The 46112-nt window shown below is 73.7% G+C and carries 34 protein-coding genes; 19 read left to right on the forward strand and 15 right to left on the reverse strand.

Features of this window, described 5'->3' with window-relative positions:
* Nucleotides 1-56 precede the first annotated feature (56 nt).
* The 4 genes from ACFWV2_RS30815 to ACFWV2_RS30830 form a co-directional block, all read right to left on the reverse strand.
* A complete protein-coding gene (locus tag ACFWV2_RS30815) occupies nucleotides 57-431 on the reverse strand; it encodes an RNA polymerase-binding protein RbpA (RefSeq protein ID WP_015032218.1) in 375 nt (124 codons plus the stop codon).
* A 255-nt stretch (nucleotides 432-686) separates the two neighbouring features.
* Nucleotides 687-2051, reverse strand: a complete 1365-nt coding sequence (locus ACFWV2_RS30820) for an MFS transporter (protein ID WP_384409981.1) — start codon at nucleotides 2049-2051, stop codon at nucleotides 687-689.
* Nucleotides 2052-2121: 70 nt separating this feature from the next.
* On the reverse strand, nucleotides 2122-2886 hold the full coding sequence (locus tag ACFWV2_RS30825) for a glycerophosphodiester phosphodiesterase (protein WP_384409984.1): 765 nt from the start codon (nucleotides 2884-2886) through the stop codon (nucleotides 2122-2124).
* Nucleotides 2883-3551: a YitT family protein gene (locus ACFWV2_RS30830; RefSeq protein ID WP_384409986.1), complete on the reverse strand. Its 669-nt coding sequence runs from the start codon at nucleotides 3549-3551 to the stop codon at nucleotides 2883-2885. Before ACFWV2_RS30830 ends, ACFWV2_RS30825 begins: the two co-directional genes overlap by 4 nt.
* A 101-nt stretch (nucleotides 3552-3652) precedes the next feature.
* Here ACFWV2_RS30830 and ACFWV2_RS30835 point away from each other — a divergent pair, with 101 nt between their 5' ends.
* Complete coding sequence (locus tag ACFWV2_RS30835) at nucleotides 3653-5152, forward strand: PLP-dependent aminotransferase family protein (protein WP_384409990.1); 1500 nt, start codon at nucleotides 3653-3655, stop codon at nucleotides 5150-5152.
* A 197-nt stretch (nucleotides 5153-5349) separates the two neighbouring features.
* Here ACFWV2_RS30835 and ACFWV2_RS30840 read toward each other — a convergent pair whose 3' ends face one another.
* Together ACFWV2_RS30840 and ACFWV2_RS30845 are read right to left on the reverse strand one after the other, a co-directional pair.
* A complete protein-coding gene (locus ACFWV2_RS30840) occupies nucleotides 5350-6975 on the reverse strand; it encodes a hypothetical protein (protein ID WP_384409993.1) in 1626 nt (541 codons plus the stop codon).
* Between the two features lie 34 nt (nucleotides 6976-7009).
* Entirely contained in the window at nucleotides 7010-7204 is a 195-nt protein-coding gene (locus tag ACFWV2_RS30845) for a hypothetical protein (protein ID WP_015032212.1), read from the reverse strand.
* Nucleotides 7205-7513: 309 nt separating this feature from the next.
* Here ACFWV2_RS30845 and ACFWV2_RS30850 point away from each other — a divergent pair, with 309 nt between their 5' ends.
* The 5 genes from ACFWV2_RS30850 (at nucleotide 7514) to ACFWV2_RS30870 (ending at nucleotide 16440) form a co-directional block, all read left to right on the forward strand.
* Entirely contained in the window at nucleotides 7514-7906 is a 393-nt protein-coding gene (locus ACFWV2_RS30850; RefSeq protein ID WP_384409996.1) for an ankyrin repeat domain-containing protein, read from the forward strand.
* A gap of 255 nt (nucleotides 7907-8161) precedes the next feature.
* Nucleotides 8162-9577 (forward strand): HEAT repeat domain-containing protein, encoded by a 1416-nt coding sequence (locus tag ACFWV2_RS30855; protein ID WP_384409998.1) that lies wholly within the window; start codon nucleotides 8162-8164, stop codon nucleotides 9575-9577.
* A 604-nt stretch (nucleotides 9578-10181) separates the two neighbouring features.
* On the forward strand, nucleotides 10182-11303 hold the full coding sequence (locus ACFWV2_RS30860) for a glycosyltransferase family 4 protein (protein WP_384410001.1): 1122 nt from the start codon (nucleotides 10182-10184) through the stop codon (nucleotides 11301-11303).
* 191 nt (nucleotides 11304-11494) lie between these two features.
* Nucleotides 11495-12688, forward strand: coding sequence for a glycosyltransferase (locus ACFWV2_RS30865; RefSeq protein ID WP_384410056.1), 1194 nt, complete (start codon nucleotides 11495-11497; stop codon nucleotides 12686-12688).
* 122 nt (nucleotides 12689-12810) lie between these two features.
* Nucleotides 12811-16440, forward strand: coding sequence for a hydantoinase B/oxoprolinase family protein (locus tag ACFWV2_RS30870; protein ID WP_384410004.1), 3630 nt, complete (start codon nucleotides 12811-12813; stop codon nucleotides 16438-16440).
* Here ACFWV2_RS30870 and ACFWV2_RS30875 read toward each other — a convergent pair.
* From ACFWV2_RS30875 to ACFWV2_RS30885, 3 genes are read right to left on the reverse strand one after another with little or no spacing between them, the layout of a single operon-like run.
* Nucleotides 16424-17287, reverse strand: coding sequence for a biotin-dependent carboxyltransferase family protein (locus tag ACFWV2_RS30875; RefSeq protein WP_384410007.1), 864 nt, complete (start codon nucleotides 17285-17287; stop codon nucleotides 16424-16426). The genes ACFWV2_RS30870 and ACFWV2_RS30875 overlap by 17 nt on opposite strands.
* Nucleotides 17284-17919 carry an allophanate hydrolase subunit 1 gene (locus ACFWV2_RS30880; protein WP_384410010.1) on the reverse strand — a complete coding sequence of 212 codons (636 nt, stop codon included), beginning with the start codon at nucleotides 17917-17919 and terminating at the stop codon, nucleotides 17284-17286. The genes ACFWV2_RS30875 and ACFWV2_RS30880 overlap by 4 nt, the downstream gene beginning before the upstream one ends.
* 40 nt (nucleotides 17920-17959) lie before the next feature.
* Nucleotides 17960-18730, reverse strand: coding sequence for a LamB/YcsF family protein (locus ACFWV2_RS30885; protein ID WP_384410060.1), 771 nt, complete (start codon nucleotides 18728-18730; stop codon nucleotides 17960-17962).
* A 130-nt stretch (nucleotides 18731-18860) separates the two neighbouring features.
* On the opposite strand from ACFWV2_RS30885, the gene ACFWV2_RS30890 reads away from it, so the two are divergent.
* From ACFWV2_RS30890 to ACFWV2_RS30910, 5 genes are all read left to right on the forward strand, one after another.
* Nucleotides 18861-19619: a GntR family transcriptional regulator gene (locus ACFWV2_RS30890; RefSeq protein WP_384410013.1), complete on the forward strand. Its 759-nt coding sequence runs from the start codon at nucleotides 18861-18863 to the stop codon at nucleotides 19617-19619.
* A 66-nt stretch (nucleotides 19620-19685) separates the two neighbouring features.
* On the forward strand, nucleotides 19686-21230 hold the full coding sequence (locus ACFWV2_RS30895) for a hypothetical protein (RefSeq protein ID WP_384410016.1): 1545 nt from the start codon (nucleotides 19686-19688) through the stop codon (nucleotides 21228-21230).
* Nucleotides 21227-21976 (forward strand): hypothetical protein, encoded by a 750-nt coding sequence (locus tag ACFWV2_RS30900; protein ID WP_384410019.1) that lies wholly within the window; start codon nucleotides 21227-21229, stop codon nucleotides 21974-21976. The genes ACFWV2_RS30895 and ACFWV2_RS30900 overlap by 4 nt, the downstream gene beginning before the upstream one ends.
* The gene (locus ACFWV2_RS30905; protein ID WP_384410021.1) at nucleotides 21973-22887 is read left to right on the forward strand and encodes a hypothetical protein; all 915 of its coding nucleotides are present in this window, start codon (nucleotides 21973-21975) and stop codon (nucleotides 22885-22887) included. Before ACFWV2_RS30900 ends, ACFWV2_RS30905 begins: the two co-directional genes overlap by 4 nt.
* A 205-nt stretch (nucleotides 22888-23092) precedes the next feature.
* Nucleotides 23093-27802 (forward strand): hypothetical protein, encoded by a 4710-nt coding sequence (locus tag ACFWV2_RS30910; protein WP_384410024.1) that lies wholly within the window; start codon nucleotides 23093-23095, stop codon nucleotides 27800-27802.
* Between the two features lie 96 nt (nucleotides 27803-27898).
* On the opposite strand, the gene ACFWV2_RS30915 is transcribed toward ACFWV2_RS30910, so the two are convergent.
* Nucleotides 27899-28192: a hypothetical protein gene (locus ACFWV2_RS30915; RefSeq protein WP_384410026.1), complete on the reverse strand. Its 294-nt coding sequence runs from the start codon at nucleotides 28190-28192 to the stop codon at nucleotides 27899-27901.
* A gap of 524 nt (nucleotides 28193-28716) precedes the next feature.
* On the opposite strand from ACFWV2_RS30915, the gene ACFWV2_RS30920 reads away from it, so the two are divergent.
* Genes ACFWV2_RS30920 through ACFWV2_RS30935 form a run of 4 tightly spaced genes read left to right on the forward strand, consistent with a single transcriptional unit; the run spans nucleotide 28717 to nucleotide 33292 of the window.
* Nucleotides 28717-31842, forward strand: coding sequence for a nitrate- and nitrite sensing domain-containing protein (locus tag ACFWV2_RS30920; protein ID WP_384410029.1), 3126 nt, complete (start codon nucleotides 28717-28719; stop codon nucleotides 31840-31842).
* A complete protein-coding gene (locus tag ACFWV2_RS30925) occupies nucleotides 31839-32276 on the forward strand; it encodes a roadblock/LC7 domain-containing protein (protein WP_360792770.1) in 438 nt (145 codons plus the stop codon). Before ACFWV2_RS30920 ends, ACFWV2_RS30925 begins: the two co-directional genes overlap by 4 nt.
* A gap of 10 nt (nucleotides 32277-32286) precedes the next feature.
* Entirely contained in the window at nucleotides 32287-32706 is a 420-nt protein-coding gene (locus ACFWV2_RS30930; protein ID WP_360792772.1) for a DUF742 domain-containing protein, read from the forward strand.
* Nucleotides 32687-33292, forward strand: coding sequence for an ATP/GTP-binding protein (locus tag ACFWV2_RS30935; RefSeq protein WP_360792774.1), 606 nt, complete (start codon nucleotides 32687-32689; stop codon nucleotides 33290-33292). Before ACFWV2_RS30930 ends, ACFWV2_RS30935 begins: the two co-directional genes overlap by 20 nt.
* Before the next feature lie 216 nt (nucleotides 33293-33508).
* Here the strand turns inward: ACFWV2_RS30935 and ACFWV2_RS30940 are convergent, their stop codons facing one another.
* Nucleotides 33509-34330, reverse strand: a complete 822-nt coding sequence (locus ACFWV2_RS30940; protein WP_384410034.1) for a M15 family metallopeptidase — start codon at nucleotides 34328-34330, stop codon at nucleotides 33509-33511.
* On the opposite strand from ACFWV2_RS30940, the gene ACFWV2_RS30945 reads away from it, so the two are divergent.
* On the forward strand, nucleotides 34329-34889 hold the full coding sequence (locus ACFWV2_RS30945; protein WP_384410036.1) for an NUDIX domain-containing protein: 561 nt from the start codon (nucleotides 34329-34331) through the stop codon (nucleotides 34887-34889). The genes ACFWV2_RS30940 and ACFWV2_RS30945 overlap by 2 nt on opposite strands.
* Nucleotides 34890-34954: 65 nt before the next feature.
* Here the strand turns inward: ACFWV2_RS30945 and ACFWV2_RS30950 are convergent, their stop codons facing one another.
* Nucleotides 34955-37387 (reverse strand): glycoside hydrolase family 31 protein, encoded by a 2433-nt coding sequence (locus tag ACFWV2_RS30950; protein WP_384410039.1) that lies wholly within the window; start codon nucleotides 37385-37387, stop codon nucleotides 34955-34957.
* Nucleotides 37388-37602: 215 nt separating this feature from the next.
* Between ACFWV2_RS30950 and ACFWV2_RS30955 the strand changes: the two genes are divergently transcribed.
* Nucleotides 37603-39573, forward strand: a complete 1971-nt coding sequence (locus ACFWV2_RS30955) for an acetoacetate--CoA ligase (protein WP_384410042.1) — start codon at nucleotides 37603-37605, stop codon at nucleotides 39571-39573.
* Between the two features lie 179 nt (nucleotides 39574-39752).
* Here ACFWV2_RS30955 and ACFWV2_RS30960 read toward each other — a convergent pair whose 3' ends face one another.
* Nucleotides 39753-41072: an aminotransferase class I/II-fold pyridoxal phosphate-dependent enzyme gene (locus tag ACFWV2_RS30960; RefSeq protein ID WP_384410045.1), complete on the reverse strand. Its 1320-nt coding sequence runs from the start codon at nucleotides 41070-41072 to the stop codon at nucleotides 39753-39755.
* A gap of 46 nt (nucleotides 41073-41118) precedes the next feature.
* Between ACFWV2_RS30960 and ACFWV2_RS30965 the strand changes: the two genes are divergently transcribed.
* Together ACFWV2_RS30965 and ACFWV2_RS30970 are read left to right on the forward strand one after the other, a co-directional pair.
* Complete coding sequence (locus ACFWV2_RS30965; protein ID WP_384410048.1) at nucleotides 41119-42411, forward strand: MFS transporter; 1293 nt, start codon at nucleotides 41119-41121, stop codon at nucleotides 42409-42411.
* A 22-nt stretch (nucleotides 42412-42433) separates the two neighbouring features.
* Nucleotides 42434-43333, forward strand: coding sequence for a hypothetical protein (locus ACFWV2_RS30970; protein WP_384410051.1), 900 nt, complete (start codon nucleotides 42434-42436; stop codon nucleotides 43331-43333).
* Nucleotides 43334-43403: 70 nt separating this feature from the next.
* On the opposite strand, the gene ptsP is transcribed toward ACFWV2_RS30970, so the two are convergent.
* Together ptsP and ACFWV2_RS30980 are read right to left on the reverse strand one after the other, a co-directional pair.
* The gene (ptsP, locus tag ACFWV2_RS30975; RefSeq protein WP_384410054.1) at nucleotides 43404-45074 is read right to left on the reverse strand and encodes a phosphoenolpyruvate--protein phosphotransferase; all 1671 of its coding nucleotides are present in this window, start codon (nucleotides 45072-45074) and stop codon (nucleotides 43404-43406) included.
* Nucleotides 45075-45154: 80 nt separating this feature from the next.
* Entirely contained in the window at nucleotides 45155-45604 is a 450-nt protein-coding gene (locus tag ACFWV2_RS30980) for a PTS glucose transporter subunit IIA (RefSeq protein WP_360792792.1), read from the reverse strand.
* Nucleotides 45605-46112 lie beyond the last annotated feature (508 nt).

The following is a 46112-nucleotide window of genomic DNA, read 5'->3' on the forward strand; positions in this document are numbered from 1 at the left end:
GCCCGGTACACAGTGCGTGTACCGGGCCCCGCGGCGTTTGTTCGTCCGGTGGTCCGCTAGGCGGACTTGCGGCTGTCGCGCGGATGCACGGCGATGTTCATGGCGCCGGAACGCAGGACGGCCAGCCTTTCGGCAAGGACCTCCTCCAGTTCCTCGCGGGTGCGCCGCTCCATGAGCATGTCCCAGTGCGTACGCGCCGGCTTGCCCTTCTTCTCCTCAGGTCCGTCCCCGTCAACCAGGAGTGCCTGGATTCCGCAGACCTTGCACTCCCACTCCGGCGGAATCTCCGCCTCAACCGAGAAGGGCATCTCAAAACGATGTCCCTTCTCGCATGCGTACTCCACCGCCTGGCGCGGGGCCAGATCGATGCCGCGGTCGGTCTCGTAGCTCGTCACCACGAGGCGCGTGCCGCGAAGAGCTCGCTCACTCATGAATCGTGCCTCCCGGGCTTGTCGCCCACAGGACAGATGTCGCTGTCGTCGTTATCCGGTCAACGTCCGGTCGGCGGTAAAGATTCCCGTGCCGGGTCATGCGTCGCCCGTCGTGCCGCCCCTTGTTGTACCCACCAGTGCCCGTTTTGTCACATCTGACGGCAGAAGTGACCCGGTGTCTTCACCAAAGCAGCACGCAGTAACGGTCCGCCTGGCAGGCCAAACGCGTACACTACCGCTCTTTCATGGCCACGTCTAAATTCGGTCCGGCACGGCGTTGCCCGCCGCTTCGACCGCGCGCCGCACCGGCACCCGGGCGAGGAGCGCGAACCCGACCACGAAGAAGATCACCAGGGAGATGATGGCATCCCGGTAGCTCCCGGTCAGCTGATACGCGAGACCGAACACGAGTGGCCCCAGCCAACTGAGACCCCGATCGCTCATCTCGTACGCGGAGAAGTACTCGGCCTCCTTGCCGCGCGGCACCAGATGCGAGAACAGCGAGCGCGACAGCGCCTGGCTCCCGCCGAGGACCAGGCCTATCGCGGCCGCCAGGGTGAAGAAGAACACCGGGGCGTCGGCCGGCAGGAAGTAGGCCGCCGCGAGGATCAGCGTCCAGACCGCGAGCGAGCCGAGAATCGTCCGCTTGGCGCCGCACGCCCGGGCGAGTCGGCCCATCCCGAGCGCGCCCGCCACCGCGAGCACCTGGACGAGCAGGACGGCGGTGATGAGCGTGGTCTGGTCGAGCCCCAGCTCCTCCGAGCCGTACAGGGAGGCCTGCGAGATCACCGTCTGCACACCGTCGTTGTAGACCAGATAGGCGAGGAGGAACGACAGCGTCAGCGGATGCCGACGCATGTCCTTGAGGGTCGCCCGCAGCTGCCGCCACCCGCCGCCGACCCCGCCCGCCCCTTCGAGCTGCCCGGGATGGATCCGCCGGTCGCGCAGCCGCCGCAGCGGTACGAGCGTGAAGGCGCCCCACCACACACCGGCGGAGGCCAGACAGATCCGGATCGCCTCGCCCTCGGTGACACCGAAGGAGTCGTGGCCCGAGTAGAGGACCAGGTTCAGGACCAGGACCAGCGCTCCCGACGTGTAGCCGAAGGCCCAGCCGCGCGAGGAGACCGCGTCCCGCTCGTCCGGCTCCGCGATCTGCGGCAGATAGGCGTTGTACAGCATCATGGAGACCGCGAGCGAGGCGTTCGCCACGATCAGCAGGAACGCGCCGAGCAGATAGCGCTCACCCGCCAGGAAGAACATTCCCGCGGTGGCCGTCGCCCCCAGGTACGCCGCGGCGGCGAGCAGCGGCTTCTTCCGGCCCGTACGGTCCGCCACCGCGCCCACCACCGGCATCACGAGCACCGCGACGACGATCGACGCGGAGACGGCGTACGCGAAGAGCGAGCCCGCCCGCACCGGGATCCCGAACGGGTGCACGAAGCCCTCGGCGTCGGCCGCCGCACGGGCGACCGAGGTCAGGTACGGGCCGAGGAACACGGTGAGCACGCTCGTCGAGTACACGGAGCACGCGAAGTCGTAGAAGTACCAGCCGCGCTGCTCCCGCCGGCGCTCGGCACGACCGGTGGCGTACTCCTCCGGTTCGGTGGTTCCAGCGGTCAAGGCCGCGCCCCCTCGTTCGTCCCCGTGATCCGCTCCGGCGATCCGGGCCCGGTGCCACCGGGACGCGCGCTCACACCCACACACCCCGCTCGGTCAGCACCGAGCGCAGCGTCTCCAGTTGATCGGTCATGATGCCATCGACCCCCAGATCGAGGAGAGCGTTCATCCGGGCCGGATCGTTCACGGTCCACACATGGACCTGGAGCCCGCGCGCGTGCGCCTCCCGTACGAAGCGGCGGTCCACCACCGGGACACCGCCCTGGCGCTCCGGGACCTGGGCCGCTATCGCCCCGGCCCGCACCGCCGCCGGGACGCCGAGCGAGCGCAGCCGCAGCCCGATCACCCCCCGCACGCCGTACGAGGTGGCGAGCCGGGGACCCGCGAGGCGCTGCGCCCGCGCCACCCGTGCCTCGGTGAAGGAACCCACGCAGACCCGGTCCCAGGCGCCGGTCCTGCGGACCAGGTCCACCAGCGGTTCCAGGGCCGACTCGGCCTTGAGGTCCACGTTCCACCGGGCCTCGGGGAACTCCTCGAGCAGGTCGGCGAAGAGCGGCAGCGGCTCCTCGCCCGCCACCCGGGCCTCGCGCACCGCCGCCCACGGCAGGTCGCGGATACGGCCCCTGGTGTCCGTGACCCGGTCGAGGGTCGCGTCGTGGAAGGCGACGAGAGCCCCGTCCGCCGTCGTGTGCACATCGGTCTCGAAGTAGCGGTAGCCCGCCGCGGCGGCACGGCGGAACGCGGCCGCGGTGTTCTCCAGGCCGTTCGCCGTGCCGCCGCGATGGGCGAACGGAAGCGGTGAGGGGTGGTCGAGATAGGGGTGGCGTACGCGAGTCACCGCCGCAGTATGGCCTGTACCGGTGTCGCGGAGACGGCCTCGGTGCTGCCGGAGTCCGGCTCGGGAACGGCGAACCGGCGCAGGAAGAACTGGGCGAGCGGCCCGATCGCCAGGGCGTACAGGACCGTGCCGACACCGACCGAGCCGCCGAGCAGGAAACCGGTGGTGACGACCGCCGCCTCGATCGCCGTCCGCACCAGCCTGATGGAGCGGCCGGTGAGCCGGTGCAGACCGGTCATCAGGCCGTCGCGGGGGCCCGGGCCGAAGCGCGCCGCGATGTACAGGCCCGTCGCGACCCCGTTGAGGACGATCCCGGCCGCGAGCAGAGGGATCCGCCCCGCCAGGCCGTGGACGTCCGGGACGAGCGCCAGGGTGCCGTCCATCGCCAGACCGATCACGAACACGTTGGAGACGGTGCCGAGACCGGGCCGCTGCCGGATGGGGATCCACAGCAGCAGCACCACGGCCCCGACGACGATCGACACCACGCCGATCGTGAGGCCCGTCTTCTCGGCGAGGCCCTGATGGAGGACGCCCCAGGGTTCGAGCCCGAGACCGCTGCGGACCAGCAGTGCCGAGCTGACGCCGTACAGCGTCAGCCCCGCGTAGAGCTGGACGAGCCGACGGGTCAGGTACCGGCCGTGGAGGCCGGAGGCGGTGGACAAGGGTTTCCCCCAGGGTGGTGGTAGTGGACTGGCTCATGACACTCTGTGGCGGGGGAACGGGTGCCAACCATGGCCAATTCGAGGAAGGTGGACTGATTTCGATGGCCCAGTGGACTTCGGCGGTAGGACCGGCTCAGCTCGCGCGGCAACTCCAGGCGCAGCAGCCGAGGCCCGCCGGACCGGGCGCCCGCAAGCCGCCCGCCTACCGTGCGCTGGCCGACGGCATCCGGTTGCTCGTCCTGGAGGGGCGTGTCCCGGTCGCCGCCCGGCTGCCCGCCGAGCGGGAGCTCGCCCTCGCCCTCACCGTCAGCCGTACGACGGTGGCCGCGGCCTACGAGGCACTCCGTTCCGAGGGCTTCCTGGAGTCGCGCCGAGGGGCCGGCAGCTGGACCGCCGTACCGGCCGGGAACCCGCTGCCCGCTCGCGGCCTCGAACCGCTGCCCCCCGAGGCCCTCGGCTCGATGATCGACCTCGGCTGCGCCGCGCTGCCCGCGCCCGAGCCCTGGCTCACCCGTGGCGTCCAGGGCGCCCTGGAGGAACTGCCCCCCTACGCCCACACCCACGGGGACTACCCGGCCGGACTTCCCGCGTTGCGGCAGACGCTCGCCGACCGCTACACCGCGCGGGGCATCCCCACGATGCCCGAGCAGATCATGGTCACCACCGGCGCCATGGGTGCCATGGACGCCATCTGCCACCTCTTCGCGGGCCGGGGTGAGCGCATCGCCGTCGAATCCCCCTCGTACGCCAACATCCTCCAGCTGATGAGGGAGGCCGGGGCCCGGCTCGTGCCCGTCGCCATGTCCGAGGGCCTGGGCAGCTGGGACCTCGGCCGCTGGCGCCAGGTGCTGCGGGACGCGGCACCCCGCCTCGCGTACGTGGTGGCCGACTTCCACAACCCCACCGGAGCGCTGGCCGACGAGGACCAGCGCCGACAGCTCGTGGACGCGGCCCGCTCGGCCGGTACGGTCCTCGTCGTCGACGAGACCATGACGGAACTGCGCCTGGACGACGACCTGGAGATGCCCCGGCCGGTCTGTGCCTTCGACCCGGCCGGCTCCACCGTCCTGACGGTCGGTTCGGCCAGCAAGGCCTTCTGGGCTGGCATGCGCATCGGCTGGGTCCGGGCCGCTCCCGATGTCGTCCGTTCCCTGGTGGCCGCGCGCGCGTACGCCGACCTCGGCACCCCCGTCCTCGAACAGCTCGGCGTGAACTGGCTCATGGGCACGGGCGGCTGGGAGGAGGCCGTGAAACTGCGCCGCGATCAGGCCAGGGAGAACAGGGACGCGCTCGTCGCGGCCGTCCGCAGAGAGCTCCCGGAGTGGGAGTTCGCGGTGCCGAAGGGCGGCCTGACGCTCTGGGTGCGTACAGGAGGCCTCTCCGGCTCCCGACTCGCCGAGGCGGGCGAGCGGGTGGGTGTCCGCGTCCCCTCGGGCCCGCGTTTCGGCGTCGACGGGGCCTTCGAGGGCTTCGTCAGGCTGCCCTTCACGGTCGGCGGCGCGGTCGCCGACGAGGCCGCCGCCCGCCTGGCCGCCGCGGCCCGCCTGGTCGAGTCGGGAGCGGGCGGGGGGACGGAGCCGCCGCGGTCGTTCGTGGCGTAGTGGCTTCCGTCGTGCGGGTCGGCTGGGGAGATCGGTCGGTGTCGTCGTGCGGCCGGTCGCGGCGGGCGGTCTCGTCGTGCGGCAGGCTGCGCGGATCGACGGGTTCCGTCGCGCGGCCGGTCGCGTCTCGGGCCTGACACGGCTGGAGGCCGGTACGGACCCCATGGTCCGGACCGGCCTCTACGCGTGCGTGCCGCTCAGCTCTCGGCGGGCACCGGGGCGTGCAGCGGCGCCGGTCCCGGGGCCGGTTCGCTGCGCGGAGCCGGAGCCGGCTCGGGGGCCACGCCGATGACCGTCCCGACCGCCGCCGCCGTCGCCGGGACGCGCTCCGGCAGGAGGTCCAGGACCGCCTTCCGGTGCGCCTCGCTCGTCGCGTCGTCGTACGGGTCGGGCGTCGCCGGCACCTGGAGGCGCAGAACCGGGCCGTTGCCGAGGCGCGCGTAGCCGCGGCCGGGCGGGACCTGGGGGGTCGGGGTCGTGTGGGGCTCGGCGCCGAGGACGGCCGCGATCTGCTCCGGTTCGGCGGGACCGAGCGCGATCCGGGCGCGGGTGTGGGACCGTACCGCCTCGCTCAGCGTCTCCGCGCTGTCGAACTGCTCGGCGACCACCACCGTGACCTGAGCGGCCCGCCCGTGCCGCAACGGCACCTGGAGCAGCTCCTGCGGGTCGACACGGCCGTCGGCGGCGGCGAGGTGGCCGAGGACGCTCGGCCGGTCGAGCAGGATCCACAGCGGGCGGCGGGTGTCATCGGGGGCCGGGTGCCCGGCCTGCCGGGCGCGGTTGGCGGCGATGAGGCGCCGCTCCGTCTCGTGCGCCGCCCACTCCAGACTGGCCAGGGCGCCGGAAAGTCCGCACTCGACGGCGAGGACGCCGTCGCGGCCGGTCAGGCAGGCGTACTCGCCGGTGCCGCCGCCCTCGAGGATCAGCACGTCGCCGTGGGGGAGGGCCTGGAGAGCGATCGACCGCAGCAGGGAGGTGGTGCCGCTGCCGGGCTGGCCCACGACGAGCAGATGCGGCTCGGTGGAGCGGGGTCCGGTGCGCCAGACCACGGCCGGCGCGTCCTCCGTCCCGTCCGTCGTGACCACGGGGACGGTCCGCTGCACCGCGTCCGCGTCGGTGAAGCCGAGAACGGTCTCGCCCGGCACGGTGACGAAGCGCTGGGCGGCGATGGTGGTGGGCAGGGCGGGCAGCACGCTCATGACGAGCCGGTTGCCCTCCTCGTCCCAGTCGAAGCGGTACTCGCGGCCGCGTCCCGACTTGGCGTGCAGAAGGTGCTCGATACGCGCGCGTGCGGCGGGCTCGCCGTCCGTGAAGTACGGGGGGTAGGCGATCCTCAGCCGGGTGAGCCGCCCGTCCCCGTCGAAGGCGTGGTCCGCGAAGGCGCCGCTCCAGTCGCCTCCGTGGGCGAAGAGGGGGGCGGGGTCGTCCGGGACCGAGAAGTAGGGCACGAGGGCCTCGTACAGGCCCTTGAGCCGGGCCATCTCCGCGTCGTCGGGTCCGGTCCTCACGACGCGACGCTCGCGTCCCTTCCACGCGGCCGCGCCCATGAGCGTGACGAGCGCGAGGAGCGGCCCGTACGGCATGAGGGCGATCACCAGGACGCAGGCCGCGACCAGGAACAGCGTGGGACCACGCCGGTCCTTGGGGGTCGCGGCCCACCTGGCGCGCGCGGTAGCGGCCAGTTTCCGCAGACCACGGGAGACCGTGATCAGGGGGTGGAGCACATCGGTGGCGCTGTCGGCGGCCGTGCGCGCGATCTCTCGACTGCGAGCGATCTGTGCGCTGCCGCTGCTCAGAATGCGGGGGAGTGGTCGCCGGGCCACGAAGGACTCCTGAGGTGGAAGGGACGGAAGGGCGTCAGAACTTGATCCCGCCCAGCAGACCGGCGAGGCTCTGCCCGCCCGCCGTGATGCTCGGGGCGATGGCCGTGCCCGCGAGGTAGAAGCCGAACAGCGCGCTGACGAGGGCGTGGGAGGCCTTCATCCCGTCCTTCTTGAAGAACAGGAAGCAGATGATGCCGAGCAGGACCACGCCTGAGATGGACAGGATCATTTGGTGTTCTCCTGGTTGAGGGGACAGTCACCATGAGTCCTTCCAAGTTCACAGCAAGTATCTATGTGACTAAAGGTGCAATGGAGTGAAAAACGGGTGATTTCACTTGACCGGCGGACGCCGGACGGGCTGTCGGGTGGCGAAATGCCCGGCGTGCGCTAGAGGGACGCCCGAGGTCGGGGCTGGCGTGATCTTTGCCTCGGTCGAGCGAGGTCATGTCACCGAACGGGCAGTACCCTGTCGATTCACTCGTACGGCCGCGCTTGCCGTGCACAGGCCGACAACGCAGGAGAGAGGCGGTTTCACCCGATGAGCGAGACTCCGGACCCCGAGGTCATCGAGCTGGCGTCCAAGGTCTTCGACCTCGCCCGCACCGGGGACGCCGACGCGCTGGCCGCCTACGTCGACGCGGGCGTCCCCGCGAACCTCACCAACGACAAGGGTGACTCCCTCGTCATGCTCGCCGCCTACCACGGTCACGCCGCCGCCGTCTCCGCCCTCCTCGCGCGCGGTGCCGACGCCGACCGTGCCAACGACCGCGGCCAGACCCCGCTCGCGGGTGCCGTCTTCAAGGGCGAGGAGGCCGTGATCCGTGCGCTCCTCGCCGGCGGCGCGAATCCGGAAGCCGGGACTCCGTCCGCCGCCGACACCGCGCGGATGTTCGGCAGGACCGAACTCCTCGACCTCTTCGAAACCAGGTGAACGGGTACTGAACCCCAGGTGAGAGCGGCGTCGTAAATGTGGTCGCGGTGGCGAAATGGGTGGGTCATCATGACGACGGGCCCGGTCGACCGGGCCATCGACGAGAGGCAGAGGAAGATGGTCACTGGCAAGCGCAGGACGACGGGCGGCCCGACATGTTGCCGCACGGCCTAGGCGTACAGCGATGTACAGCCTGACCCGGGTCATCCCGGTCTCCCCCGGTCGTGTCGACAGCTTGATGTGAGGCGTCTCCCCATGTTCGATCCAGTCATAGCGCCGAGCGGCACCCTGCTCGGTCTGCTGCAGCGGGGCCGCGGCGACGGCACCCTGCACGCGCTCGCCGCACCACGCGCCGAGGCCCTCGCGGCCCTCAACCACTGCGTTCTCGACGACCCCCGCCACGACTGGCAGGTCGAGAACCGCTCCCTCTACTACGCCCGTCTCTACCTGGACCTCCACGGCGGCCTCGACGAGATCGAGGCGCACCTCACCGGTGCCGAGGACCACCTCGACACCGAGGAGTCCAGGACCGGGCTCGCGCTGGCCGTTCTCGGCCACCTCGCGTCCTACGGACGCCAGGACGCCCTTCTCCTGCTCCGTCGTTACGCGGCGACCGGCTCGAACTGGGCCTGGGCCCTCGACGAGCTGGCGCTCCGCGACGACGACGCCGGGCTCCGCGCGCTCGCCGTCCCCGTGCTGGCCCGCTTCCCGGCCGGCGCGGAGGGCGACGCCGAACTGGCCCGCGTCGTGCGGGACGCCTTCGAGCCCCGCCCGTGGCGCCTGTGGGCCGAGGACCAGCGCGACGCCGTCGGCGCCCGGGTCAGGGCCGCCCAGGAACAGGGCTCCTTCGACCGCTGGCAGCGCCAGATGCGTCCCGCCGGGCCCCGCCCCGGCTGGAGCGTGCGGGCCGTCCTCGACTGGGCGCAGGAGGGTCACGAGCGCGGTGCCGTGCTCCACGGCCCCGCCGCCCGCTGCCTGGCCGCCGTCGCGGGGCCCGAGGACCGGCCCGAACTCCTCGCCGCCGCCCGCCACGGCGCCGTGGGCGCCCGGGGCGCCGCCCTGCACCACCTCGCCGCGACACGGGACCCCGCCGTCCTCGACCTCGTCGAGGCCGCCGCCGACGGCGACTCCGGCGAGATCGCCGAGGCGGCCGTCGCCGCATACCGGCGCATGTGCGGCGAGGACGCGGTCGCCCGCGCCCGCGCGTGGGTCCGCAGGACCGACGCCCTCGGCGGCGCCGCCGCCGAAGTGCTCGCCTGCCGCGGCACCGCCCAGGACTCCCCCTCCGTCCTCGGCGCGCTCCGCGACACCATCCGCTCCCAGGGCCCCGACTCGCCCGCCCTCGCCGGGCTCGTCGACGGCGCCGGGCGCCTCGGCATCGCCTGTGCGGCACCCGTGCTGCGCCACGTCTACCGGGAGACGGCCTCCTCCCAGCTACGCGGGCGCGTGGCCGTCGCCCTCGCCGCCACCGACCCCACCTTCCCGACCGGGTTCGCCGTCGAATGCCTCTGGGACTGCGAGGAGACCACCCGCGAGGTCGCGGCCCAGCACGCGGAGACCGGAGACGTACGCGTCGCCGAGCGACTGCGCCGCCTCGCCGCCGACCCCGCCGAAGAGGTCGAGGTCCAGACCGCGGTCCGCAACCGGATAGGCCCGGACCTCCAGGTCTGACGACGGCCGGCCCCGTCACCCGCCGCCGGGACGGCCCGGCCCTCTCTGGTCCGACCCCGAGCACCCGCCACGGCTCCTCGGCCGGCGCGGGCGCCGGAACGCCCGGTCCGCCCTCCCGGTGATCCCCGCCCTCTTTCCGGGGCCGCGCGGCTCCCGGCGGAGAACCCGCCGAGCGAGGCCCCGCCGTGCAGGACGGGGGCGGGGGAGGCGGGGCCGCTCAGGGACCGCGATCCGGGAAGGGAAGCCCGCGCCCGGAACCCGGGGCCCGGGGCCTGGGCCCGGAACCCGGGGCCTGGGGCCTGGGCCCGGAACCCGGGGCCTGGGGCCGAGATCGGGGCCTGGGGCCGAGACGGGGGACCCGGAACCCGGGGGCGTGGGCCCGGGACCAGGAGCCGGGGGCCGGGGGGACTGGGGCCGGAGCCCAGGACCTGGGGTCGGGGCCCCGCAGCCCCGCTCGCCGGCGGCTCGTCACGGTCTCGGGCCTCCCGCGCGGGAGCACTCCGGGGCCGCCCGGCGAGGGCCCGCGCGAAACGCTCATGGGACGTTCCCTCCCCGTCCAGATCCACGTTGACGGGTACACGCCGAGCACGACGACAACACCCGTATGCGTGTCGTCATCGTCACCGAATCCTTCCCTCCCGACGTCAACGGTGTGGCGCACTGCGCCCTGCAGACCGCGCGCCATCTCGTCCGCCGGGGCCACACCCCGCTCGTCATCGCCCCCGCCGTCGCCGACCCGGCCGCGGACGCCGACGCGCCCTGCGCCGTCGTCCGGGTGCCCTCCCTCCCCCTCCCTGGCTATCCGCAGGTACGGGTCGCCCTGCCGAGCCGCCGCGTCGCGGCGGCCATCGCCGCCCACCGCGCCGACCTCGTCCACCTCGCCGGACCGTTCGTCCTCGGGGTCAGGGGGATGACGGCGGCCGCCCGTCTCGGCATCCCCGCCGTCGCCGTCTACCAGACCGACCTCGCCGGCTACGCCCGCACCTACGTGGGTACCGGGGAGAGCGCCGCCTGGCGGCGCCTCCGCGCCGTCCACGGTGCGGCCGACCGCACCCTCGCCCCCTCCTCCTCCGCCGTCCGCGACCTGGAGGCCCACGGCATAGGCCGCATCCGGCTCTGGGGGCGGGGCGTGGACACCGTCCGCTTTCGTCCCGGGCTGCGCGACGACGCCCTGCGTGTGGAACTCGCACCCCACGGGGAACTCCTCGTCGGCTACGTGGGCCGTCTGGCCCCCGAGAAGCGCGTGGACCTCCTCTCCGGAGTGGGAGAACTTCCCGGGGTACGGGTGGTGGTCGTCGGCGACGGGCCGAGCGGGCCCGCGCTGCGCACCGCACTGCCCGGCGCCCGCTTCCTGGGCCGCCGTACCGGCGCCGACCTCGCCCGGATCTTCGCCTCGCTCGACGTCTTCGCCCACACCGGCCCGTTCGAGACCTTCTGCCAGACCGTCCAGGAGGCCATGGCGAGCGGCGTCCCCGTGATCGCTCCGGCGGCCGGCGGGCCTCTGGACCTGGTCGACCACGGGCGCAACGGGCTCCTCGTACCCCCGGGGGACGCGGCCGCGCTGCGCCGGGCCGTCGCCATGCTCGGCGCCGCGCCGGAGCTGCGCGCCGCCTACGGCCGGGCGGGACGGGCCGCGGTCGAGGACCGCACCTGGGAGGCCCTGGGGGACGAACTGATCGGCCACTACCTGGAGGTCCTGCGCGAGCGGACGGCGGTGGCGGCGTGAGCGGCGGCGGCCTGTGCGGGGACGGCGTGAGGGACGGCGGCGTGGGCGGCGGTGGCCTGCGCGGGGACGGTGCGAGCAGTGGCGGCGTGTGCGGGGACTGCCTGTGCGGTGGTGGCGCGAACGGCGGTGGCGTGCGCCGGGACGGTCTGCGCGGGGACGGCGTGAGCGGCGATGGCGTTCGCCGGGACGGTCTGCACGGTGGTGGCCCGCGCCGCGACGGCCGGCGCGGCGGTTTGCGGATCGTCCGGCTCGCCAACTTCGTGACCTCCACGTCGGGCGGCCTCCGCACCGCGCTCGACCAGCTCGGCCGCGGCTACCTCGCGGCCGGACACGAACCGGTCCTCGTCGTCCCCGGTGACGTCGAGAGCGACCACCTCACCGCGCAGGGCCGGGTCATCACCCTCCCCGGTCCTGTGCTGCCCGGCACCGGCGGCTACCGGGTCCTGGCCGACCGGCGCCGGGTGCGCGGCCTCCTCGACGGACTCGTCCCCGACCGGATCGAGGTGTCGGACCGTACGACCCTGCGGTGGACGGGGGAGTGGGCGCGTCGCGCCCGCGTGCCCTCGCTGATGGTCTCCCACGAGACCGCCGACGGGGTGCTGCGCACCTGGGGCGTGCCGCCCGTGCTCGCGGCCCGCGCGGCGGACCGGCTCAACCGCCGCACCGCGTGGGCGTTCGGGCGCGTCGTCTGCACCACGGAGTGGGCGGAGCGCGAGTTCCTGCGGATCGGGGCCCGCAACGTCGCACGGGCCCCGCTCGGGGTGGACCTCGATCGGTGTCGGCCGGGCCGCCGCGGCACCGTGCTGCGGGCCCGGTACGCCGACGGGGAGCCGGTGCTGCTCCTGCTCTGCTCGCGGCTCTCCGTCGAGAAACGGCCCGGCATGGCCCTGGACGCCCTCGCCGAGCTCCGGGAGGCGGGGATCGGCGCCGCCCTGGTCGTCGTGGGCGACGGACCCCTGAGGGGCGCACTGGAGCGTCGGGCGCGGGAGCGACGGCTTCCGGCGCGGTTCGTCGGCCACCTCGCCGACCGGGAGGCCCTCGCGGACCTCCAGGCGGCGGCCGACGTGTGCCTCGCCCCAGGGCCCGCGGAGACGTTCGGTCTCTCCGCCCTCGAAGCCCTGGCATGCGGGACCCCGGTCGTCGTCAGCGCCTCCTCCGCCCTGCCGGAGGTCGTCGGCACCGCGGGGGCCGCCGCCGTGGACACGCCGGGAGCCTTCGCCTCCGCCGTCCGGGGCGTCCTCGCCGAACCGGAGGCCGCCCGCCGACGGGCCGCACGCGCGCGTGCGGAGGGCTTCACGTGGGAGCGCTCCGTCGCCGCCTTCCTCCGGGCCCACGACGCCTTCCCGGCACCGGGTCCGCGCCAGCCCGAGGAGGCCCGCAGATGAGGGCGGCACCGGGTCCGCGCCACCCCGAGGAGGCCCGCAGATGACGGACGGCACCGGGCCCGATCCCGCGACGCGCGCGTGGGCGGCGCCCTCGCCGTGGCCCTCGCGGCCACAATGGGGAGATGAGCGGGCGCTGGGAGTTCTGGATCGACCGGGGCGGCACCTTCACCGACGTCGTCGGCCGGCGGCCCGACGGCAGCCTCGTCACCCGCAAGCTGCTCTCCCACGATCCCGGCCGGGCACAGGACGCCGCCGTCGCCGGAATCCGCCTCCTGCTCGGACTACGGCCCGACGAGCCCGTCCCCGCCGACCGGATCGCCGTCGTCAAGATGGGCACGACCGTCGCCACCAACGCCCTCCTGGAGCGGCGCGGCGAACCGACCGTCCTCCTCGTCACCGAAGGCTTCCGCGACGCGCTCCGCATCGCCTACCAGAACCGGCCCCGGCTCTTCGACCGTCACATCGTGCTCCCCGAAGCGGTCTACGCGCGCGTGATCGAGGTTCCCGAGCGGGTCGACGCCCACGGGAAGCTCATCCGGCCCCTGGACGAGCCCGCCGTGGCCGAGGCGCTCCAGGGCGCCCACCGCGACGGATTCCGCTCCGCCGCCGTCGTCCTCCTCCACGGCTACCGCCACCCCGCCCACGAGGCACGGATCGCGACGATCGCCTCCGCCGCCGGCTTCACCCAGATCAGCTGCTCGCACGAGGTCAGCCCGCTGATCAAACTGATCCCCCGCGGCGACACCACCGTCGTCGACGCCTACCTCTCACCGGTCCTGCGCCGGTACGTGGACGAGGTCGCCCGCGAACTCGCCGGTGTCCGCCTCATGTTCATGCAGTCCAACGGCGGACTGCGCGCGGCGGCCCACTTCCGGGGCAAGGACGCCGTCCTCTCAGGACCCGCGGGAGGCGTCGTCGGCATGGCACGCACGTCGGCCCAGGCGGGACATCACCGGGTCATCGGCTTCGACATGGGCGGCACCTCCACCGACGTGTCGCACTACGCCGGCACCTTCGAGCGTGAACTCGGTACACAGGTCGCCGGGGTGCGCATGCGGGCACCGATGATGCGCATCCACACCGTCGCCGCGGGCGGCGGCTCCGTCCTGCACTTCGACGGACGCCGCTACCGCGTGGGTCCCGACTCGGCCGGCGCCGTCCCCGGCCCCGCCTGCTACCGCCGCGGCGGCCCGCTCACGGTCACCGACGCCAACGTCATGCTGGGCCGCGTCCAGCCCGCCCACTTCCCCGCCGTCTTCGGTGAGTCAGGCGACCAGCCCCTGGACACCGAAGTCGTACGGGAGCGCTTCACGGCCCTCGCCGGGCAGGTGGGCGGCGGCCGCACCCCCGAGGAGGTCGCCGCGGGCTTCCTGCAGATCGCCGTCCTCGCCATGGCCAACGCCGTCAAGAAGATCTCCGTGCAACGCGGGCACGACGTCACCCGGTACGCCCTCACCAGCTTCGGCGGCGCCGGCGGCCAGCACGCCTGCGCCGTCGCCGACGCCCTGGGCGTCGACACCGTCCTCGTACCGCCGCTGGCCGGAGTCCTCTCCGCGTACGGCATCGGGCTCGCCGACGCCACCGCCATGCGCGAGCGCTCCGTCGAGGCCGGACTCGACGCACCCGGCACCCCCGAGCGCGTGACGTCCCTCTGCGCCGAACTAGCCGACGCGACCCGCGCGCAGCTGCGCGCCGACGGCCTCCCCGACGCGGCGATCACCACGCACGCGCGCGTACTCCTGAGGTACGCGGGCACCGACGCGGGCCTCCAGGTCGACCTGGCGTCCCCAGAGGAGCTGACGGCCGCGTTCACAGCCGTCCACCGCGCGCGGTACGCCTTCGTCCTCGACCGGCCCCTCGTCGTCGAGGCCGTCTCCGTGGAGGCCGTCGGCCGCGCGGGGCCGCGCCACCCCGTCCAGGGCGAGCCAACGGCACCCGAGGGACGATCCGGCCCGCTCACACCCCGGGCCACCGTCCGCATGTACAGCGCCGGTACGCCCCACGACACCCCCCTCCACCGGCGGGAGGACCTACGGCCCGGTGACAGCGTGGACGGACCCGCGATCCTCGCCGAGGCCGACGCCACCACCGTCGTCGACAGCGGCTGGCAGGCCACCGCGACCGACACCGGACACCTCGCCCTGCGCCGCGTCACCCCCCGCCCCGCGCGCGTGGCGGCCGGCACGGACGTCGATCCCGTCCTCCTCGAAGTCTTCGACAACCTCTTCATGGCCATCGCCGAGCAGATGGGCGTCCGCCTGGAGAACACCGCCCAGTCCGTCAACATCAAGGAGCGCCTCGACTTCTCCTGCGCGCTCTTCGACGCCGAGGGCAACCTCATCGCCAACGCGCCCCACATCCCCGTCCACCTCGGCTCCATGGGCGAATCCATCAAGGAGGTCCTGCGCAGGCGCGGGGGCGAGCTGCGCCCCGGCGACGTGTACGCGATCAACGACCCTTACCACGGCGGCACCCACCTGCCCGACGTCACCGTCGTGACCCCCGTCTTCGACGACACCGGACACGAACTGCGCTTCCTCGTCGCCTCGCGCGGCCACCACGCCGAGATCGGCGGGATCACCCCCGGCTCCATGCCCGCCCTCAGCCGGACCGTCGACGAGGAGGGCGTCCTCTTCGACAACTGGCTGCTCGTACGGGACGGGCGTCTGCGCGAGGCCGAGACGCGGGCCCTGCTCACCGGCGCCCGTCACCCCTCCCGCGACCCGGACACCAACCTCGCCGACCTCCGCGCCCAGATCGCGGCCGACGAGAAGGGCGTCGAGGAACTCCGCCGCGCCGTCGACACGTTCGGCCTCGACGTCGTCCAGGCCTACATGCGGCACGTCCGCGCCAACGCCGAGGAGTCCGTACGCCGCATCGTGGCGCGCCTGGACGACGGCTCGTGCCGCTACGAGACGGACGACGGCGCCGTCATCCAGGTCGCGGTCCGCGTGGACCGCGAACGGCGCTCCGCCGTCATCGACTTCACCGGCACGTCGCCCCAGCGGCCGGGGAACGCCAACGCGCCGACGGCCGTCGTCATGGCCGCCGTCCTGTACGTCTTCCGCACCCTCGTCGACGAGGACATCCCGCTCAACAGCGGTTGCCTGGAACCCCTGGAGATCCGCGTCCCGCCCGGCTCGATGCTCGCACCCGTCCATCCGGCCGCCACCGTCGCCGGGAACGTCGAGACCTCCCAGGCCGTCACCGGCGCGCTCTACGCGGCGCTCGGGGTCCAGGCCGAGGGCTCCGGCACCATGAACAACGTCACCTTCGGCAACGCGCGCGTGCAGTACTACGAGACCGTCGCCAGCGGTTCGGGTGCCGGGGACGGTTTCGACGGCGCCGACGCCGTCCAGACCCATATGACCAACTCCCGGCTCACCGACCCCGAGATCCTGGAGTGGCGCCACCCGGTCAGGATCGACGCCTTCGCGGTACGGGAGGACGGCGGCGGGCGCGGCCGGTGGCGGGGCGGCCGCGGGGTGGAGCGCCGCATCCGCTTCCTGGAGCCCATGACGGTGGCCCTTCTCACCGGACACCGCAGGGTCCCCCCGTACGGCATGGCGGGCGGCGAACCGGGAGCCCTCGGCGAGAACCTCGTGGAACGCGCCGACGGCACCGTCGAGCGCCTCGGCGGCGCCGCCACCACGGAGGTCGGCCCGGGCGACGTCCTGGTCCTGCGCACCCCGGGCGGCGGAGGCTACGGCCCACCGACCGAACCACCGCCGCCCGTCAGCGCGTCGGCGTGAACCGCACCGGTGTACCCGGCACCGCCTGCGCCGCGGCGCCCAGGTCGGCTTCGCGGACCACCCCGACCACCGGATAGCCCCCCGTCGTCGGATGGTCCGCGAGGAACACCATCGGACGCCCGTCCGGCGGCACCTGCACCGCGCCCAGGACCATGCCCTCGCTCGCCAGCTCTCCTGGCAGCGCCCGCTCCAGAGGCGGGCCTTCCAGCCGCAGCCCGATGCGGTTGCTCGCCGGAGACACCCGGTACCCGCGCGTGGCGAGGGTGCGGAGCGCGGCGGCGGTGAACCAGTCGTCGCGGGGCCCGAACCGGATCCGCAGCACGAGTTCGTCCGGCGGTCCCGGCCACGGGGGAGCGTCGACCGCTCCCCGTGCGGCCGGCTCCGGCCCGAGCGGCAGGACCGTCTCCTCCACCAGCGGCGCGGGTCCCAACCCGGACAGCAGGTCGGTCGAGCGGCTGCCGAGCACCGGTTCGACGGCGATCCCCCCGCCGAAGGCCACGTACGCGCGTAGTCCGCGCGCGGCCGCGCCGACATCGAGGACGGAGTCGGCCGCCACGCGGATCGCGGTTCCCCAGGCGGCCGGACGTCCGTCCACCCGGACCGGGCAGGGCGCACCGCCCACCGCGACGGTGACCGCCCGACGGGGCCGCACGGCGCAGCCGTCGACGGTGGTCTCCAGGACGGCCGCCGTCTCCGGGTTGCCCACCAGCCGGTTCACCAGCCGCAGGGCGGCCGGGTCCAGCGCGCCGGAGCGGGGCACGCCGAGATGCGCGTGGCCGGCACGGCCCAGGTCCTGCACGGTGGTCAGCGCCCCGGCCCGGACGACGCCGACGGCCCGGTCGGTCATCGCCCGCCCTCCGGCGTGAACCGGACGCGGGTGCCGGGGGCGAGCAGTGCGGCCGGCTCCCGGCCGGTGTCCCAGAGCACCGCGTCGGTCGTGCCGATCACCTGCCAGCCGCCGGGGGAGGAGCGCGGGTACACACCCGTGTACGGCCCCGCCAGGGCGACCGAACCGGCCGGGACGGCGGTACGCGGAGTCGCCCGCCGCGGCACCCCGTACCGCTCGTCGAGCCCCGTCAGATAGCCGAAGCCCGGCGCGAACCCGCAGAACGCCACCCGGAACTCCGCCGACGAGTGGATCCGTACCGCCGCCTCAACCGACACCCCCCACAGCGCGGCGACCTCCGCGAGATCGGGCCCGTCGTAGCGGACGGCTATCGCGAGGGCCGCGCCCCCGCGCGCGGGGAGCGGCCCCACCTCCCAGCCGGTCAGCTCGGCCGCCAGCCCGTCCGGGTCCGCCACCCCGTCCAGGAGCACGGTCCGCGCCGCCGGCACGATCTCCCGGACGGCGGGCAGGGTCCCGGCGGCCCGACGCCGTAGCAGCTCCGCGTGGAACGCCTCCGCCTCCTCGCCGTCGGGGAGCTCGACCAGGAGCGCCCGCTCGCCGACGCGCAGCGCGCGCGTGCCGAAGGCGCTCACACGAAGTCCTGAGGCGGCCGCGGGACGACGGACGTAGTTCTCACGCGAAGGCCTCCACCCGCACGCCGGACGTCTCGAGACGCTCCCTGACCCGCCGCGCGAGGTCCACCGCGCCCGGGGTGTCGCCGTGCAGACACAGCGACCGGGGCCGTACCGCCACGGAACTCCCGCAGTGCGCGGTGACCACCCCGAACCTGGCCATGGCGACCGACCGTTCCACCACCGCGGCCGGGTCGCTGACGACCGCGCCCGCCTGCCCGCGCGGCACCAGGGAACCGTCAGCCCGGTAGGCGCGGTCCCCGAAGGCCTCGGCGACGACCGGCAGCCCGGCCTTCTCCGCCGCCTCGTGGAGCCGCGACCCGGGCAGACCCAGAACCGGCAGCGTGCGGTCCGCGAGCAGGACTCCTTCGACGACCGCCGCCGCCTGCTCCTCGTCCCTGACCACCCGGTTGTAGAGCGCCCCGTGCGGCTTCACGTAGGCCACGCGCGCGCCCGCCGCCCGCGCGAAGACCTCGAGGGCGCCGATCTGGTACGCCACCTCGGCGGCCAGCTCCGCCGCGGGGACGTCCATCGAACGACGGCCGAATCCGGCCAGGTCGCGGTACGAGACCTGGGCGCCGATCCGTACCCCGCGCGCGGCGGCGAGCTCGCACACCCGTCGCATGGTGGCCGCGTCCCCGGCGTGGAAGCCGCAGGCCACGTTGGCGCTGGTCACGACCGACAGCAGCTGTTCGTCGTCGGTGAGCGTCCAGCGGCCGAAGCCCTCGCCGAGATCGGCGTTGAGGTCGATCGGGACCGGGGTCGTGCGCATCTGCACCTCGCGGGAGGGGAAACCGTACGGTGCCGTCAAGGTAGAGGATCGTTGAACGATCCGACAAGGGTTGTCCGCACGCGGACCGTACGGTTGACTCGGCCGCGTACGACGTACGACAAGGAGCGGCGTGGCAGCGAGTGGAACCGGGGACCTGTCCGACGACCGGGCGCTGCTCGGACGCACCAGTACGGCGGAACGGCTCGCGGACATCCTGCGCACCCGGATCGCCGAGGGCTGCTTCCCGCCCGGCACCCGGCTCTCCGAGGACGGCATCGGCGGCGCGCTCGGCGTCTCCCGGAACACCCTGCGCGAGGCGTTCCGGCTCCTCACCCGCGAGCGGCTGCTCGTCCACGAGCTCAACCGCGGAGTCTTCGTCCGTGTCCTGACCGTCGACGACGTGGACGACATCCATCGCACCCGGCGGCTCGTCGAGTGCGCCGTCGTACGGGGCCTGGGGCAGCCGCCGTACGTCCTGGACGACCTCCACGACGCCGTCGTGCAGGGCGAGACCGCCGCCCGCGCGGGCGACTGGCAGGGCGTCTCGACGGCCAACATCCACTTCCACCGCGAGCTCGTCGCCCTCGCCGGCAGCGCGCGCACCGACGAGCTGATGCGGGGCGTCCTCGCCGAACTCCGCCTCGCCTTCCACGTCGTCGACGACCCCCGCGCCCTGCACGAGCCGTACCTGGCCCGCAACCGGGAGATCCTGGACGCCCTGCGAGCCGGTGAGCGGACCACCGCCGAAGCTCTCCTCGCCCGCTATCTCGACGACTCCCGCACCCGGGTCGCGGCCGCGTACGCCCAGGCCGTCGACGCCCCCGCGGGCCCGGCTGTCCGGCCCTCGCAGGGACAGGCGGACCGGCCCCCGGCGGGCCGGGAGCGCTGAGCCCCGGGACCGGTCGCATCTGCGCCGTTTCGACCGTTGTCAGTTCGAGGACCTAATCTGTGCACCGTGACTTCGCCTGCCTCGACGGACCTCGCTCCGCCCCAGCTCAGCGCGGCGCCGCGGCCCGCGCAGGGCCCGGCCGCCGACGAAGGGCTCGCGCGGCGCCTCCGCGCGCTCGCGTGCACCGCCCCGCTGCACGACCTCGACGCGCGCAAGGCGAACCTGGCCGGCGAGTACACGGTCTACGCGATGGCCGAGGTGGCCCTCGCCGCCATCGACCTCATCACGCTGAACATGGACTTCGACACGGGCGCCGACCACGAGCAGATCGTCGCCCGCCTGCTGCCCCGCGTCGCCGCCCAGGCACCGCACCGGCCCGCCGCCGAACACGAGCGCGTGGCCCGCTGGGTCCTGGAGAACCTGATCAACGTCGGCAGCGTCGACCGCGGCTTCCGCGCCGTCTACGGCACCTTCGGGACCGACGGCGTCTACGTGCGCAGGGACTACGACTTCAAACTCATCGAGGAGGTCCCGGGCTACGGCGGCGGCGTCTACCTCCGAACCACCGACGAAGCGGTCAACGTCCTCGTCGGAGCCCTCGACACCGACGTCACCAGCGCCCAGATCGCCGCCGAGGTGAAGCTGGAGGTCCTCATCAACCGGGGCAGGCTCGCCGACGCCCAGCTCGCCGCCGAGCAGGCGCGCTACCGGACCGTGCAGTACGCCGAGAGCCTCCGCAGGACCCTGGAGGCCACCCGGCGCAACGTGCGCGCGGTGGACTGGCTCAACGCCGTGCCGGACATGATCGCCGAGGCGCTCGACCACGTCGCCGACCGCTACCGCCACGAGAACGCGATCCTCACCAACATCCGCAAGGCCCGCGACGAGGCCGAGGCGGCGTCCGACGCCAAGACGGCCGAGCACAAGCGGCGCGCCGCCGAGCTCGTCGACATAGTGAAGGACTGCATCCGGCGCCACACCCAGCTCCAGTCCCGCCTCCTGGACGCCGGACCCCTCTTCCGCGCCGAACAGGACCGGCAGGCCTTCGCCGCCCCCACCTCGCACACCGGGCTCGACCTGTACGGCCAGCTCGTCGCCCCCACCCTGCCGCTCCCCGTCGAACAGGCGGCCAGGGTCACCGACGCCTTCTTCGCCCGCGGCACCGGACTGCGCACCCCCGCCTCGGTACGCCTCGGCGATCTCGTCGATCTGCTGCTGACCCCGCCCGTCGAGCGGGAGCACCTCGGTGCGGAGATGCCCGAGCCCGACCTCATCGCCACTCCCGACGACTCCCGCTTCAGCGAGGAGCAGCTCGCGAGCGCCCTGCGGCTGCTCGACCTGGAGCACGACGCCCCGCGCCGCCTCTCCGGCCTCCTCGCCGAGGCCCGCGCACTCGACGACGACCTGCCGTACCTCGTCGCCCTCCTGGCCGTCCACGCGGCGAGCCCTCCCGTGGGCACGGCCTACCGTCAGGGCGAGGAGCGCCTGCTCTTCGCCGTCGACGACGGCACCCCGCTCGACGATCCCGAGTTCGGCGGCGCCGACCTCATCGTCGGTACGGCCCTGCTCGACGCGACCGGCATGGCCGCGGACCGCTCGGAGGCCTCGTGACCCTCGTCCCGCCGGCCGCCGCCGTCGTCGTACCGCCCCTTCGCCCGGACCCGGCCGCGCCGACCCCCGCCGCCGGGCGCCCGGATCCGGCGGACTCGGCGGACTCGGGTGTACGTGACGCCGTCACCCCGGCTCCGGCGGCGGAGCCGACACGTGAGCAGCCTCCGCAGGCGGAGCTTCCGCACGCGGAACCGGAGCAGGCGGAGCCGGAGTACGCGGAGTCCGCGCCCCCGGAGCCGGTGCCCGCAGAGCCGGTGCCCTGCGATCCGACCCTCTCCGAGCCGACCCTCTCCGAGCCCTCCGACCCCGCCCCCGGCCCCCGTGTGCGGCCCGTCCGCGTCGACCGGCCCGCCGATGCCCGCGCCGAGGACCACACCCCGGGGGCGTCCGGTGGCCCGCCCCGGGTCGGGGCGGTGGCGGTGCCCGAGCCGTCCCGGGCGGCGTCCGGCCGACGGCGGGGCGTCCCGTCCGTGCGCGCGGTGCGGCTCACGGACGAACCGGCAGCTCCCGTCGACCGTGCGGCCGCCGGCGCGTCGGCGGCCGTCACCCCTGTCCCGCTGCCCGTGCCCCGCCCCGTCGCCCCCGCCGTACCGGCCCCGGCGTCGACCCAGGTACCGGCCCCGGCACAGGAACCTCCCCCGGTACAGGCACAGACGCCGCCCCCGGCACAGGAACCGCCCCCGGCCCAAGCACCGCCCCCGCCCCCGACACCGACCGAGAGCCCGACCGAGGAGCCCCAGCCGTGAGCGAAACCCACGCCGAGTACGCCGAAGCGTGGGGCGAGCAGGAGCCCCCACAGCCCCCGGCCGCCTCCCCGACCGGCACCGCCGCGTCGACCGTCACCCCCGCCGACGCCGCCGACGCGGCCCGGCTCGTCTCCTTCGGGCTCCAGCCCAAGCTGCTCCCGGCCCGGGACGCCGAGTACGGGGAACTCCTCCGCCGCTACCGCGAGGACCCCGCCTTCGGGCGCCTTGCCGACGCCGTCGCCACCGGCCTCGGACTCGTCGTCCTGGAGGTCTCTCCCCGCGCGGGCATGGCCGTCACCGCGGGCGAGGACTCGGTCTTCGCCGTCCGCATGGGCGACTACGCGCGCCGCGCCTCCACGGACTCAGCCGACCGGTTCCTCCACGGTCTGGCCCATCTCGCCGTCGCCGCCATGGCCTTCCCCCGCCCCGAGGACCTCGCGGACGACGGGTACATCGGCCGTCTCACGGTCAACGGCGTGGACGCGTTCGTACGCCAGGCGTGCCTGCGGCTCGAACAGCGGGCGGAGGAGCGGGGCGAGAACACCGACCCGGTCTCCGACGCCCCCGGCCTCGAGGCGGCCTGGCGGATCTACGCGCGCCGCAGCGCCACCGGCGCCACCAAGGACGCCCGCCGGCTCGCCGGGTCCACCACCGGCATCGTCGGCAAGGCGGCCGCCTTCCTCACCGAGTCCGGTTTCCTCCAGCGCACCGGCGACGAGGGCGGCGGCTCCTACCGCACCACCGCCCGCTACCAGCTCCAGGTCCGTGACATGGCCGGGTCCGCCGCCATGGCCGAGCTCCTCGACCTGGGCGTCGTCCCCGTCAGCGACGGCTCCGCGACCCTGCTGCCCCCGCCCGAGGGCGACGACCTGGAGCTCGCGGCCGACGCGGGCCTGCCCTTCCACGGGTGACCGAACCGGCGCAAACCGAGCCCGCGTAAACCGAACCGGCCCCACGACCCCCACCACCGAACCGCCCGCGTAAACCGAACCGGCCTCACCGACCCGCCCGCCTCACCGACCCCCACGCACCACCGACCCGCCCGCACCACCGAACCCGCCTCACCGCCCCGCGCAACCGACCTTCCAGAGCACGAGAGCACGAGAGTCCCTCGCCATGTACGAGCTGTCCCGGGTCCGCCTGTACTCCATCGGTCCCGCCGGTGCGCGCTACGCCGACACCGTCCTGGACCTGCGGGGGGTCGGCGCGCCCGTGCCCCACCCCGCCCCCGCGCAGGCGGAGTTCTTCGAGGAGGAACCGGTCGGGCCGCCGCGCCGACCCGCCCCCGCGGGTGTGCTCTTCCTGGAGAACGGCGGAGGCAAGTCCGTCCTCCTCAAGCTGATCTTCTCGGTCATGCTCCCCGGCCACCGCAACACGCTCGGCGGGGCCAGCTCCGGCGTCCTGCGCAAGTTCCTCCTCGCCGACGACTGCGGTCATGTCGCCCTGGAGTGGCAGCACACCCTCACCGGCGAACTCGTCGTCGTCGGCAAGGCCAGTGAGTGGCGCGGCCGTCAGGTCTCGCACGACCCGCGGAAGTTCGCCGAGGCCTGGTACTCCTTCCGTCCCGGCCCCGGACTCAGCCTGGACAACCTCCCCGTCGCCGAGGCGACCTCCGTCCGCCCGCCCGTCGAGGGCGCATCGGGCGCGAGCGGCCGCCGCCGCACCATGAAGGGCTTCCGCGACGCGATCACGGAGGCCGGCAAGGCGTACCCGCACCTGGAGGTCTACTGGGAGGAGATCCACGACCGCTGGAACGAACACCTCGGCGAACTCGGCCTCGACCCGGAGCTCTTCCGCTACCAGCGCGAGATGAACGCGGACGAGGGCGAGGCCGCCGGCCTCTTCGCCGTCAAGAAGGACTCCGACTTCACCGACCTGCTGCTGCGCGCCGTCACCGACACCCGGGACACCGACGGACTCGCGGACCTCGTCAGCGGCTTCGGCAACAAACTGGGCCGTCGCGCCGAGCTGACCGCCGAGCGCGAGTTCACGGCCGGTTCGGTGGACCTCCTCAAACGGATCGTCGACGCCGCCGAAACCCGGTCCCACGCGCGCGAGGTCCACACCGCCTCCGAGCGCCGCACCCGCACCCTGGCCCGTCGGCTCTCCGCCCGCGCGGTCCGGGAGCGCGGCCGTGGCGCCGAACTCGCCCAGCAGGTCACCTCCGCCGCCGACGCCGTCGCCGAGGCCGAGACCGCACGGGGCCTCAGCTCCCGCGTCGCCGCCGAACTCGCCTATCGGCACGCCTCCCTGGCCCTGGCCGCCGCAGAGAAGAGCGCGGCCTCCCAGCGCCGGGAACTCACCGACGCCCGCACGGCGCACTCCGCCTGGCAGGCGGCCGAGGTCGTCCTCCGCCACCGCGCCGCGGCCGACCGCTCCGCGCGCGTGGCCGTCGCCATCCGGGAGGCCGAGCGGGACGCGGCCCCGGCCCTCGCGGCCCGTGCCGAAGCGGCCGCCGACCTCGTACGGGCACTCGCCGCCGCCGCCGAGGAGGGCGAGCGCCACGCGGCGGAGGAGGAGGAGCGCTCCACCGCCCTCCAGGAAGTCGGTGAGACCGCCCACCGCGACGCCACGGTCGCCGCCACCGAGGCCCAGCGCGCCCGCAGCGAGGCGGGCCACCTGCGCCAGCGGCTCGCCGAGGTCGAGCAGGAGACCGCCGAGGCCGTACGGGCGGGCTGGCTCGACGACTCCGCACCCGACGCCGACCCCGCCCGCGCGGCCCTCGCCGCGAGCGACGCCGAGAAGACGACGGTCGCCGCCTGGGACACGGCCCGCGAGGTCGCCCGCACCGCCGCGGACCGCGCGCGTGAGGCCGCGGGCGCCGAATCCCGCGCCGAACTCGCCGCCGCCCGCGCCGCCGACGCGGCCGAGGCCGCCGGGAACGCCTACGACGCGGAGCGCCGCGCCGCCGAGCTCCTCGCCGCCGAGGAACGCCTCGCGGAGCTCCTGAGCCTCCCGGCCACCGGCTCCGCCCTCCCCGCCCCCGGCTCCCCCCTCCCGGGGCAGCGCGCGGCCACCGCGCCCACCGGTGACGGCGAGGACGGGGACCCCGCCGACCGCCAGGGCACCTCCGGGGAGTCCGGGCCCCAGGGGCCGCTCACGGTCACCGAGTTCGACCGGTACGCCGACGACCTGCGCGGCATGCTCGACCAGGCCGTCACCTCCGCCGAGCGCCAGCTCTTCGACCTGCGCACCGCCGCCGCCGACGACTCCCGCATCCTCGGGGCCCTCGGCGACGGCGGTCTGCTGCCGCCGGGACCCGACGTCCTCGCCACCGTCGAGTACCTCGGCGAGCAGGGCATCCCCGCCCTTCCCGGCTGGCGCTACCTCGCCCAGTCCGTGGACCCCGTCGACCACGCGCGCGTCCTCGCGGCCCGCCCCGAGCTCGTCGACGGCGTCGTGATCACCGACCCCGTCTCCTACGGACGCGCCCGCGAGGTCCTCGGCTCGGCCGCCCTGCTGCCCCGCTCCGCCGTGGCCGTGGGCACCGCGGCCGCCCTGCTCGCTCCCGTGCCGGCCCAGGACCCGACGGGCGACACCGGTGTCTTCCTCGTGCCGCCGAACCCGGCCATGCACGACGAGCACGCGGCCGACGAGGAACGTCACGCCCTGCGCGCCCGCGCGGCCGCACGCGACGAGGAGATCCGTACCCTCGCCTCCCGTCTCGCCGGCGACCGCTCCCTCGCGGCCCGGATCGGGTCCTGGCGCGCCGACTGCCCGCCCGGGATGCTCGCGGAACTCGCGGCCGTCGCCACGACCGCCCGGGAGACCGCCGAGGCCGCGGCCGCGACCCTCGACGAGGCCCGCACCGCGCGTGCGGAGGCCGAGGAGGCGGCCGCCGAGGCCGCCCAGGTCAGGGACGAGCGCCAGGAGGCGGCCCAGCGCGCCCGCCGCGTCGCCGACGCCCTCGCGGGCCTGGCGTACCGGCTGCGCGAGCGTTCCGCCTGGCAGGCCAAGCTCCGCGAACTCGCCGACGACGCCGCCGAGGCCGAGGCCCGCGCCCAGACCTGCCTGGAACGCGCGCGTGCCGCCGACGAGGACCGCCGCGCGACCCAGCGCTCCGCCGACGACGCCCACCGCACCGCCCGCGCCCTGCGGGCCGAGCGTGCCGAGATCGCGGGCGCCCCCGACCCCCTCCCCGACGGTGACGCGCCCGCGTCCCGCGCCGCGCTCCCCACCCTGCGCGAGGCCTACCGGGCCGCGTCCCAGCTGTACGAGAAGGTCGGCGTGGGCGCCGACCTGCGCGCCGAGCAGGCCCGCGCGGAGAGCGACGAGTCCGCCGCCCTGGCCGAACTCGACCGCCTCACCAACAAGGTCAGGACCCGCGCCGAGCAGCTCCTCGAGTCCACCGACGGCGCCGACGGCCCGTCCCGGCAGGCCGCGGCCGCCCGCGCCGAGGCCCTCGTGCAGATGCTGGAGGTCCGCGCCTCGGAGGCGAGCGAGAAGCTCGGCCGTCTCCGCGGTGAGGCCGAGCGACTCGCCCCCGAGGACGGCGGCTCCCACACCGAGCTGCCCGAGGAGCTGGTGCCCGCCGACGCCGAGCGGGCCCAGGCCCTGCTCCGTACCGCCACCGCCGAGCTCGCCTCCCGTACCGACGCCCTGGAGGCGGCGCGCGCCGCCCACGCCGGCCTGCTCCGCGACCACCGGGCCGCCGAGGACGCGGCCGGCGGTTTCGAGGAGACCGCGGCCCTGCTGCGGGACCTGCTCCGCGACCACACGGACGAGGAGCGGGACGAGGCCGAGCCGTATCCCGGCAGCCTGGAGGAGGCCCGTACGACGGCCGGTGAGACGCGCCGGGCGCTGCGCGGCTGCACCGCCGAGCTGTCCGCCGCGGACGCCGCCGTCCGCGAGGCGAGCGACATCCTCGTACGGCACGCCAACTCCACCCGCTACGAGCAGGTCCGCACCCCCGCCCGCCAGCAGATCCGCGAACTGCCGGCGTCCGCCCTGCCCGAGCACGCCGCCAAGTGGGCCGAGGCCTTCGCGCCCAGGCTGCGGGTCCTCACCGACGAGCTGGAGCAGCTGGAGCGCAACCGCGACTCGATCGTGGACCGGCTGCGCGGCCTCGTGGAGTCCTCCCTCGCGACGCTCCGCTCCGCGCAGCGGCTCTCGCGGCTCCCCGAGGGCCTGGGCGAGTGGTCGGGGCAGGAGTTCCTGCGGATCCGTTTCGACGAGCCGGACCAGGCCACCCTCGCGGAGCGGCTCGGCGAGGTCGTCGACGAGGCCACCCGCGCCGCCGTCAAGAAGAACTCCGACCTGCGCCGTGACGGGATGTCGCTGCTGCTGAGGGGGGTACAGGCGGCCCTCGAACCCAAGGGGGTGTCCGTCGAGATCCTCAAGCCGGACGCGGTGCTCCGCGCCGAGCGGGTGCCCGTGGGGCAGATGGGCGACGTCTTCTCCGGTGGTCAGCTGCTCACCGCGGCCATCGCCCTGTACTGCACGATGGCCGCGCTCCGCTCCAACGACCGGGGCCGTGACAAGCACCGCCACGCGGGCACGTTGTTCCTGGACAATCCGATCGGCCGTGCCAACGCCACGTACCTCCTGGAGCTCCAGCGGGCCGTGTCGGACGCGCTGGGCGTCCAGCTGCTGTACACGACGGGTCTCTTCGACACCACCGCCCTCGCCGAGTTCCCGTTGGTGATCCGGCTGCGCAACGACGCCGACCTGCGGGCCGGGCTGAAGTACATCAGCGTGGAGGAGCACCTGCGTCCGGGACTGCCGCAGGCCGCCGGAGAGGGTGAGACCATCCACGGCGAGATCACGGCGACCCGGATGTTCCGCCGTCACTCGAGCGACGCCCCGACCCCGCCGCACACCCCGTAGCGAGAAGGGCAGCGGCCCGGCCCCTGTCGAGGGGGCCGGGCCGCTGCTCTTGTGCTTACCGCCTTGTGCGTACCGCCTTCACGTACCGCCCGTGGCTCAGGCCGCCTCGGACAGCGATGCCGTCCCCGGCCGGCCCTCTTCGTGCTGCTCACGCAGGGGGCTGCGGGCCGTGCTGCTCGGCTCCGACACCACACCGTTGCGCTGGCGCCACACCTGACGGGTGATCCAGACGTCGAGGACACTCCAGGTGGCCACGACGGTGAAGACCACCGCGCTGACGGTCACCGGGAACGCCAGCCACGAGCCCGCCAAGGAGCAGAAGAAGGCCACCACGGCCTGGATGATCGTCACGGAGGTGATGATCACGGCCCGCACGGCGGCGGCACGCACCGGATCGGGCATCCTCCGTCGGCCCCGTTCCTCATCCACCCACAACTGCCGCGCCGCCCGCGCCTCGTGTTCCATTGTCCTGTCACTCCCCACCACTGAACGACTTCAGGGTCGGCTGCCCGTCTTGAGCGTCTTTACACGGACAGAACCTCCCCGTACCTATTGACGCACGCCAGAGGGAAAAGGTTTCGCCCGCCCCCGGGTGAACGTGACACAGACCGGGTCGGAACGAAAAATTCCAGCCATCCCCGTTCATCGGTGAAATGGCGCGTCATCAGGTGTCCTGCACCACAGTGGCCGACCCCAACTCCCCGAATACCAGGACATCTCATGATCAACACTCACTCGACCGGCTGAAAATAGCGCGGACACGCCTTCGGGAAGGCCCGGATGCAGTAGTAGGCTCGCGCCGCCGTTTGTTGGAACTCAAGTGTCGAAACTCAAGGTTGACGCCGCGTGTTGACGCCGGACGTCACGAACGTGAAGGACCCCCGTGCTCAACGGGGGCCGAGCTGGGGGAGGCCATGCGCTTTCGCGGGAAGTCCATCCGCCGGAAGATCGTGGCGTTGCTCCTCGTACCCCTCGTCTCCCTCACCGGTCTGTGGGGCTTCGCCACGACGCTCACCGGCCGCGAGGCCGACCAGCTCCTCGACATCGGCTACATCGTCGAAAAGGTCGGCTATCCCCTTGAGGACACCGCCCGGGTCATCCAGCTCGAACGCCGCCAGTCCTTGATCTACCTCGCGGACCCCCGGGGCTCCGACGCCCTCGGCTCCCTGCGCGAGACCCGCCTGGCCGCCGACCGCCAGATCGCCCGCATCCGCGCCAACGCCGCGGACCCCGGCGTACGCGAGGAGATGCGGCCCGTCACGGCCCAACGGCTCACCTCCCTCCTCGAAGCACTCGACGGCCTCGCCTCACTGCGCCGCTCCGTGGAGAAGCGCGACATCGGCCGCATGCAGGCCCTCGAGTTCTACAACCGGCTCGTCGACCCCTGCTACAGCTTCCTGCTCACCCTCCACGCCCTCGAGAACGTGGAGATGGACAAGCAGGGCCGCGCCCTCGTCGGCATCACCCGCGCGCGTGAGCTGCTCTCCCGGGAGGACGCCCTCGTCCTCTCCGCGCTCGTCGCGGACCGCGTCACCGCCCGGGAGATCCGCGAGATCTCCGACCTCATCGCCAACCGCGAGCAGTTCTACGAGGTCAACCTCGAACTCCTTCCCGCCGCCGAGCGCGAACGCTTCGAGAAGTACTGGCGCAGCCCCGACACCAGGCCCCTGCGCATCGCGGAGGACGCGATCATCGACCAGGGGCCCACCGACAACCCGCGCGCGGTCGCCCCCGCCTACTGGCAGGACCACGTGGGTCCCGTCCTCGACGACCTGGCCCGCGAGAACACCGCCGCGGGCGACCGCTACCAGGACCGGGTCCAGCCCGCCGCGTACAGCGTCCTCCTCAAGGCGGGTGTCGCCGGCGTCCTCGGCTTCCTCGCCCTGCTCGCCTCGATCGTCATCTCCGTCCGGATCGGCCGCAGGCTCGTCCGCGACCTGCGCCGCCTCCAGAAGGAGGCCCAGGAGGTCTCCGGCGTGCGCCTCCCCAGCGTCATGCGGAGGCTCGCCGCCGGCGAACAGGTCGACGTCGTCACCGAGGTGCCCCACCTGGCCTACGGAGAGGACGAGGTCGGCCAGGTCGGCCAGGCCCTCAACACCCTCCAGCGCGCCGCCGTCGAGGCCGCGGTGAGACAGGCCGAACTGCGGCGCGGCGTGTCCGAGGTGTTCGTCAACCTCGCCCGTCGCAACCAGGTCCTGCTCCACCGCCAGCTCACCCTCCTCGACACCATGGAACGGCGCACCGAGGACACCGACGAGCTGGCCGACCTCTTCCGGCTCGACCACCTCACCACCCGTATGCGGCGCCACGCCGAAGGCCTCGTCATCCTCTCCGGCGCGGCCCCCTCCCGGCAGTGGCGCAAGCCCGTCCAGCTCATGGACGTCGTCCGCGCCGCCGTCGCCGAGGTCGAGGACTACGAGCGGATCGAGGTCCGCCGCCTGCCCCGTCTCGGCGTGGGCGGCCCCGCCGTCGCGGACCTCACCCACCTCATCGCCGAACTCCTGGAGAACGCGACGGTGTTCTCGCCGCCGCACACCGCCGTCCAGGTGCTCGGCGAACGGGTCGCCAACGGCTTCACCCTGGAGATCCACGACCGGGGCCTCGGCATGAACGCCGACGCCCTCCTCGACGCCAACCTTCGGCTCGCCGAGACCCCCGAGTTCGAGCTCTCGGACACCGACCGCCTCGGCCTCTTCGTGGTCAGCCGTCTGGCCCAGCGCCAGAACGTCCGCGTCTCCCTCCAGACCTCCCCGTACGGAGGGACCACCGCGGTCGTCTTCATCCCGGCAGCGCTGCTCACCGACGCCCCCGAGACCCAGGGCGCGGGTTTCCGCCTGGACCGCAAGACGCTGGACCGCACCGCCCCGGCCGAGGACGGGACGCCCGGGGGCGGCGCGACGCCAGGCCCGCGCCCGGCACTCGCCAGGGTCCCGGACGTGACCGAGGGGCTCGCTCCGCTCGACGGCCCCGTCGAACTCGAAGGACCCGTCGACAGCGACTTCGACGTGCTCCTCGACCGGTCGGCGGACCTCCTCGACACCGAGAGCGAGCGCGGCGGCCTGTTCCTGCCCCGTGGCAGGCGCCGCAACGGCCCCGCACCCGCGGGCGAGCAGCGGACCCCGGACCGGACGATCGGCCACGGCGAGGGCGAGACGCCGACCGCCGGGGGACCCCTCGGCCCCGTACCGCTGCCGCGCCGCCGCGTCACCCCGACGCTCGTCGTCGACCACGGCCGCCGTGTCGACGCCGCGAACAGCGCGCGGCGCCCGGCGGGCGCCGCGGAGCAGGACCGCGCGCGGGCTTTCCCGGCGCGCCCCGACGACGACTCGGCCCACGCCCGCCCTCGCCCGACCCGCGCCGACGCGGCTCCCGACAGCGCCTCCGACACGGCTCGCCCGCTTCCCGACACGGCTCGCCCGCTTCCCGACGGGGCCGGCTCGCTTCCCGAGGGGCCGCGCTCGCTTCCCGGCCCGGCTCACCCGCTGCCCGACCGTAGCCACGAAGGCCCCGAGCGCGCCCGGACGTTCCCCTCCCTGGACCCTCACCTCCCCGCCCAGGACCAGTCGCTCACCGGCCGTGCGCACCCCGCTCCCGGCCGGACGTCCACCCACTCCGACCCCCCTGGCCACCTCGCCCGCGGCACAGACCAGGACGTCCCGCCGGCCTCTCGGACCGGCACCGGCCCCAGCCTGGTCCCCGTCCCGGCGGAGGGATCCTCACCGGCCGTGGGCCCCGAGACGTTCGGCGGACTGCCCCGCCGCGTCCGCCAGGCGAGCCTCGCGCCGCAGCTGCGCGCGAGCGAAGGCCCGGCGGACCGCGGTAACGGCGGGCAGACGGACCGCGGTACGGGTCGGCGCGCGGACGCCCGTACGAGCGGGGGCGCGACGCCCGCGGATCCCGACTCCTTCGAGCGCGACGCCGAGGAGGTACGCGCGCGCATGGCCGCCATGCAGCGCGGCTGGCAGCGCGGACGGCGGCACAACGCCGACCCGGACGACCCGACAGCACAAGGAACGACACCCGAGGGGGACGGTCGATGACCGCACCGAACGCCGCAGCACCCAGCACCACCTCCGGAAACGGCGAGCTGAACTGGCTCCTCGACGAGCTCGTGCAGCGCGTCGGGTCCATCCGGAAGGCCCTCGTGCTCTCCAGCGACGGCCTCGCCACGGGTGCTTCCCAGGACCTCACCCGGGAGGACGGCGAGCACCTGGCCGCTGTGGCCTCCGGTTTCCACAGCCTCGCCAAGGGCGTCGGACGTCACTTCGACGCGGGCCAGGTCCGTCAGACGGTCGTCGAACTCGAGGACGCCTTCCTCTTCGTGACGGCCGCCGGTGACGGCAGCTGCCTGGCCGTGCTCGCCGACGCCGACTCGGACGTGGGTCAGGTCGCCTACGAGATGACGCTGATGGTGAAGCGGGTCGGGATCCACCTCGCGACGGCCCCCCGGACCGGTCTGTCCTCGGGGGGGTGAGTGGGACGGCATGAGTGACGCAGCCGAGCGGAACCAGCTGGACCAGAGCCCGGCCCCGCACCACTGGTTCGACGACGAGGCCGGGCCGGTGGTCCGTCCGTACGCGATGACCCGCGGCCGGACCAGTGCCGCCACCCGTCACCGGCTCGATCTGATCGCGCTGGTCGTTCCCGAGCCCGCCGCCGACGATCCCGGCCGGGACCAGTCGCTCTCCCCAGAACATGTGGAGATCGTCGAACGCTGCTCCGAGCAGCCCCAGTCGATCGCCGAGCTCGCCGCCGGACTCGACCTCCCCGTCGGGGTGGTCCGGGTTCTCGTCGGTGACCTCGTCGAGGACGAACTCGTCCACGTGACCCGCCCCGTTCCGCCGGCCGAGCTGCCGGACGTGAGCATTCTCCGCGAGGTGATCAATGGCCTTCGGGCGCTCTAGCCGCAAGAAGCCCTTCGTCGAGCCGATGACCCTGAAGATCCTGGTCGCCGGCGGATTCGGGGTCGGCAAGACGACCCTGGTGGGCGCGGTCAGCGAGATCAGACCCCTGCGGACGGAGGAGATCCTCAGCGAGGCGGGGCGGCCCGTCGACGACCTGAACGGTGTGGAGACCAAGACGACCACCACGGTCGCCATGGACTTCGGCCGGATCACTCTCCGCGAGGACCTCGTCCTGTACTTGTTCGGCACTCCGGGCCAGGACCGTTTCTGGTTCCTGTGGGACGAGCTGGCGCAGGGCGCGCTCGGCGCGGTCGTCCTGGCCGACACCCGCCGCCTGGAGGACAGCTTCGCGGCCATCGACTACTTCGAGCGCCGCGGCATCCCCTTCACGGTGGCCGTCAACTGCTTCGAGGGCGCCCAGCGGTTTCCCGCCGAGAGCGTGCGGGGGGCGCTCGACCTGGACCCCGAGGTGGAGCTCATGATGTGCGACGCCCGCGACCGGGAGTCCGTGAAGAACGTCCTCGTGGCCGTCGTCCAACACGCTCTGGTCCTCGCCGACCGGACCCACGCGGGCGCGACGACCTGACAGTCGCCCCCGGCGGGCGCGACGACCTACGGAAGGCCCCCGCGTGCGGGGGCCTTCTCGACGCCGGGCACCACTTCGGCCTCCGCCCCGACGGCCGGACCGGCCGTCGTCACCGGTGAACCACCGGGCCACCGGGCGGTGCCTCCGAACCACCGATCATCGCACCACCTGACGCAGCGTCAGAGGGTCGGCACGGGTGTGTCGGACGCGAACATCTCAGTGACCTGCCACCGACCTCCGCGCCACCGGGAAGTCGAAGAACGTGCTCGGGAAGGGCTCCGGTTTGAAGGTGTAGTGCCACCACTCCTCCGGCAGGTTCACGAATCCCTGCTCGGCGAGCGCCGTCCTGAGCAGCTGCCGATGGGCCCGCTGCGCGCCCTGGATCCGAGGGTCGTCGGTGTGCGAGAGCGTGTCGAAACAGTCGTACCCGGTCCCCATGTCCACGGCGTTGTCGGGGAACCGCTCCCACTGCGGCGCGTAGCACTCCACCAGCCTCTCGCCCGGCACGTACGCGCGCGTGGGCACCGCCGGCAGCCGCACGATCGTCAGATCCACCGTCGAACCACGACTGTGTCCCGACTTCTCCGCGATGTACCCGTCCGCGAACAGTCTCGACTTGTCGACGAGCGGATAGAACTCCTTCTTCATGCGCTCGTCCCCCAGATCCTTCGCCCACCGCACGAAGTGGTCGACGGCCCGCTGCGGCCGGTAGCAGTCGTACACCTTCAGCGTGTATCCCCGCGCGAGAAGACGCACCTGCGCGCGGTGCAGCGCCTCCGCGGCCGGCCGGGTCAGGATGCACATCGGCTGCCGGTAGCCGTCCACCGGCTCACCCACGAAGTTGTGCGGAGTCGTGTAGCGCATCTCCTGAAGGATCGTCCGGTCCACGGAGCTCAGGGCCACGAACTCCCGTGGGGCCTTCGGCTCCGGCGCGGCCAACGCAGGGGGAGCGGGGGCGACGACAGCGCCCGTGGCGGCGATCAGCCCGGCGGCGGCCGTGACGGCGAGGGTACGGAAAGCGGAAGCGAGTCCTGTCATGCACACCGTCTATCAGTTCCGGCAGCGCCGGGAAAGGGTGATCGCGTACGGTCGGGCCGTGAAGGACTCCCACTGCTCCTGCTGCGGCGCCGCCCACCCGGCCGACGCAGGCTGGCCCCGTACCTGCCCGGCCTGCGGACACACCGCCTACCGCAACCCGCTGCCCGTGGCCGTCGCCCTGCTCCCGGTCACCGACGGAGCGGGCACGGGCCTCGTCGTCATCACCCGCACCATAGAGCCGGCGCGGGGCGGGGTCGCCCTGCCCGGCGGTTTCATCGACCACGGCGAGGACTGGCGCACGGCCGTCACCCGCGAACTGCGCGAGGAGACCGGCATCGAGGCGCCCGCCGAGCGGGTCGGACTCGCCGACGCGATGAGTTCCCCGGGCGGCCACCTCCTCCTCTTCGGCCTCCTCCCGCCCCGCCCGGCCAGGGACCTCCCGCCCTCCACCCCGACGGACGAGACGAACGGCCACCACGTGCTCCACGCGCCGGTGGACCTGGCGTTCCCCCTCCACACGGAGGCGGTACGCAGGTGGTTCGCGGGCACATACGGCTGACGGCCCCGGCCCGGGGCCCTGACGGCAGGGCCCGGTACGCACCACACCGTCACGCCGTCACACCGTCACGCCGCCCCACCCCGCACCCGCACCGGCAGCCCCGGCGCCTCCACCCCGTCGTCCGTCACCCGCTCCACCACCACCCGGCCGTCCACGAGCCGCGACTGGTACCGCTCGATCTCGGCCGGCTCCCAGCCGTCCCCCGTGTCCCGTACGACGAGACCCCCGCCCGCCCGCCCCGCGGCCGGCGCCCACACCTCCAGGGCCAGGGCGCCATCCTCGCCCCGCACCGGGAGCACCGCTCCCGCCCGCGCCAGGACCGGGATCCGGGAGAGCGGCGCGTCGAGCAGCACCTGCCCGGGCCCCTCGTACGCCTGCCCCGTCGCCGTGTCGTACCAGCGTCCGCGCGGCAGCCGTACCGCCCGCCGGTCGGCGCCCCGGCTCAGGACGGGCGCCACGAGGAGCGCGTCGCCGAGCAGGAACGCGTCCTCGCAGTCGCGCAACACCCGGTCCTCGGGCGCTCCCCACCACAGCGGTCGTACGTACGGGGCGCCCGTCATCCGGGCGAGCCGGGCCAGGGTCGTGAAGTACGGCCGCAGACGTTCCCTTTCGGCCAGCGCCACGCGCGCGTGCTCCAGGACCTCCGGACCGAACTCCCACGGTTCGCGCCGCCCCGCGCCGATCGCCGCGTGCGTACGGAACAGCGGCAGCCACGCCCCCAGCTGGTACCAGCGCAGGAACAGCTCCGGGGTCGGGCTGCCGTCGAAACCACCCACGTCGGGCCCCGAGTACGGCACCCCGCACAGGCCGAGCCCCAGGACCAGGGCGAGCGAGGCCCGCAGCCCCGGCCAGCCCGTCGACACGTCGCCCGACCAGGTGCCCCCGTACCGCTGCATGCCCGCCCAGCCGGACCGCGAGACGAGGAAGGGCCGCTCGTCGGGCCGCAACCGGCGCAGCCCCTCGTATCCGGCCCCCGCCATCGTGAGGCCGTACACGTTGTGGGCCTCGCGGTGGTCCCCGCCCCGGCCGTCCAGGGCGTGCCGCGCGGATCGCGGCAGCGTCATGTCGCCGAAGGGGGCGAAGGCCACCGGCTCGTTCATGTCGTGCCAGACCCCGGCGAAGCCCTGCCGGAGCCGCTCCTCGTAGAGGCCGCCCCACCACTCCCGTACCGCGGGATCGGTGAAGTCGGGATAGGCGCACTCGCCAGGCCACACCACCCCCCGCACCTCCCCGCCCCGAGCGTCCCGGACGAAGGCTCCCGCGGCCCGCCCGCTGTCGTACACCGGGTCGCCCGGCTCGGCCTTCACCGCCGGGTCCACGATCGACACGAGCCGGACGCCCTGCTCCCGCAGCTCCGCCGCGAGCCCCGGCAGATCGGGGAACCGCTCCCGGTCGACCGTGAACACCCGGTGCCCGTCGTAGTGGTCGATGTCCAGGTGCACGGCGGCCAGCGGCAGCCCGCGCTCCCGGTACCCGGCCACGACCCGGCGCACCTCCCGCGCGCTCCCGAACCCCCAGCGCGCGTGCTGAGGTCCGAGGGCCCAGTCCGGCGGCAGCGCGGGAGCGCCCGTCAGCGCGGCCCAACCGTGGAGTACGCGCGCGGGGGTGCCGACGACCACCCAGCCGCGCAGCGGCCCGCCGTCCATCCGGACCTCACTGGTCCCCGGCCGGTCGTGCCCCGAGCCCGCCCCTTCCTCGCCCTCCGCCAGGGTGACCCGGCCGTCCCAGGAGTTGTCGTGGAACGCGAGGTGGGTCCCGGCGTCGGAGACGACGAACTGCACGGGCATGGTGAGGTAGAGCGGATCGTCCCCGGGGCCGAAACTCCCCTTCGGGTCGGTGTTCCACAGCCGGTACGAGCCGTCCCGCAGCCGCGGCCCCGCCGACCGCCCGCCCAGGCCGAAGAACCGCGCGTCCGCCGGCACCTCGCTCCGCTGGACCCAGCGCGCGGTTCCGGCCGCCGCCGTCCCGTCCCGCTCGCCCTCGACCGCCTCGGTGACGGCCATGGCCCCGGGACCACGTCCCGGCACCCCACTCGCCACCGGCTCCCACCAGCGGGGCGGCAGGTCCCGCCGCAGCATCACCCCGCCCGGCGTCCGGATCTCCACCGCCCCGTGCCGGGAGACCGCCACCGTCACCCGCTCCGACACGATCCGCCAGCCGCCGTCGGTGTCCGGCTCCAGGGAGGCCCGGGGGTCCGGGTCGGGCGCCTCACCGGCCAAGGCGTACGAGGGTAGCGGCCCGGCTCCGTCCCACCCCCAGAACACGGTGCCGCCCGACGACACACAGATCCGCAGCGAGGACCGCGTGAAACGGATCGTCCCCCCGCCAGGGGCGGCCTCCGCCGCCGTCGCGAGCCCCGGCACCCGAGCCCGCTCCGGCCCTCGCGGCGGCATCCCCCACGCATCCGTACGGCGCTGCCGCCACGCCGCCCGCGCCGTCCGCCATCCCCGCACCGCGCCGAACACCTTGATCGAACGCACCAGTTCCCGACCGTCCATGGCGATCACCCTGCCACCCACCAGGGGCGATACGAGCTCCGTTCAACTTCCGTTCACCCGTGGTGGGGGCACATATTCAACTGTCCGACCATGGGCGGGCAGACCTGGTGCGAAAGACGATCACATGGCATCGTCCTGTCAGCCGCGTCGCGCGCACACCCCAGCACGTGCGCGGGACACACGCCGACCCCGCGTACAGCCAGGGAGCCGCCCCAATGACATCAGCGCAGACCGAGCCGCTCTGGCAGCCGGACGAGGAACGCATCGCCACGGCCGCCGTGACCCGCTTCCAGACCTGGGCGGCCGAACACCACGGCGCCCCGGCCGAAGGCGGGTACCCGGCGCTCCACCGCTGGTCGGTCGACGAGCTCGAAGCCTTCTGGAAGGCGGTCGTCGAGTGGTTCGACATCCGCTTCGCCACCCCGTACGAGCGGGTCGTCGGAGACCGGTCGATGCCGGGCGCCGACTGGTTCCCCGGAGCCACCCTCAACTACGCCGAGCACGCCCTGCGCGCCGCCGACGAGCGCCCCCATGACACGGCCCTGCTCCATGTGGACGAGACACATGACCCCGTGGGGACCACGTGGGCCGAGCTCCGCCGCCAGGTCGCTTCCCTCGCCGCCGAACTCCGTGCCCTCGGCGTACGGCCCGGGGACCGGGTGAGCGGCTACCTGCCCAACGTCCCGCAGTCCGTCGTGGCCCTCCTCGCCACCGCCGCCGTCGGCGGCGTGTGGACCTCCTGCGCCCCGGACTTCGGCGCCCGCAGCGTCCTCGACCGCTTCCAGCAGGTCGAGCCGGTCGTCCTCTTCACGATCGACGGCTACCGCTACGGCGGCAAGGAGCACGACCGCCGCGACACCGTCGCCGAGCTCCGCGCCGAGCTGCCCACCCTCCGCGCGGTCGTCCACATCCCGCTCCTCGGCACCCCGGCCCCCGACGGCACGCTCGCCTGGGCCGACCTCGTCGCCGGCGACGTCGAGCCGGTCTACGAGCAGGTCCCGTTCTCGCACCCGCTGTGGGTCCTGTACTCCTCCGGTACGACGGGCCTTCCCAAGGCGATCGTCCAGTCCCAGGGCGGCATCCTCGTCGAGCACGTCAAGCAGCTGGGCCTGCACTGCGACCTCGGGCCCGAGGACGTGTTCTTCTGGTACACGTCCACCGGCTGGATGATGTGGAACTTCCTGGTCTCCGGCCTTCTCACCGGTACGACGGTCGTGCTGTACGACGGCAGCCCCGGCTACCCGGACACCGCCGCCCAGTGGCGCGTCGCCGAGCGCACCCGCGCCACCCTGTACGGCACCTCCGCCGCGTATGTCATGGCCTGCGCCAAGGCGGACGTCCACCCCGGCCGCGACTTCGACCTCTCGGCGGTGAAGTGCGTCGCCACCACCGGTTCCCCGCTGCCGCCCGACGGCTTCCGCTGGCTGCACGACGAGGTCCGCGAGAACCTGTGGATCGCCTCCGTCAGCGGTGGCACCGACGTGTGCTCCTGCTTCGCGGGCGCCGTCCCGACCCTGCCGGTCCACATCGGCGAGCTGCAGGCGGCGGGCCTCGGCACCGACCTCCAGGCCTGGGACCCCTCCGGAAAGCCCGTCATCGGCGAGGTGGGCGAACTCGTCGTCACCAACCCCATGCCCTCCATGCCGATCCACTTCTGGAACGACCCCGACGGCAGCCGCTACCGCGACAGCTACTTCGAGATGTTCCCGGGCGCCTGGCGCCACGGCGACTGGATCACGATCACCGACCACGGCTCGGTCGTCATCCACGGTCGTTCCGACTCCACCCTGAACCGCCAGGGCGTACGGATGGGGAGCGCCGATATCTACGAGGCCGTGGAACGCCTCCCGGAGATCCGCGAATCCCTCGTGATCGGCTTGGAGGAGCCGGACGGCGGCTACTGGATGCCGCTCTTCGTCCACCTCGTGGAGGGTGCCACGCTCGACGACGAGCTGATCGCCCGCATCAAGCGGACGATCCGCAGCGAGCTCTCCCCGCGCCACGTCCCGGACGAGATCATCGAGGTCCCGGGCGTCCCGCACACGCTGACCGGCAAGCGCATCGAGGTCCCGGTCAAACGCCTCCTCCAGGGCACCCCCCTGGCCAAGGCCGTCAACGCGGGCTCGGTCGACGACCTCGGACTCCTCCACTTCTACGAGACGCTGGCGGCCTCCCGACGAGGCTGACCAGGTCACGCCCCCGGTGCCCCCGGCAGCGTGTCGGGGGCACCACATCCCGCTCGGGGACACAAGAGCACCGCCTCCCCCCGGCCCACACCCTGCCCCCGCACGTTCGGCACCGGTCGCTCCCAGGCCCTCGGCACCGGCCGCTCCCAGGCCTTGAAGCGTCCCGTCGCCCTCCCGCCTCACCCGCCGTACGTCGCCTGAGCGTCCCCGAGCACCTCCGCGAAGTCCGCGGCGAGGCGCGTCGCGTCGTCGGGCGCGAGCGTCGCCGTGGTGATCCGTACCGCGGGCGGGGCCCCGATGCGGAACCGCGCCCCCGCGGCGACCCACCACCCCTGTGTCCGCAGACCGTTGACGACCGCCGACTCGTCCCGCACCGGCACCCACACGTTCAGCCCGCTCGCCCCGACCGCACGGATCCCGTACGTCCCGAGCGCACCGATCAGAGCCGCGCGCCGCTCCCCGTACGCCGCCTCGCCCGCCGCCACGCGCGCGCGTACCGCCGGGTCGCCGAGGAGGCCGGCCACCGTCTCCTGGAGTACGTGACTGACCCAGCCGGAGGTCATCAGCATCCGTCCGTCGTGCCGCGCCAGCGTCACCGCGTCGCACGCGACCCCGGCCCAGCGCAGATCGATCCCGAGGTGCTTCGACACCGTCCGCACCTGCGCCCACCGGTCGAGCCCCGCCGCCGCGAGCGTATGGGCCGCGGCCCCGCCGATCTCCGCGTTGTGGTCGTCCTCGATGACGAGCACCTCGGGGAACTCCCTGAGCACCGCCACGAGTTCGTCCCGCCGTGACCGGGTGAAGAACGCCCCGGTCGGACATTGGCCCCGAGGGCTGCACACCACCGCGCGGACCCCGCCCCGAAGCGCCGTCCGCAGCGACTCCGGTCCGAGCCCCTCACCGTCCACCGCCACCGGGACCAGACGAAGCCCCAACGCCGGTACCAGGTCCAGCAGATGGTGGAATCCGGGGTCCTCCACGGCCACCGCGTCACCGGGCCGCAACTCCGTCGACAGGAGCCGCGCGATGCAGTCCAGGGCCCCGTGCGCGAAGGTCACGTGCCGCGCGGGCACCCCGTCACGCTCGAACCACGTCCGGGTCACCTCCTCGAGCGCCGCGAGTCGGGGCGCCGCGCGGTGGGACCCGTACACCGGGGTGACCGCCGACGGCGGACGCAGTACGGGAAGGAAGGCCGGGTCCGGATGGCCGCCCGCGAGGTCCACCAGGCCCTCCGGCACGCGCGGCGGGCGCCGGGAGGCCACTGACGGAACCTCGGCCACCACGGTCCCGCCCCGCCCGCGCGTGACGATCAGCCCCCGCTGCCGCAGCTCCTTGTAGGCCGTCGCGACGGTCCCCGGACTCACCCCCAGCGCGTCCGCCAGCCTCCGCACGGGCGGCAGGGCGTCACCCGGGGCGAGCCCGCCCTCGGTCACACCCTGCTCCACGGACGCGGCGATCCCCTTGGCCGTCGTCCCTACGATCACATATTGTGCTGCCACGTAATCAATTATGTATCAATACAAAACAGTTGGCAAGGGGGACCCATTGAGCCGCACCACAGGCCTCACCCGCACCGCCTTCAAGGACCGCATCCCCGGAGGCCCCGACGGTCACCGCATGCTCGTCATCGGCTTCATCGACAAGTGCGGCACGGGACTCTGGTCCACGGCCATGGCCCTCTACTTCACCTACGTCACCGGCCTCGGGCTCGGACAGGTCGGGCTCCTCATCGCCCTCTCCGGCGCGGCAGGCATCGCCGGCGCCCCCCTCGGCGGCCTCCTCGCCGACCGCTTCCCCCTGGTCCGCGTCATCATCTGCACCCAACTGCTGCGCGCCACCGCCCTCCTCGCCCTCCTCACCACCGACGACTACCTGCTGCTGGTCCTCTTCTCCGCGGCCGGCGCGCTCCCCGACCGCGCCACCAACGTCCTCACCAAGCTGTACGCCGCCCGGGTCGCAGGACCCGACCGCGTGCGCTACCAGGCGATCAACCGCACGACCTCCAACATCGGCTGGACCCTCGGCGGACTCGGCGCGGCAGCCGCACTCGCCGTCGGCACCACCACCGCCTTCCACGTCCTGCTCGTCGGAGACGCCCTCTCCTACCTCGTGATGGCGGCCCTCACCCTCCGCTGTGCCGAACCCCCGGCCCCCGCCGACTCCCGGGTCGCCGCGGCGTCCACGGCCCCCGGGCCGACCCCCGCCACCAACCGCCCCACCCCCTGGCGGGACCGCGGTTTCCTCGCCTTCACCGCGGGCGAATCGGTCCTCTTCCTCCACGACTCGATCCTCCAGGTCGCCCTCCCGCTCTGGATCGTCCACGCCACCGACGCCCCCGTCGGCCTCGCTCCGCTGCTGATAGTCGCCAACAGCGCGCTCGTCGTGATCTTCCAGGTCCCGCTCTCCCGATACGGCTCCTCCACCGAAGCCGCCCGGCGCCTCCTGGCCCCCCTCGCGGGGCTCTTCGCCGTCGGTACGCTCGCCCTCACCGTCTCCGCCCTCGGCGGCCGCACCCTCTCCATCGCCGCCCTGATCACCGCGGCCGTCGCCCTCACCTTCGCCGAGATGCTCCACACCATCGCGTCCTGGGAACTCTCGGTCGCCCTCGCCCCCGGTGAAGCCCAGGGCGCCTACCTCGGAGTCCACGGCCTCGCCCAGTCCACCCAGCGCTTCGCCGGCCCCCTCCTCATGGCCGGACTGATCTCCGCCGGCCCCTTCGCCTGGCCCGTCCTCGGCGTGGCCCTCATCGCCACCAGCGCCGCCCAGAGCCGCCTGGTCCGCCGAGGCCTGGCCGAGCCATCACTGTCAGTGGCGAAGGTTACGGTGAGTGAGCACTGATCGGACCGAACCAGGGGGAGACATGACGCGGACCGGCACCACCCAGGCACACCTCCGACGCGCCCTGCGCCGCGAAGTCCCCAGCACCGTCGGCCTCCTCGCCGACGAGCACGACTTCACGGCCATGCGCCAGTACCGGACCTTCGCCTTCGACGACCACACCACCTATCTCCGGCAGGTCGAGGCCCTCCTCAGGACCCTCGCCACCCAGGGCGGACACACCACGGTCACCCTCTTCGACCCCGAGGAGTACGCGGCCTACTGCGCCGAGACCGCCATCGACCCCGACCACCCCACCAGCCGCAGCCGCTTCTCCGCCCACCTCGCCGCCACCGGCGCCCAGGTCACCTACACCGGGCAGCCCCTCAGCACCCTCCTGCCCGAGCTCATCGACACCGCCGTCCGCCACGCCACCTGGGAGTACGCCACCACCGTCCTCGCCGCCACCGGCGACTGCGCCACCTGCGGCAAGGACATCGGCAGGGCCGCCTTCGAGCGGGCCGCCCGGCTCCTCGCCCGGCTCCTCGACGCGGCGGGCCCCGGCACCCACCACCTCGTGTGCAGCGTCCCGGCGGCCGACGACCAACTCCTCGCCGTCCTCCACGCCCACGGCACCCCGGGAGCCGCCACCGCCGACGACGCCGCAACCGCCGAGTTCACCGCGGTCCTCGCCGCCGGCATCGCCCTCGGGGCCCCCGGGGGACTCGTCCTGCGCACCAGCAACCCGGGGGAGCGCGACCGACTCCACGGCTGGCGCCTCACCGGTGGAACCCTCACCCCCCTCACCGAAGCCGAGGTCTTCGCCGCCTACTGCACCGACGCCGGCACCGGAGAACCGCTCTCCCCGGAACCGGGCGTGGACCACCGAGCCGGCTTCCCCCTCATCCCCGACCCCGACGACGACTGGACCGGCCACCACTGACCCACCCACGACGAAGGGGCTCCCCGCCACCTCGGTGACGGAAAGCCCCTTCGTCGACAACACCCGGGAATCACTCCCCGGACAGCACCGCCTGCGCGGCCACACGGGCCTCCTCAGCCGAGTCCGCCGCACGCGCCGCGGCGGCGGCCCGCTCGCACTGCGCCAGCGTGTACTTGGCCAGCGTCGCCCGCACATAAGGAATCGACGCCGCACCCATGGACAGGGAGGTGACCCCCAGACCCGTCAGCACACAGGCCAGCAGCGGATCCGAGGCAGCCTCGCCGCAGACGCCACAGCTCTTGCCCTCGGCCTTGGCCGCCTCGGCCGACAGTGCCACCAGATCGAGCAGCGCGGGCTGCCACGGGTCCTGGAGCCGCGACACCGCACCGACCTGCCGGTCGGCCGCGAAGGTGTACTGCGCCAGGTCGTTGGTGCCGAGCGACAGGAACTCGACCTCCTGAAGGATCGAGCGCGCCCGCAGCGCGGCCGACGGAATCTCGACCATCGCACCGAACTTCGCCCGCAGTCCCGCCTCACGGCACGCGTCGGCGAACGCCTTCGCGTCCGTGCGGTCGGCCACCATCGGAGCCATGACCTCGAGGTACACGGGCAGTCCCTCGGCCGCCTTCGCCAGCGCGGTCAGCTGCGTCCGCAGCACCTCCGGGTGCTCGAGCAGCGACCGCAGCCCCCGCACACCGAGCGCCGGGTTCGGCTCGTCCACGGGCGTGAGGAAGTCGAGCGGCTTGTCGGCGCCGGCGTCCAGCACCCGCACGACCACACGGCCCTCCGGGAAGGCCTCCAGCACCTTCCGGTAGGCCTCGACCTGCTTCTCCTCGGACGGGGCCTTCGCGCTGTCGTCCAGGAAGAGGAACTCCGTACGGAAGAGACCGACGCCCTCCGCCCCGGCCTCCACCGCGGCCGGCACGTCCGTCGGACCACCGATGTTGGCGAGCAGCGGAACCTTGTGCCCGTCCGACGTCGCACCAGGACCGCTGGACGTGGCCAGCGCGGCCTTCCGCTCGGCGGCGGCCTTCGTCAGCGACGCCTTCTTCTCCTCGCTCGGATCCACGAAGAGCTCACCGGTCGAGCCGTCGACCGCGATGAGCGTGCCCTCGGCCAGCTCACCCGCGCCCGGCAGTGCGACGATGGCCGGCACACCCAGCGCCCGCGCCAGAATCGCGCTGTGACTGGTCGGCCCGCCCTCTTCCGTCACGAACCCGAGCACGAGCGCCGGGTCGAGCAGCGCCGTGTCGGCTGGCGCCAGGTCCCGCGCGATCAGCACGTACGGCTCGTCGCTGTCCGGCACACCGGGCATCGGCACCCCGAGCAGCCTGGCGACGATCCGGTTCCGCACGTCGTCGAGGTCGGCCACACGACCGGCCATGTACTCGCCGGCACCGGCGAGCAGCTCACGATAGTGGGAGAAGGCGTCGTAGATACCGCGCTCGGCCGTGCTGCCCACGGCGATCCGGCGGTCGACATCGGCGATGAGCTCCGGGTCCTGGGCGATCATCGCCTGGGCCTCCAGCACGTGCTGCGCCTCACCACCGGCCAGATTGCCGCGCGCAATCAGGTCGGCGGCGACAGCCTCGACGGCCTGCCGGGCGCGCCCCTGTTCGCGCTCCGCCTCGTCCGCCGGAATCTGCTTGGCCGGCGGCTCGAGAACCGCCGTACCCATGTGCCGGACCTCGCCGATCGCCACACCGTGGCTGACGCCGACGCCTCGCAGCGTTGTCTCCATCTCACCCGTCTCCGATAGAGCGGCGGCACCCGCCGCCGCGTTGAATGTCGAACTCGAGGTCGTCACGAGGACGAACCGGCTCAGCGCCAGCCGAAGAGTTCGTCGCCGGCCTTCACGTCACCGTCTTCGACGACGTCGGAGAGCGAGTCCGCGGTGGCTTCGAGCGCCACGACGGGGCAGATGGGGGACTTGCCCGCGGCTTCGACGTCCGCGGGGTTCCAGCGCACGACGGCCTGTCCACGCGTCACGGTGTCACCCTTGTTGACGAGCAGCTCGAACCCCTGCCCGTTGAGCTGGACGGTGTCGATACCGAGGTGCGTCAGCACACCGTGCCCCTCGCCGTCGACGACGACGAAGGCGTGCGGGTGCATGGAGACGACGACCCCGTCGATGGGGGAGACGGCCTCCGAGGGCTCACGTACGGGGTCGATGGCGGTACCGGGACCGACCATCGCACCGGAGAAGACCGGGTCGGGAACTGCGGCGAGACCGATGGCGCGTCCAGCAAGCGGCGACGTCACGGTTGACATGGGAAGCCTCCCAGGGGCGGAGATCGTGTGGCGCCGTCACTACCTGTCCTGGACGGCGTACTGTTGTGAAGCGTAAGTCATAAGAAGTCCCAGTTCCGCCCGAGACGTACCAGTTGGACGGACCTAGGGACCACCGGCAACGATTTGCCTCAACTGGCGGTGGGATGTACCGTCGTACTTCTGCCTGACCCCAATGCGGCCTGAGTCGCGGGTCGGCAGCAACCGCCAGGCAGATCCTAACCCCAGTGGTCTACACCTCTGCATGCTCGCAGGGACGTGGTCGGAGGGACCGGAAAAGCCTGGTAGTGTTTGACCCCGCCGGGAACGGAAAAGCGAAAGCAATTTCCTACCCAGCAGCCCGCTCCAGCGGGTGGCAGAAACGAAGAATCGGATCTGCTAACCTGGAAACACGAAAGACCGAAGGGAAGCCCGGAGGAAAGCCCGAGAGGGTGAGTACAAAGGAAGCGTCCGTTCCTTGAGAACTCAACAGCGTGCCAAAAATCAACGC

The organism is Streptomyces sp. NPDC058671, from assembly GCF_042716475.1.
Taxonomy (GTDB): Bacteria; Actinomycetota; Actinomycetes; order Streptomycetales; family Streptomycetaceae; genus Streptomyces.

Bases quoted from the DNA above. Each gene is read 5' to 3' on its own strand.
- ACFWV2_RS30815 (WP_015032218.1), bottom strand. From the start codon at position 431: ATGAGTGAGCGAGCTCTTCGCGGCACGCGCCTCGTGGTGACGAGCTAC.
- ACFWV2_RS30835 (WP_384409990.1), top strand. From the start codon at position 3,653: ATGGCCCAGTGGACTTCGGCGGTAGGACCGGCTCAGCTCGCGCGGCAA.
- ACFWV2_RS30845 (WP_015032212.1), bottom strand. From the start codon at position 7,204: ATGATCCTGTCCATCTCAGGCGTGGTCCTGCTCGGCATCATCTGCTTC.
- ACFWV2_RS30850 (WP_384409996.1), top strand. From the start codon at position 7,514: ATGAGCGAGACTCCGGACCCCGAGGTCATCGAGCTGGCGTCCAAGGTC.
- ACFWV2_RS30855 (WP_384409998.1), top strand. From the start codon at position 8,162: ATGTTCGATCCAGTCATAGCGCCGAGCGGCACCCTGCTCGGTCTGCTG.
- ACFWV2_RS30860 (WP_384410001.1), top strand. From the start codon at position 10,182: ATGCGTGTCGTCATCGTCACCGAATCCTTCCCTCCCGACGTCAACGGT.
- ACFWV2_RS30870 (WP_384410004.1), top strand. From the start codon at position 12,811: ATGAGCGGGCGCTGGGAGTTCTGGATCGACCGGGGCGGCACCTTCACC.
- ACFWV2_RS30875 (WP_384410007.1), bottom strand. From the start codon at position 17,287: ATGACCGACCGGGCCGTCGGCGTCGTCCGGGCCGGGGCGCTGACCACC.
- ACFWV2_RS30885 (WP_384410060.1), bottom strand. From the start codon at position 18,730: ATGCGCACGACCCCGGTCCCGATCGACCTCAACGCCGATCTCGGCGAG.
- ACFWV2_RS30910 (WP_384410024.1), top strand. From the start codon at position 23,093: ATGTACGAGCTGTCCCGGGTCCGCCTGTACTCCATCGGTCCCGCCGGT.
- ACFWV2_RS30920 (WP_384410029.1), top strand. From the start codon at position 28,717: ATGCGCTTTCGCGGGAAGTCCATCCGCCGGAAGATCGTGGCGTTGCTC.
- ACFWV2_RS30925 (WP_360792770.1), top strand. From the start codon at position 31,839: ATGACCGCACCGAACGCCGCAGCACCCAGCACCACCTCCGGAAACGGC.
- ACFWV2_RS30930 (WP_360792772.1), top strand. From the start codon at position 32,287: ATGAGTGACGCAGCCGAGCGGAACCAGCTGGACCAGAGCCCGGCCCCG.
- ACFWV2_RS30935 (WP_360792774.1), top strand. From the start codon at position 32,687: ATGGCCTTCGGGCGCTCTAGCCGCAAGAAGCCCTTCGTCGAGCCGATG.
- ACFWV2_RS30945 (WP_384410036.1), top strand. From the start codon at position 34,329: ATGCACACCGTCTATCAGTTCCGGCAGCGCCGGGAAAGGGTGATCGCG.
- ACFWV2_RS30940 (WP_384410034.1), bottom strand. From the start codon at position 34,330: ATGACAGGACTCGCTTCCGCTTTCCGTACCCTCGCCGTCACGGCCGCC.
- ACFWV2_RS30950 (WP_384410039.1), bottom strand. From the start codon at position 37,387: ATGGACGGTCGGGAACTGGTGCGTTCGATCAAGGTGTTCGGCGCGGTG.
- ACFWV2_RS30955 (WP_384410042.1), top strand. From the start codon at position 37,603: ATGACATCAGCGCAGACCGAGCCGCTCTGGCAGCCGGACGAGGAACGC.
- ACFWV2_RS30970 (WP_384410051.1), top strand. From the start codon at position 42,434: ATGACGCGGACCGGCACCACCCAGGCACACCTCCGACGCGCCCTGCGC.
- ptsP (WP_384410054.1), bottom strand. From the start codon at position 45,074: ATGGAGACAACGCTGCGAGGCGTCGGCGTCAGCCACGGTGTGGCGATC.
- ACFWV2_RS30980 (WP_360792792.1), bottom strand. From the start codon at position 45,604: ATGTCAACCGTGACGTCGCCGCTTGCTGGACGCGCCATCGGTCTCGCC.